This is a genomic window from Streptomyces sp. NPDC006610 (genome assembly GCF_040611575.1).
Classification (GTDB): domain Bacteria; phylum Actinomycetota; class Actinomycetes; order Streptomycetales; family Streptomycetaceae; genus Streptomyces.
Genome location: NZ_JBEXOP010000002.1, coordinates 172,357 through 213,508 on the forward strand (window position 1 = coordinate 172,357; position 41,152 = coordinate 213,508).

A 41,152-nucleotide genomic window follows, 5' to 3' on the forward strand; every position below is an offset into this window, starting at 1 on the left:
CTACTGACCGGACCACGCGGCGGGGTCGGACCAGGCGGCGAGCGTCCGCCCGCTGCGGAAGGCGTGTGCGACCCCGGTGACCGGGTCGGTGAACTCCAGCTCACGCGCGAGGAGTTGGAGGGGCCGGCGGAAGTCGCCGGGCGGCACGGGATCGGTCACGACCGGGTAGAGCGGGTCGCCGAGGATGGGTATGCCGAGGGCGGCCATGTGCACGCGCAGCTGGTGGGTCTGGCCGGTGCCGGGAACCAGCCGGTACCGGCCGAGGCCCGTCCCGTCCGGCTCCCGCCGGTGCTCGGCCGGCTCGATGCGGCTGACCGCGTTCGGCTCGCCCTCCACCTCGCGCGCCGTCAGACTGCCGCGCTCCTTCACGATCCGGCTGCGCACGGTCCGGGGCAGGTCGAGCGTGGGGTCGTACGGGGCCACGGCCTCGTACTCCTTGCGCACCAGCCGGTCCCGGAACAGCGTCTGGTACGCGCCCCGCTCCTCGGGCCGCACGGTGAACAGGACCAGCCCGGCGGTGAGCCGGTCCAGCCGGTGGGCGGCGCCCAGCGTCGGGATGCCCAGCTCCCGCCGGAGCCGGGCCAGCGCCGTCTCGGCGACGTGGCTGCCGCGCGGGGTGGTGGCCAGGAAGTGCGGCTTGTCCACGACGACGATGTGCTCGTCGCGGTGCACGACCTCCAGCGGGAACGGCACGGGGGTCTCCTCGGGCAGCTCCCGGTGGAACCACACGTACATCCCGGGCACGTACGGCGTCCCCGGCGCGACCGGCCGCCCGTCCGCGCCGACGACTTGGCCCGCCTCCAGCATCCCGTCGACGACCCCGGGCCCGGCCCCGCTGAGCCGCTCCACGAGATGCTCCCGCACGGTGGCCCAGCCCCCGCCGAAGGGCAGCCGCACCCGCACCGGATCGACCCCGTCGCGCTGCGGCAGGGGGGAGGGCGGAGTGGAGGGCCGACGTCTCACCGGGCCAGGGTATGCGCCCGGCCGGCGGGCGTGCCGATGCCGGGGGAGGCGGGCCGCCGCTCCGACGGAGGACGGCGGGCGCGGCCGCAGCACGGGACGTCGTCCCGGAAGCCGCGGGGGGCCATCCGGCCGGACGGCCTCGCGGCACCGGGCCGTGCCAGTGCCCTGACGCGCGCGGCCCAGGTATTCGCCGCGATCTGCGCGGCGGTCTCCGCGTGCCCGTGCCCGTGCCGGGATCCGGGCCGGCCTTCGGGCGGCGTCCCGGTCGGGGCCCGGCGCGGCGCGGTCGCGGACCGTGGCCGTCGTCGGCGGCGCTGCGGGGGCCCGTGACGCGGGCGGTGTCGGTGCGCCGGTGTGGCCGGCCCAGGTATCGGCGTATTGGCCCGGGCCGGCCTGGCGGTCTCCGCGTGCCGTGCCGACGCCGCCCCGGCCGCCTCGGGCGTCGCTCCCGTCGAGCCCGGCCCGGCGCGGCCCTACGCCGCGCTGGTCGCGCCCTCCTGCTCGGCCTCGATGCGGGCGTTCCACTCGCGCTTCGCGGCCTGCCAGCCGTCCTCGTCGTGGCCGAGGCGCCAGTAGCCGGAGATGGACAGGTCCTCGCGGGGGATCTGGCGCTCGACGCGGAGCAGTGCGCGCAGGTCCTTCACGAACGCGGCCTCGCCGTGGACGAAGGCGTGCACCCGGCCCTCGGGGAAGTCCAGCGCCCGGACGGCCTCGACCAGGGCCGCGCCCACGGGACGGTCCCCGCGGTGCAGCCAGACCACCTCCGCGTCGGAGTCGATCTTCTGCTCCTCCTCGGGCCCCGCGACCTCCACGAAGGCCCGGACCCGGGCGCCGTCGGGCAGCGCCTCCAGGGTCGCCGCGATGGCGGGCAGCGCGCTCTCGTCACCGGCGAGCAGGTGCCAGTCGGCGTCGGGGTCCGGCGCGTAGGCGCCGCCGGGACCCAGGAAGCGGACGGTCTCGCCGGGCTGGACCCGCATGGCCCAGGGGCCGGCCAGGCCCTCGTCGCCGTGGAGCACGAAGTCCAGGGTCAGCAGGCGCTCCTCGGCGTCCCAGGCGCGCACGGTGTAGGTCCGGGTGACCGGCCACTGCTCGCGCGGGAACTCCTCGCGGACGCGCTGCATGTCGAAGGGCTCGGGGTAGGTGACGCCCTCGGCCGGGAACAGGAGTTTCACGTAGTGGTCGGTGCAGGTGTCGGCCGTGAACCCGGCCAGACCGTCACCCCCGAGGACCACGCGCTGCATGTGCGGAGTGAGCCGCTCCGTGCGGACGACCTGCGCGGAATGCGCCCTCCGCGGCTTCCGGGCCGGACGTTCTGCCATGACGGCCTCCCTGTTCCCAAAACTTAGGCTTACCTAAGTTACCAGCTCTCCCCTGGTGAAACCCCATCCCTCGAGCACTTCACGAGCGGCGAGCCGTCACCCCGCTGCTCGGGCCGCCAGCGTCGTCAGCAGCCGCTGCAGCGATCCGCCCAGTCCCCACCGCTCCGCCAGCGCCTCCAGGCCCGCCGGATCCCGCGGCGTGCCCGGCACCGCCGTGTCCACCTCGGGCAACGGCACGTCGGCCGCGACCCGCACCACCGTGGGCGCCACCGCGAGATAGGGCCGCGCCTCGGTCAGCCGCCTGCGCTGCGTCGGCGTCAGCTTCGCCCGCGGGTCCTCGGCCGCCGCCAGGATGCCCGCCAGGTCGCCGAACTCGGCGAGCAGCTTGGCGGCCGTCTTCTCCCCGATGCCCGCCACTCCCGGCAGTCCGTCGCTCGGGTCGCCGCGCAGCAGGGCGAGATCCGCGTACCCGCTGCCGTCGACGCCATACTTCTCCCGCAGCCACGCCTCGTCGGTCACCTGGAGCGTGCCCACGCCCTTGAGCGGGTAGAGCACCCGCACCCCGCGCGCGTCGTCCACCAGCTGGTACAGGTCGCGGTCGCCGGTGACGATGTCGACCGGGCCGGTCGCCCGCGCGGTGAACGTGCCGATGACGTCGTCCGCCTCGTACCCCTCGACGCCCACCCGGGCGATGCCGAGCGCGTCCAGGACCGCCTCGATCACCGGCACCTGCGGCGACAGCGTGTCCGGCACCTCCTCCTCGTCCGGGCCGGCCGCGCGCTCCTCGGCGACGCGGTGCGCCTTGTACGACGGGATCAGGTCCACCCGCCACTTGGGCCGCCAGTCGGCGTCCATGCAGGCCACGAGGTGATCGGGCCGGTGGTCCCGGACCAGCCGGTCGATGAACTCCAGCAGCCCGCGCACGGCGTTCACCGGCGTGCCGTCCGGGGCCTTCACGGAGTCCGGCACGCCGAAATAGGCGCGGAAGTAGAGCGAGGCGGTGTCGAGCAGCATCAGTCGTCCGGTCACGTTCGCATCATGCCGTACGGCACTGACAGTCACGCCGAGTCACGCCCTTGTGAGCTGGGACACTCCTGTGTTTGCCCGGAGGCAACCGGGGGAGGCGCGGCTCTCGTGCGGCGACGCCCGTGCGGCTTCAGCAGTCGAGTCGCGGTCCGTCGTCGCCCGCCGTTGTTCCCGAGGCAAGAGGTAAGCGTGTCTTCCAGACTGGAAGCCGAGCATCTGTACAAGGTGTTCGGCAGACGACCGGACGAGGCAGTCGAACGGCTGCGCGGTGGAGCCGACCGGGAGGAGCTGCGTGCCGACGGCGCCACCGCCGCCGTGATCGACGCCTCCTTCACCGTCGACCCGGGCCAGATCTTCGTGGTCATGGGCCTGTCCGGCTCCGGCAAGTCCACGCTGCTCCGGATGCTCAACGGGCTGCTGGAGCCGACCGCCGGCACGGTCCGCTTCGACGGCCGGGACCTGACCGGGCTCGGCGACCGGGCGCTGCGCGAGGTCCGCTCGCACAAGATCAGCATGGTCTTCCAGCACTTCGCCCTCTTCCCGCACCGCAGTGTGCTGGAGAACGCCGCCTACGGCCTGTCCGTGCAGGGCGTGCCCCGCGCCGAGCGCGAGCGCCGCGCCGGCGAGGCGCTGGCCCTGTGCGGTCTGGCCGGGTGGGAGGACTCCTGGCCCGACGAGCTGTCCGGCGGCATGCAGCAGCGCGTGGGACTCGCCCGCGCGCTCGCCACCGACGCCGATCTGCTGCTGATGGACGAGTCCTTCAGCGCCCTGGACCCGCTGATCCGCCGCGACATGCAGGACCAGCTGCTGGAGCTCCAGCGGACGCTGAAGAAGACGATCGTCTTCATCACCCACGACCTCAACGAGGCCATGCGCCTCGGCGACCGCATCGCCGTCATGCGCGACGGCCGGATCGTGCAGACCGGCAGCGCGGAGGACATCCTGCTGCGCCCCGCCGACGACTACGTCACCTCCTTCATCCAGGACGTCGACCGCTCGCGCGTACTGACCGCCGGCGCCGTCATGGACCGCGCGGTGCGCGGCGACGAGGCCGACTGCGGCTGCGAGATCGCGACGCCTGAGACCCCTTTCACCGACCTGTGCGCGCTCAGCGCCCGGCTCAGCCACCCCGTCGCCGTCGTCGACGGCGAGCGCGGGCTGGTCGGCGTCGTGCCCCGGCAGCGGCTGGTCGGCGTGCTCGGCGGCGAGGCGGGCGAGGGGAGCGAGGGGAGCGAGGAGGCGGCCGTGCGGGACTGCGACGCCCCGCGCGGGGGCGACGGAGAGAAGGTGACCGCCCGTGCCTAGGATCCAACTCGGCGCCTGGGTCAACGACGCCGTCGACTGGCTCACCCTGCACATGGGCTGGCTGTTCGACTTCCTGCAGAGCGTCATCCTCGGCATCTACGACGCCATCGACGCCGTCCTCCAGGCCCCCGAGCCGCTGCTGCTCGCCGGCGTCTTCGCCGTGATCGCGTTCTGGCTGCGCGGCGCCCTCGCCGGCGTCCTGGCCTTCGCGGGCTTCGCCTTCATCGACTCCCTGGGCCTGTGGGAGAACGCGATGGTGACCCTCTCGCTGGTCCTCGTCGCCACCGTGGTCGCCCTGGTGATCTCGGTGCCGCTGGGCATCTGGGCGGCCCGCTCGGACCGGGTCGGCTCGCTGGTGCGGCCGGTGCTGGACTTCATGCAGACGCTGCCCGCGATGATCTACCTCATCCCGGCCATCCTGTTCTTCGGCACCGGCGCCCCCGCGGGCATCGTCGCCACCCTGATCTTCGCCCTCGCCCCCGGCGTCCGGATGACCGAGCTGGGCATCCGACAGGTCGACAAGGAACTGGTGGAGGCGGCCGAGGCGTTCGGCACCACGCCCCGCAGCACCCTGCTGCGCGTCCAGCTGCCGCTCGCCCTGCCCACCGTCATGGCCGGCGTGAACCAGGTCATCATGCTCGGCCTGTCGATGGCCGCCATCGCCGGCATGGTCGGCACCGGCGGCCTCGGCGGCGACGTCAACGAGGCCATCGGCCAGCTGAACGTCGGCCTCGGCTCGGAGGCGGGCGTGGCGATCGTCATCCTCGCGATCTACCTCGACCGGATGACCAGCGCCCTCGGCGCCCAGGTGTCCCCGGTCGGCCGCCGTGCCGCCGCCCGGCTGCGGGCCGGTCACGGCAGGAGCTTCTGGTCGTACCGGCCCCGCCCGGCCGTCGCCGTGATCGGCGTGGTCGTGCTCGCGCTCGTGGCGGGCGGCATGGGGATCTTCGGCAGCGGCGGACAGGACGCCACCGCCGCGGCCGACGGCAAGAACGTCGGCAAGGGCGAGAAGGTCAGCATCGGCTACATCCCCTGGGACGAGGGCGTCGCCTCCACCTTCCTGTGGAAGGAGATCCTGGAGCGGCGCGGCTACGACGTCGAGGCCAGGCAGTTCGAGGCCGGTCCCCTGTACACCTCGCTCGCGCAGGGCGACGTCGACTTCCAGACGGACGCCTGGCTGCCCACCACGCACGAGCAGTACTGGAAGAAGTACGGCGACCGGCTGGACGACCTCGGCGCCTGGTACGACAAGACCTCCCTGGAGCTGGCCGTCCCCTCCTACGTCAAGGGCGTCGACTCCCTGGAGGACCTCAAGGGCAGGGCGAGCCTCTTCGACGGCGAGATCACCGGCATCGAGCCCAGCGCCGGCGAGATGGCCCTGCTCAAGGGCAAGGTCCTCGAGGAGTACGGCCTGGAGGGCGAGTACGACGTCGTGGACAGCTCCACGCCCGCGATGCTGGCCCAGCTCAAGCGGGCCTACGCCGACAAGAAGCCCGTCGTCGTCACCCTGTGGTCCCCGCACTGGGCGTACAACGACTACGACCTGAAGAAGCTGAAGGACCCGAAGGGCGCCTGGGGCGAGGGCGACGGGGTGCACACGCTCTCCCGCAAGGGCTTCGCCGAGGACAACCCCGTCGTCGGCCGGTGGCTGAAGGACTTCTCGATGACCGAGAAGCAGCTCACCAGCCTGGAGGCCGAGATCAACAAGGCGGGCAAGGGGCGGCAGCAGGAGGCCGTCCGCGCCTGGCTGGAGCGCAACCCCGGCCTGGTGGACGAGCTGGCCCCGGTCGACGGCGGCACCGGCGGCACCCCGGCCGAGGCGAAGCGGCCGGTGGACGTGGCCTGGTTCCCCTGGGACGAGGACATCGCCGTCACGTATCTCTGGAAGAACGTCCTGGAGCGGCGCGGCTACCGGCTGAACCTCAAGCAGATGGACGTCGGCCCGGTCTACACCGGCCTCGCCTCCGGCGACCTCGACCTCAACTTCGACGCGTGGCTGCCGCACGCCCAGAAGAACTACTGGGACCGGTACAAGGACCGGCTCAACGACCTCGGCTCCTGGTACGCGCCGACCTCCCTGGAGATCGCCGTCCCCTCCTACGTCAAGGGCGTCGACTCCCTGGAGGACCTCAAGGGCAAGGCCGACCTGTTCGACGGCCGGATCATCGGCATCGAACCGGGCACCGGCGAGATGAACCTGCTCAAGAACGAGGTGCTGCCCGGCTACGGCCTCCAGGACGAGTACGAGGTCGTCGACGGCTCCACCCCGGCGATGCTGGCCGAGCTGAAACGGGCCTACGCCGAGAAGAAGCCGATCGCCGTCACCCTGTGGTCCCCGCACTGGGCGTACAGCGAGTACGAGCTGACCAAGCTGAAGGACCCGGCGAAGCACTTCGGCGAGGGCAACACCATCCACACCATCTCCAGCGAGCGGTTCCCGGAGCAGTATCCGCAGCTCACCGAGTGGATCAGGAACTTCCGTATGAGCGAGGAGGAGCTGGGCACCCTGGAGCGGGAGATCAAGGACCGTGGCCAGGGGCACGAGGAGGAAGCCGTCGCCGCCTGGCTGGAGGACCACCCGGAGGTCGCGCGGCGGATGACCCCGTAGTGACCGCCGCCCCGCTGGGCGGCGCCCGAACCGGCGTCCCCGGCCGACCCTGACCGGCCCGGGACGCCCTGCCGAGGGGCGGGCCTCGCCGGACGACCGACGCGTCCGGCGAGGCCCGCCCCTTCGGCGTGCGCGGCCCCGCGCGGATCCGGCCAACCACGCAGAGCTACGCACTGCCCGGACCCGGGCGCGGGCGGAGGTTCCCCGGGCCGGGCCGGGGTTTCGCCCTGCCGCCGCGGGCGTGCGCGGACGCGGCGGCACCCCGGCGGGGCCGGAGAACAAACCGGCCCGCCACCCGCGTTGTACGGGGCGCGGGAGTGCCCGTACCGCCGTCCGCGCGGCCGATCCGGTGGCGCGAACCAGCAGGTCCGGGCCACGGGGTGTTTACGCCGATGTGACGGGCGCATGAAACGGTTTGCCGAACATGCGTAGGGTGCAGAGAACTCCTCGATGCAGGAGCGCGTCCGGACAGCGGCGCACCGGGACCCGGCCGACGAGCGAAGGAGGGAGCCGAGCGATGGGCGACCACAAAGACCAGCCCCTTCGGGTGGGCGCGGCCGTCCGGCGGCGACGCCGTGCGCTGGAGCTCACCCTCGCCGTCGTGGCGGAGCGCAGCGGACTGTCCGTCCCCTTCCTCAGCCAGGTGGAGAACGACCGGGCGCGGCCCAGCCGCAGCTCCCTGGAGAAGGTCGCCGACGCCCTGCGCACCACCGCCGTGGAACTGCTCGCCGCGGCCGACCCGGCGTGCAGCGTGGACGTCGTGCGCGCCGAGTCCGCCGAGCCGTCCGCCGAACCGCAGGTCCGCTCCCTGGTCCGCGGCCACCACCAGATGCACGCCTCCGAGTTCACCGGCGACCACGAGGCCGGGCGCGAGTTCCAGCACCGCAACGACCAGCTGATGTACGTCGCCGACGGCGCCGTCGAGATCGAGGCGGAGGGCCGCGCGTACCGGCTCGGCCGCGGCGACACCCTGTACCTCACGGGCGGGGTGCGGCACCGCTGGCGGGCCACCGTCCCGGACACCCGCGTGCTGGTCGTCGCGGTGGCCGAGCACATCGAGGCGCTCCAGGACCGGGCTCGGTAGCAGCCTCCGCGGCTGCACATAAGCTGGGCCGATGAGCCGGACGGAGGAACGGGACAACGGGAGCGCGGACGAGGGGCCCGCGGGCTCCCTCGCGCACCGGGTGCCGGATCTCGGCGCGCTGGAGCTGCTGCTGGCGGTGGCGCGCCTCGGCAGCCTCGGGGCGGCGGCGCGGGAGGTCGGCGTCACCCAGCCGGCGGCGAGCAGCCGGATCCGCTCCATGGAACGCCAGCTCGGCGTGGCCCTGGTCGACCGCTCACCGCGCGGCTCCCGGCTCACGGACGCCGGGGCGCTGGTCACGGACTGGGCGCGGCGGGTGGTGGAGGCCGCGGAGGCCTTCGACGCCGGGGCGCAGGCGCTGCGGGACCGCCGGGACTCCCGGCTGCGGGTGGCGGCGAGCATGACCATCGCCGAGTACCTGCTGCCCGGCTGGCTGCTCGCCCTGCGCCGGCAACGGCCGGACACCGCGGTGTCGCTGCTCGCGGGCAACTCCGCCGCGGTGGCGCAGAGGCTGCTCGCCGACGAGGCGGACCTGGGGTTCGTGGAAGGGCTCACCGTGCCGCCCGGCCTGGACTCGGCGGTCGTCGCCCACGACCACCTGGTCGTGGTGACCGCGCCGGGCCACCCCTGGGCACGCCGGCGCCGTCCGCTGCCCGCGCAGGAGCTGGCGGCGACCCCGCTGATCCTGCGCGAGGAGGGCTCGGGCACCCGGCAGGTCCTGGACGCGGCCCTCGGCGGCCTCGCCCGCCCCTTGATCGAACTGTCCTCCACCACCGCGGTGAAGGCCTCCGCGATCCAGGGCGCGGGCCCCGCCGTCCTGAGCGAACTGGCGGTCGGCGAGGAACTGGCCACGGGCCGCCTGGTCCGCATCCCCCTGGCCGGCGTCCCGCTGCGCCGCTCCCTCAAGGCGGTCTGGCCCACCGGCCACCGCCCCACGGGCCCGGCCCGCGACCTGCTGGCGCTGACCCGCCGCTGAGCGTTCCGGCCCGGCGGCCGGCCGAGGCCTGCGGGGCGTGCGGAGGCTGCCCGGCTCTCGCGCCCACGGGCCCGGCCCGAGGCGTCCTGACGCCCGTCGGCCGCTCCGTGACCCCCGCCCGGCAACCGGCCGGCGTCGGCGGGACATGCGGACCGCCGGCGCCGGCCCCACCGCCCCACGTCGCTCGGGACCTCTTCCCGCGCCACAGCCTGCCGCCCCCGCCGCCCGGCATCCCCGCCCTGCGCCCGTTCCAGCGTGCCCAGGGCGACGCCGCGCTCGACGGCTGCGCCGGCGGATCAGGCGGTGGCCGCCGCGACCAGCGCCCGCATCACCCGCAGGTCCTCGCCCATCTCCGGATGCCACTGCACGCCCAGGACCCAGCCCCCCGCCGAGGGCAGCTCGATCGCCTCCACCGTGCCGTCCACGGCGTGGGCCGAGGGGACCAGGCCGGCGCCGAGGCCGGCCACGGACTGGTGGTGGTACGTGGGCACGTCGGTCTTCTCCGGGACGACGGAGGCGTACAGCGTGCCAGGGACCGGCTCGACGGGGTGGTGGCCGAAGACGCCGACCAGCTCCGCGTGGCCGTCCAAGTGCTGGACCAGCGTGCCGCCCCGGGCGACGTTCAGCAGCTGCATGCCCCGGCAGATGCCGAGCAGCGGCACGCCGGCGGCCAGGGCCGCGTCGATGAGGGCCAGTTCCCAGGCGTCCCGGGCGGGGGCGGGCGGGCCGGTGCGGGGGTCGCGGTCCGCGCCGTAGCGGGACGGGTCCACGTCCGGGCCGCCCGCGATCACCAGGCCGTCCACCCGGGCGACCGCCGCCGCCGCGTGCTCGGGGGCGTCCGGCGGGAGCATCGCCGCCAGGCCGCCCGCCCGCTGGATCAGGCGCGGGTAGCCCGCGGGCAGCAGCGCCGCCTCCAGGTCCCACGCGCCCCAGCGCGTCCCCGTCGCCAGATACGTGCTGACGCCGATCAACGGCCGCCCGTTCATCCCGACCCCTCCCCGGTAATGGTCGTCATGCACACCTTTGCGGCGCGGCGTCAGGCGAGGAACCCGCGCAGCAGCGCCGCCGTGCCCGCGCAGTGCTCCCGCATCATCTCCCGCGCCCCGTCCGCGTCGCCCTCCAGCACCGCCCCGACCAGGGCCGTGTGCTGGCGCTGGGAATGCTCCAGGTTGCGCACCAGCAGCGGGATGCAGTCCAGCAGGTCGTTCAGGGTCGCCCGGACCGCCGCGTACTGCGCCGCCAGGGTGGGGGAGCCGCACAGGTCCGCCAGGGTGAGGTGGAGCAGCGTGTCCAGGCGGCGGTACTCGGCGAGCGGCGCGTCGTGCGTGCGCTCCAGGGCCTCGCGCAGCCGCCGCGCCTGCCCCTGCGTCAGGCCGTGCGCCGCGCACAGGCCCGCCGCGCCCACCTCCAGCACCTCCCGGAAGCGCAGCACGTCCTCCACGTCGGTGCCCGCCACCCGGCGGCGCAGCTCGTCCCCGTCCGCCCGGTCCGCCGGACGCGGCAGCACGAACGTCCCGCCGTACCGCCCGCGCCGGGACTCCACCAGCCCCTGCTCGTGCAGCACCTTCAGCACCTCCCGCAGCGTCACCCGGCTGATCCCGAGCCGCTCCGCCAGCTCGCGCTCCGCCGGCAGCCGACCGCCCTCCGGGACCAGTCCGAGCCGCACCACCTGGAGGATCTGCTCCAGCGCCTCCTCGAAGCCGTTGCCCGCCCGCACCGGCCGCAGTACGGCGGTCAGCCGGTCCCCGCCGGCGGGTTCGTCGCGCATGCGGCCGTGCCCCCTTCCCAAGCAATGGTTCCCGGCAATACCTTATGGCCGACGGTGGAACGAAGCAGCCCCGAGGAGGCTCTCCCGTGCCCGACCGCACCGCCCCGCTCGGGGTCGAGGAACTGCACGCCCTCGTCGCCGGCGGCGAGATCGACACCGTCGTCCTGGCCTTCCCCGACATGCAGGGCCGGCTCCAGGGCAAGCGGTTCGCCGCCCGCTTCTTCCTGGACGAGGTCCTCGAATACGGCACGGAGGGCTGCAACTACCTCCTCGCCGTCGACACCGAGATGAACACCGTCGACGGCTACGCGATGTCCTCCTGGGACCGCGGCTACGGCGACTTCGCCATGCACCCGGATCTGCGCACCCTGCGCCGCGTGCCGTGGAACGAGGGCACCGCCCTGGTCATCGCCGACCTCGCCTGGGCCGACGGCACGCCGGTCGCGCCCGCGCCCCGCCAGATCCTGCGTCGCCAGCTCGACCGCCTCGCCGCCCTCGGACACACCGCGCAGGTCGGCACCGAGCTGGAGTTCATCGTCTTCAAGGACAGCTACGAGCAGGCCTGGAACACCGGCTACCGCGGCCTGACCCCGGCCAACCAGTACAACATCGACTACTCCGTCCTCGGCACCGGCCGCATCGAACCCCTGCTGCGCCGCATCCGCAACGAGATGGCGGGCGCCGGACTGACCGTCGAGTCCGCCAAGGGCGAGTGCAACCCCGGCCAGCACGAGATCGCCTTCCGCTACGACGAGGCCATGGTCACCTGCGACCAGCACGCCGTCTACAAGACCGGCGCGAAGGAGATCGCCGCACAGGAAGGCGTCTCGCTCACCTTCATGGCCAAGTTCAACGAACGCGAGGGCAACTCCTGCCACATCCACCTCTCCCTCGCCGACCCGGCCGGCGCCTCCGCCATGCCGGGCGACGGCGAGGGCGGCATGTCCGAGGTGATGCGGCACTTCCTCGCCGGGCAGCTCGCCGCACTGCGCGACTTCTCCCTGCTGTACGCGCCCAACATCAACTCGTACAAACGCTTCCAGCCCGGCTCGTTCGCCCCGACCGCCGTCGCCTGGGGCCACGACAACCGCACCTGCGCCCTGCGCGTCGTCGGCCACGGCCGCTCCCTGCGCTTCGAGAACCGGCTGCCCGGCGGCGACGTCAACCCGTACCTCGCGGTCGCCGCGATGGTCGCCGCCGGACTGCACGGCGTCGAACACAGGCTGGAGCTGCCCGAGCCGTGCCCCGGCAACGCCTACACCGCCGGCTACGCACACGTCCCCACCACGCTCCGCGAAGCCGCCGAGCTGTGGGAGAACAGCCCCATCGCCGCCGCGGCCTTCGGGGACGAGGTCGTCGCCCACTACCGCAACATGGCCCGCGTCGAGATCGAGGCCTTCGACGCGGCGGTGACCGACTGGGAACTGCGCCGCTCCTTCGAACGCCTGTGAGGCCCCCCGTGTCCGACGAGCCGAACCCGCACGAGCTGACGGTGCTCAACCCGGCGACCGAGGAGGTCGTCGCCACCGTCCCCGTCGCCGACGCGGCCGACGTGGACCGCGCCGTCGCCCGCGCGGGCGCCGCCCAGGCCGCCTGGGCCGCCGCCGCACCCGCCGACCGGGCCCGGCTGCTGCGCCGCTTCGCCGACACCGTCGACGCGCACGCCGAGGAACTGGCGCTGCTGGAGGTCCGCGAGGCCGGCCACCTCCTCGGCGACGCCCGCTGGGAGGCCGGCAACGCCCGCGACCTGCTGCTCTACGCGGCCGGCGGTGTCGAACGCCTCACCGGGCGGCAGATCCCCGTGCCCGGCGGCTGGGACGTCACCTTCCACGAACCCCTCGGCGTCGTCGGCGTCATCGCCCCCTGGAACTTCCCCATGCCCATCGCCGCCTGGGGCTCCTTCCCCGCCCTCGCCGCGGGCAACGCCGTCCTCCTCAAACCCGCAGAGACCACCCCGCTCACCGCCCTGCGCCTGGCCGAACTCGGCCTGGCGGCGGGCCTGCCCGAACACCTCTTCCAGGTGCTGCCCGGCCACGGCCGCATCACCGGCCGCGCCCTGGTCGACCACCCCGGCGTCGCCAAGATCGTGTTCACCGGGTCCACCCGCACCGGCCGCGAGGTCATGGAGCGCTGCGCCCGGCACATCAAGCCCGTCACCCTCGAACTCGGCGGCAAGAGCCCCAACGTCGTCTTCGCAGACGCCGACCTGCAGGCCGCCGTCGACCCCTTCTCCTTCCTCGACAACGCCGGCCAGGACTGCTGCGCCCGCACCCGCATCCTCGTCCAGGAGAGCGTGTACGACGAGGTCGCCGACCTGCTCGCCCGACAGCTGGCGGCCGTGGTCGTCGGCGACCCGGCCGACGAGAAGACGCAGATGGGGCCGCTGATCTCACGCCGTCAGGTGGAGCGGGTGCGCTCCTTCGTGCCCGACGACGCGCCCGCCCTGCGCGGCAGCGCCCCGAGCGGGCCCGGCTTCTGGTTCCCGCCGACCGTGCTCACCGGCCAGCGGCCCGACTCCGACGCGGCCCGCGAAGAGATCTTCGGCCCGGTCGCCGTCCTGCTGCCCTTCCGCGACGAACACGACGCCGTCCGCCTCGCCAACGACACCCCCTACGGGCTGTCCGGCTCCATCTGGACCCGCGACCTCGGCCGCGCCCTGCGCGTCTCGGGCGCCGTACGGGCCGGCAACCTGTCCGTAAACTCCCACTCCAGCGTGCGCTACTGGACCCCCTTCGGCGGTTTCAAGCAGTCCGGCGTGGGCCGCGAACTGGGCCCCGACGCGCTGACCGCCTTCACCGAGACCAAGAACGTCTTCATCAGCACCCAGAGCACGGAGGGCCCCGCACAGTGACCGCCGCATCTGCCGACGAGAACGTCCCGCCCGGCGGGAACACCTCGCCCGAGACCGTCTGCCGCCGCCTGGTCGGCCGTACCGCCGTCGTCACCGGAGCCGGCAGCGGCATCGGACTCGCCACCGCCCGCCGGCTCGCCTCCGAGGGCGCCCGCGTCGTCTGCGGCGACGTCGACGAGACGCGCGGCAAGGCGGTCGCCGAGGAGGTCGGCGGGCTGTTCGTGAAGGTCGACGTCACCGACCCGGACCAGGTCGAGGCGCTGTTCAAGGCGGCGTACGACACCTACGGCAGCGTCGACGTCGCCTTCAACAACGCCGGGATCTCCCCGCCCGACGACGACTCCATCCTGGAGACCGGCCTGGAGGCGTGGAAGCGCGTCCAGGAGGTCAACCTCACGTCGGTGTACCTGTGCTGCAAGGCCGCCATTCCCTACATGCGGCGGCAGGGCAGGGGCTCGATCATCAACACCGCGTCCTTCGTGGCCCGGATGGGCGCGGCCACCTCGCAGATCTCGTACACGGCCTCCAAGGGCGGCGTGCTCGCCATGTCCCGCGAGTTGGGCGTGCAGTTCGCCCGCGAGGGCATCCGCGTCAACGCGCTGTGCCCCGGCCCGGTCAACACCCCCCTGCTCCGGGAGCTGTTCGCCAAGGACCCGGAGCGCGCCGCCCGCCGGCTCGTGCACGTCCCGGTCGGCCGGTTCGCCGAGGCCGACGAGATCGCCGCCGCCGTGGCCTTCCTGGCCAGCGACGACTCCTCCTTCGTCAACGCCACCGACTTCCTGGTCGACGGCGGCATCGCGGGGGCGTACGTCACGCCGCTGTAGGGCGGCCCTAGAGTGGCGGGGATGAGCATGACGACCCCGCCCGGCTGGTACCGCGACCCCCACGCACCGCACGTCGAGCGCTGGTGGGACGGCACGGCCTGGACCGAGCACCGGCGCCCGCCCGAGCCGGCGCCGCCCGCGCCCGCCCGGCCCGCCGGCCCCGCCCGCTCCAAGGCCGTCGCCCTCACCGTCGCCGGCGCGGTGCTGGTCGCCGCGATCGGCGCGGGCGCGTTCCTGCTGGGGCAGGACGGCGGCGACGAGGGCGGCGCGGCGGCGGCCACCACCGCGCCCCCCACCCCGGCCGAGGAACGGCCCGCCCCGACGGCCACCCCCTCCGACCCGCCGCAGGAGGAGGACCCGACCGTCGTCGTGGACGAACTCAACGGGTTCACCGTGCCGTTGCTCGACGGCTGGGAACGCCCGGAGAACATCGCCGTCGACGACGTCCTGATGACCACGGACGGCACCTACGACTGCCCGGGCGACCCCGGCGTCTGCCGCCACGGCCTGGTCATCTCCCGCACCGTCACCGACAACGACGAGACGTCCCCCGAGGCCCTCGCCAAGGGCGACATCGAGGACGCGGCCGACGACGCCTACGACCACGACCTCGTCGGCGGGCGCCCCTTCGGCGGCATCGAGTCCCACCGGCTCGTCGCCTCCGGTCCCGTCGCGGTGGCGGGCCGCGCCGGCTACTACGTCCGCTGGCGCGTCGAGACGGCCCTCGGCCCCGGCGGCTACGTCCAGTCCCTCGCCTTCCAGTCCAGCGTCGGCACCGAGGCGCCGGTGATCGTGCGGTACGTCTTCGACGCGGGGGAGGACGGGCCGCCGCTCGCGGACATGGACCGCATCACCGACGGGATCCGCTCGGTCGACGGCACGGGCACGGGCGGCGGCGTGGGCAGCAGCATCGGCCCGTCGTCGGACTGAGCCGCCGCAGGGGGCCGTGCAGCGCCGTCACAGGTACGTGCGCCCCTCGCCCCGGTACGTCGGCACGCTCTGCGCCACCCGGTCGCCCCGCACGAGGTGCAGCGTGTCGAACCGCTCGCACAGCTCACCGGCCTTGGCGTGCCGGAACCACACCTTGTCGCCGATCAGCAGGTCGTCCGCCGCGGCCCCGAGCAGCGGCGTCTGCACCTCGCCGGCGCCCTCCTGGGGGTCGTACCGCAGCCCCTCGGGCAGGTACGGCACCGGGAGGCGGTCCTGCCCGGCCGCGCCGGACGCCGGGTAGCCGCCGCCGAGGACGGTCACCACGCCGACACCGGGCCGGCGCACGACCGGCTGGGCGAACAGGGCGGCCGGGCGGCCGGTGAACGACGTGTAGTGGTCGAACAGCCGCGGCACGTACAGCCCCGACCCGGCGGCGACCTCGGTGACCGCGTCCTCCGCCGCCGTGTACTGCACGCTGCCCGTGCCGCCGCCGTTGACGAACTCCAGCCCCGGCGCGACCGCCCGCACGGCCCGCACCACCGCGGCACGCCGCTCCGCCAGCTCCCTGCGTGCCGCGGCCTGCATCAGCCGCACCGCCCGCGACCTCAACGGCCGCCCCGCCACCGCGTCGCCGACGCCGGCCACATGACCCTCGTACGCCATCAGCCCCACGACCTCGAACCCCGGCCGCCGGGCCACCGCGCGCGCCAACTCCGCGACCTCGGCGGGGGAGTGCAGCGGCGAGCGCCGCGCCCCGATCCTGACCCGGCCGCCCAGCAGCCGCAGGGAGGTGTCCAACTCCAGGCACACCCGCACGACTTCGCGTCCCCCGTCGCGGGCCGCGTCGATCAGCCGCAGCTGGGCGGGGTCGTCGATCATCACCGTGACGGCGGCGGCGAGCTTCGGGTCGGCGGTCAGCTCGGCGTAGGCGGCGCGGTCGGCGGAGGGATAGGCGAGCAGGACGTCGTCGAAGCCGGAGCGGGCCAGCCACAGGGACTCGGCCAGGGTGAACGACATGACGCCCGCGAACCCGTCCCGGGCGAGGACGCGTTCGAGCAGGGCGCGGCAGCGCACGGACTTGCTGGCCACCCGCACCGGCTTGCCCCCGGCCCGGCGCACGAGGTCGTCCGCGTTGGCGTCGAAGGCGTCCAGGTCGACGATCGCGACGGGGGCGTCGAGATGGGCGGTGGCCCGGTCGTAACGGGCCCGGTCGGCGGCGCGCGCAGTCATGAACGAAGCCTGCCAGACCGGATTACCGCAGGGTAGAGGGATGTTCCGGGCAGATGCCCCGGCCTCGCGGACTGGTTCCCGTGGGCCGGGGGACAACCCGTAAAGTGACGCGCACGCACGGAGGAGCGGCCCCGGGCACGACGATGCGGCCCGGCACGAGGAAACGGGGGGTGCATGAGCACGGACGCACGCCACACCCCCGTACCCCCGCCCCCCACGACCCCGCCACCCTCCGCGCCGCACCCGCCTGGCGAGACGGGTCCGGCGTCGGCCCCGAAGCCGGGGACCGCGCCGGACGCGGGCCCGCACCGCCCGCGACGCGAGCCGCCGGCACCCGCTTCCCACCGCTCGGGGGAGGCGTCGGCGTCCCGGACCGGCCCGGCATCCGGCCCGTCCGCTCCGAGCCCGCGCACCGGACCGGGCGCGTCGGCCGAGCGCCCGTCGGCGCGGTCGCAGAGCCCCGGCCCGTCCGTCCCCCGGCCGTCCGCCGCCGGGCCGTCGGCGCACGAAGGCAGCGGCGACCGCGGCCCCACGACCGGCGTCCGCTTTCCCGAGCCGTCGTCCCACGGGGCCGCCGGCGGCCCCTTCACCCCGCCCCCGCCCGTCGCCTCGGCCCGCTTCCCCGACACGCCTCCCGCCGCCGGCCGCGACGGCCGGCGCCCCGGTGGCGATCCGGGACCCGGCGCCGCGCCGGACGGCGGCCGAGCACCTGGACCGACCCGGACCACCCGGCCCCCCTCCGCCGGGGCGCCCCCACCCCACCGCACCGGCGACGCGCCGCCACCCGAGGCGGCCACCGGGACGACCCGGCGGCTGCGCCCCGTCCCCGCCGAGCCCGCGCCCGCCCTTCCCGTGCCCTCACTGCCCCCCGGCCCCGCCTTGTCCTGGAGCGCCCCGTCCGTGCCCGGTGAAACGGTCCGTCCCGTCGTCCGGTTCGCAGAGCCCGAGGCCTACGACGACCGGCCACTGCGACGGCACGGCCGGCTCGTCGCCGCCGGGGTCTGCGTCGTGCTCGGCCTCGGGCTCATGGGCGGGGCCGTCACCGGAAGCTGGCTCGTCGGCGGGTCCGGCGGCGACGGGGGCCGCGGGAATTTCGCGGCCGCCGCCGACCTGTGGCACAGCGCCCCGGTCGACCAGCTCTTCCCGCCCACCGTGGCCGGCACCGGCGCCGGCCCGGGCGGCGCCGACCGCACCTGGACCCGTATCGCCGTCGCCCCCGACAGCGGCTGCGCCGGCGCCTTCGACCCGCTGCTGCGCAAGGCCCTCGCCCCGGTCGGCTGCGCCCGCCTGCTGCGCGCCACCTACACCGACGCCACCCGCAGCCACGTCACCACCGTCGGCCTGCTCTTCACCAAGGCCGACGCCGCCGCGATGCGCTCGCTGGACCGGCGGTTCGAACGCGAGGGCCTCGCCCGCCGCACCGACCTGATGCCCCGCCCGTACGCGGCGAAGGGCACCCCGGCCGCCGCGTTCGGCGACGACCAGCGCGCCTCCTGGACGGTCTCCGTCCTCACCGAGGCCCCCGTCGTCGTCTACGCCGTCTCCGGCTGGGCCGACGGCCGCCGCGTCGACGCCCCCCAGCCCGCCGCTGAGGCCATGCGCTCCGGCGCCACCACCGCCCCCGCCCAGGCGGGCCTCGGCCACGAGGCCAAGGGCCTCGCCGACCGGGTGGAGCGCAGCCTGCGCAGGAACATCACCTCGGCCACGGAGCAGCCCTCATGAGCCCGAGCCGCACGACGACCCGGAGGGCCGCCCTGCTCAGCGGGCTGCTCGCCGCCTCCCTCGCCCTCGTCCCGCCCACCGCCGCCCACGCCGACGGCATCCGCGCCCAGCAGTGGTCCCTGGAGGCCATGCACACCGAGCAGGCCTGGCGGACCACCAGGGGCGCCGGCATCACCGTCGCCGTCCTCGACACCGGCGTGGACGACCGGCACCCCGACCTCGCCGGCAACGTCCTGCCCACCAAGGACATGGTCGGCTTCGGAGCGCGCCGCGGCGACCGTGCCTGGGCCCGGCACGGCACCGCCATGGCCGGGATCATCGCCGGCCACGGACACGGCGCCGGCAACGCCGACGGCGTCATGGGCATCGCCCCCGAGGCGAGGATCCTCCCGGTCCGGGTGATCCTGGAGGACGGCGACCCCTCCCGCGCCAAGGCCCGCAAGACCCGCGGCAACGCGCTCGCCGACGGCATCCGCTGGGCCGCCGACCAGGGCGCCGACGTCATCAACCTCTCCCTCGGCGACGACTCCGCCTCCGCCCACCCCGAACCCGCCGAGGACGAGGCCGTCCAGTACGCGCTGCGCAAGGGCGCCGTCGTCGTCGCCTCCGCGGGCAACGGCGGCGAGAAGGGCGACCACATCTCCTACCCGGCCGCCTATCCCGGCGTGATCGCCGCGACCGCCGTCGACCGCTACGGCACCCGCGCCTCCTTCTCCACCCGCCGCTGGTACGCCACGGTCAGCGCCCCCGGCGTCGACGTCGTCATCGCCGACCCGGACGGCAAGTACTACGAGGGCTGGGGCACCAGCGCCGCCGCCGCCTTCGTCTCCGGCGCCGTCGCCCTGGTGAAGGCCGCCCACCCGGGCCTGACCCCGGCCCAGATCAAGCGGCTCCTCCAGGACACCGCCCGCAACGCCCCGGCCGACGGCCGCGACGACTCCCGCGGCTTCGGCTTCGTCGACCCGGCCGCCGCCATCGAGAGGGCGGCCGGCCTGAAGCCGCAGGGCCTGCGGTCGGCGGCGTACGGCGACGAGTACTTCGGCCCCGGCCCCGAGGCCCCCGACCGCGCCGACGACGCCACCGGCTGGGCGGCCCCCCTGGCGGGCAGCGTCGGCGGGGTCCTGCTGGTCGCGGCCGTCGTGCTGTGGCGGGGCCGGCGCGCGTACGACGCCTTCTGACGCCCGGACCGCCACCCGCCCGGCCCCGGCGCGCGCGTCCGCCCCCGATAGGGTCGGGGACGTGGCGAACAAGAACATCCCCGATCCGGGCTACGCCGACGACGACGGCCGTGCCGACCCCGCGCTGAGCGCCGCCCTCGCGGCCTGGGCCGAGGACCGGACCGCCGTCGAGCCGGTGCTGCGCGCGCTGGAGGGCGCCCGGCTGCTCGTGCCCGTCGTCGCCGTGCTCGGCGAGGTGGAGGAGGACGAGAAGGGTCTGCGCCGCGAGAAGACCAGCGACATGGCCGTCCCCACCCTCAGAGCCGGCGGCCGGACCGCGCTGCCCGCCTTCACCTCCACCGCGTCGCTGGCCCGCTGGGACCCGCGGGCCCGCCCCGTGGCCGTACCGCTGCACCAGGCGCTGCGCGCGGCGGCGCACGAGAAGGCGGACACCGTCGTCCTGGACCTGGCCGGGCCGGTGCCGTTCGAGCTGACCGGGGCCGCCCTGCGGGCGCTCGCCGAGGGACGGACCACGGTCGATCCGCTCGCCGACCCCGCGGTGCTCGCGGCGGTCCGGGCCGCGGTGGCCGCCGAGCCCGGCGTCGTCCGCGCCCACCTCGGCCCCGGACAGGCCGACGGCACCCTCGCCCTCGTCCTCGACCCGGCCGCGAGCCCCGCCGACGCCGCCCGCTCGGTGGCCCGGCGCATCGCCGCCGACGAAACGCTCAGGGCCCGCCTGGTGCGCGGCCTCGACCTGGCACTGCTGCCGGCCGGGACCACGCCTCCGGGCGAGCCCCTGTACGTGAAGTCGTCGTGAGCGGGCGCCGGCCCGTCAGCCGTAGACCGGGCCGGTGTACTTCTCGCCCGGCCCCTGCCCCGGCTCGTCCGGGACGACGGAGGCCTCGCGGAACGCCAGCTGCAGGGACTTCAGGCCGTCCCGCAGCGGCGCCGCGTGGAACGAGCTGATCTCGGTCGCGCTCCCGTCCATCAGACCGGCGAGGGCGTGGATCAGCTTGCGGGCCTCGTCCAGGTCCTTGTGCTTCTCGCCCTCCTCGGTGAGACCGAGCTTCACCGCGGCGGCGCTCATCAGATTGACGGCGACCGTCACGATCACCTCGACCGCGGGCACCTCGGCGATGTCGCGGGTCATCTCGTTGAAATCGGGCGTGTCGGCTGAGGAGTCACTCATGCCGGACACGATAGGGGCACCGCGGCGCCGGTCCCCAGTCAGCCTCGGTTAGCCCTCGCCTGGCCGAGCTGCTAACCTTGTGTAACGACCGGTCGGACACGTATGCCTCACGGCCCGCGAGCCCGACCTACAAGTGGAGGCTTTCGAACTCCCACCCGACCGCCCACCGGGCGGCGGGTCACCGGTCAGGCGGTGCCGTCCCTTGTGGCGGCCATCCGCCCGAAAGTGCGCCCCGCGATCCCCGCGGCGGTGCTCCGGTAGTTCGAGGAGCCCCGCCTGTGATCGTCCGGGGCATTTTTCGTGTCTCGGCGCGGTTAGGTCTAACGAACACAGACGTTACGCGGCTGTCCGCCAGACCGTCGCGTGGTGCTACCGAGGAGGATCCATCAGCGCCGAGCCCCGCATCAACGACCGGATTCGCGTTCCCGAGGTGCGACTTGTCGGTCCCAGTGGCGAGCAGGTGGGCATCGTCCCACTCGCCAAGGCACTGGAGCTTGCGCAGGAGTACGACCTGGACCTGGTCGAGGTCGCGGCGAACGCCCGTCCGCCCGTGTGCAAGCTCATGGACTACGGGAAGTTCAAGTACGAGTCGGCCATGAAGGCCCGTGAGGCGCGCAAGAACCAGGCGCACACGGTCATCAAGGAGATGAAGCTCCGGCCGAAGATCGACCCGCACGACTATGACACCAAGAAGGGTCACGTCGTCCGGTTCCTCAAGCAGGGCGACAAGGTCAAGATCACGATCATGTTCCGTGGTCGCGAGCAGTCCCGGCCCGAGCTGGGCTACCGGCTGCTGCAGCGTCTCGCGGAGGACGTCCAGGACCTCGGTTTCGTGGAGTCGAACCCGAAGCAGGACGGCCGCAACATGATCATGGTTCTCGGTCCGCACAAGAAGAAGACCGAGGCGATGGCCGAGGCTCGCCAGGCGCAGGAAGCCCGCAAGGCGGAGGCGAAGGCCAACCCCGGCCGCTCGCAGAACGCCGCGGACACGGACGCCGTGAACGCCGACGCGCCTGCCGAGGCTTCCGCCGAGGCGTCCGCCGAGGCGTGACCCCGGGGACACACCCGTCCCAGGCAGTATCCGAAACAAGAGCGACGCTCCACCTGTGCCCGGTTCTCGCGACCGGGCACCGGAGCGCCACTGACGAGGAGAGAACGGCGCTATGCCGAAGAACAAGTCGCACAGCGGTGCCAGCAAGCGCTTCAAGATCACCGGCTCCGGCAAGGTGCTCCGTGAGCGCGCCGGCAAGCGCCACCTGCTCGAGCACAAGTCGTCCCGCGTGACGCGTCGCCTCACCGGCAACGCCGAGATGGCCCCGGGCGACGCCGCGAAGATCAAGAAGCTTCTCGGCAAGTGACGTCGGGCGCGTACGCCGCGCCTGATCTTCGACCGGGACCCAATCGATTTCGGGCCGTGTGAGGACACCCACGGCCCCGCTACAAGGAGTTAACAAGTGGCACGCGTCAAGCGGGCAGTCAACGCCCACAAGAAGCGCCGGGCGATCCTCGAGCAGGCCTCCGGCTACCGCGGTCAGCGTTCGCGCCTGTACCGCAAGGCCAAGGAGCAGGTCACCCACTCGCTGGTCTACAACTACAACGACCGCAAGAAGCGCAAGGGCGACTTCCGTCAGCTGTGGATCCAGCGCATCAACGCCGCTGCCCGCGCCAACGGCATGACCTACAACCGCTTCATCCAGGGTCTGAAGGCCGCCAACGTCGAGGTGGACCGCAAGATCCTGGCCGAGCTGGCCGTCAACGACGCCGGCGCGTTCGCCGCGCTGATCGAGGTCGCCAAGAAGGCGCTGCCGAGCGACGTCAACGCGCCGAAGGCCGCGTGACGCCGCACGGGCTGCTGAGCCGACGTAACGGGACCCGCAGGTACGAAGCCTGCGGGTCCTGTCGTTGCCGTCCGCCACTGCCGTCTCTCGGCCGCGGGGCCGGTTGTGACTGGTCGCGCCCACGCGGCGGAGCCGTACATGGATACAGCCCCGCGCCCTGAGGGGCGCGCCGCACCAGCCGTCGAGTTACTTGTGAAGGTGAAGGATCGCATGCCCCCCGCCCTCCCCGAGCTGATCTCTCCCCGTTCCCCCCGGGTGTCCGCCGCGCGCCGGCTGGCCCGGCGGAACTTCCGGGGGAAGGAGCGGCTGTTCCTCGCCGAGGGGCCGCAGGCCGTACGGGAGGCCGCCGGGCACGCGGACACGCTCGTGGAGCTGTTCGTCACCGTCGAGGCCGCCGAGCGGCACGCCGACGTCATCGGCGCGGCACGCGCCGCCGGCGCCCGCGTCCACCTGGCCGACGAGCAGGTCATCGCCGACATCTCCACCACCGTCACCCCGCAGGGCCTGGTCGGGGTCTGCCGGTTCCTGGACACGCCCTTCGAGGACGTCCTCGCCGCCCGGCCCAGGCTGGTCGCCGTCCTCGCCCACGTGCGCGACCCCGGCAACGCCGGCACCGTGCTGCGCTGCGCCGACGCCGCCGGCGCCGAGGCCGTCGTCCTCACCGACGCCTCCGTCGACCTGTACAACCCCAAGGCCGTGCGCGCCTCCGTCGGCTCCCTCTTCCACCTGCCCGTCGCCGTCGGCGTCCCCGTCGAACACGCCGTGGCCGGGCTCAGGAGGGCGGGCGTGCGGATCCTCGCCGCCGACGGCGCGGGGGAGCGCGATCTCGACGAGGAGCTGGACAAGGGCGCCATGGGCGGCCCCACCGCCTGGGTCTTCGGCAACGAGGCCTGGGGGCTCCCCGAGGAGACGCGCGCCCTCGCCGACGCCGTGGTCCGCGTCCCCATCCACGGCAGGGCCGAGAGCCTGAACCTCGCGACCGCCGCGGCCGTATGTCTGTACGCCTCGGCCCGCGCACAGCGCGCCGCCACGGGCTGCCGCTCCGTCACCGAGAGCTAGTAGGGTGACCAGCCCGGGGGAAACGCCCCCGAGCTCTCGGACCGGTCTGAGCAGGGGGTACCCCCATGCCATCTGAGAGGTGGGACACGGGGATGAGCGTCGGCACCAGCAGCGCACCGGGAGGCCCGGACGTACGGCGTCCGCCCGCGCCCCGCACCGGCGAATCCGCCGCGCCCGGCATCGACCCGGACGACCTCCCCGACGGGCTGGTCGTCGCCGACGAGCACGGCCGCGTCGTCCGCTTCAACGCCGCCGCCGAGCGGATCACCGCCGTCCCCGCGGCCCGCGCCCTCGGACAGCCGCTGGACGCCGCGCTCCCCCTGGAGGACCTGGAGGGCCGACGCTGGTGGCAGCTGACCGACCCCTACGGCGGCCTCGCCACCCGCACCCGCCAGCCCGAGCGCAACCTCCTGCTGCCCGGCGGCCGTGAGGTGCTGGTCTCCGCGCGCTACATCCGCACGGCCCCCCTCGGCCCGGTGACCCGCGTCGTCGTCTGCCTGCGCGACACCGAGGCCCGCCGCCGCACCGAGCGCAGCCACGCCGAGCTGATCGCCACCGTCGCCCACGAACTGCGCTCCCCGCTCACCTCCGTCAAGGGCTTCACCGCCACCCTGCTCGCCAAGTGGGAGCGGTTCACCGACGACCAGAAGCGGCTGATGCTGGAGACGGTCGACGCCGACGCCGACCGGGTCACCCGGCTCATCGCCGAACTGCTCGACATCTCCCGCATCGACTCCGGACGCCTGGAGGTGCGCCGCCAGCCCGTCGACATCGGCGCCGCCGTCGGCCGCCACATCCAGGCCTACGTCGCCGCCGGGCTGCCCGCCGACCGGTTCCTGCTGCGCATCCAGCAGCCCCTGCCCGCCCTGTGGGCCGACCCCGACAAGATCGACCAGGTGCTCAGCAACCTCATCGAAAATGCGGTGCGGCACGGCGAGGGAACCGTCACCATCGACGTCACGCCCGCCCCGTCCCCCCGCGAAGGGGAGGACGCCGCGACGTCGGTCACCGTGAGCGACGAGGGCGCCGGCATCCCGGAGGAGTCCATGAACCGCGTCTTCACCCGCTTCTGGCGGGGCAGCAAGCGCGGCGGCACCGGCCTCGGGCTGTACATCGTCAAGGGCATCGTCGAGGCCCACGGCGGCACCATCACGGTCGGCCGCGCCCCCGGCGGCGGCGCCGAGTTCCGATTTACGTTGCCCGTGGCCGCTCCGGCGTATCTCGCCTGACGGCCACGGGCGCATTCGTCCAGCCCCACCCCGTTAGACTCGGCCTTTGGCACCTTTGCGTCCCGTGAAACGGCCTCCTGAGTCGCTGACGGGGACCTTCAGCCAGCCAATCGGAAGCACGGGAAGAGATGTCGGCACCGAATAAGTCGTACGACCCTGTCGAGGTCGAGGCGTTGAAACCGGAAGAGATCGAGCGCATGCGGGACGAGGCGCTCGCCGCCTTCGCCGCCGCGGATTCCCTCGACGCGCTCCAGGAGGCGAAGGTCGCCCACACCGGCGGCGCCTCACCGCTGGCACTGGCCAACCGCGAGATCGGCGCCCTGCCCCCGCACGCCAAGGCGGACGCCGGCAAGCGCGTCGGCCAGGCCCGGGGCGCCGTCAACAAGGCCCTCGCGGCCCGCCAGGCGGAGCTGGAGGCCGAGCGGGACGCCCGGGTACTGGTCGAGGAGGACGTGGACGTCACCCTGCCGTACGACCGTGTGCCGGCCGGCGCCCGCCACCCGCTGACCACGCTCTCCGAGCGCATCGAGGACGTCTTCGTCGCCATGGGCTACGAGGTCGCCGAGGGCCCCGAGGCCGAGGCCGAGTGGTTCAACTTCGACGCCCTCAACATCGGCCCCGACCACCCCGCCCGCGGCGAGGCCGACACCTTCTTCGTGCAGGGTCCCGACGGCGGCGGCGACTCCGGCGTGGTGCTGCGCACCCACACCTCGCCCGTCCAGATCCGCTCCCTGCTCGGACGCGAGCTGCCGGTCTACGTGATCTGCCCCGGCCGCGTCTACCGCACCGACGAGCTGGACGCCACCCACACCCCGGTCTTCCACCAGGTCGAGCTGCTCGCCATCGACGAGGGCCTGACCATGGCGGACCTCAAGGGCACCCTGGACCACATGGTCCAGTCCCTGTTCGGCGAGGACATGAAGACCCGGCTGCGGCCCAACTTCTTCCCCTTCACCGAGCCGTCCGCCGAGATGGACATGGTCTGCTACGTCTGCCGCGGCGAGTCCGTCGGCAACCCGGACCGGCCCTGCCGCACCTGCTCCTCCGAGGGCTGGATCGAGCTCGGCGGCTGCGGCATGGTCAACCCGCGCGTGCTGCGCGCCTGCGGAGTCGACCCGGAGAAGTACAGCGGCTTCGCCTTCGGGTTCGGCATCGAGCGGATGCTGATGTTCCGCCACAACGTCGATGACATGCGAGACATGGTCGAGGGTGACGTCCGGTTCACCCGGCCCTTCGGGATGGAGATCTGATGCGGGTCCCGCTTTCCTGGCTGCGGGAGTACGTCGACCTGCCGGCGACCGAAACCGGCCGTGACGTCCAGGCCAAACTCATTTCGGCCGGTCTGGAGGTCGAGACCGTCGAACAGCTCGGCGCCGACCTCAAGGGCCCCCTGGTCGTCGGCCAGGTGCTGACCATCGAGGAGCTGGAGGGCTTCAAGAAGCCGATCCGCTTCTGCACGGTCGACGTCGGCACCGCCAACGGCACCGGCGAGCCGCAGGAGATCGTCTGCGGCGCCCGCAACTTCTCCGTCGGCGACAAGGTCGTCGTCGTCCTGCCGGGCGCCGAACTCCCCGGCGGCTTCGCCATCGCCGCCCGCAAGACCTACGGCAAGGTCTCGCACGGCATGATCTGCTCCAGCGACGAGCTGGGCATGGGCGACGACGGCAGCAAGGGCATCATCGTGCTGCCGCCCGAGACCGAGGTCGGCCGGGACGCCGTCGAACTGCTCGAACTGGTCGACGAGGTCCTCGACATCGCCGTCACCGCCAACCGCGGCGACTGCCTGTCCATCCGCGGCGTCGCCCGCGAGACCGCCATCGCCTACGGCCTGCCGCTGCGCGACCCGGCCCTGCTCGACGTGCCCGCGCCCAACGCCCACGGCTACCCCGTCGAGGTCTCCGAGCCGCTCGCCTGCGACCGCTTCACCGCCCGCACGGTCAGCGGACTGCGCCCCGAGGCCCGCTCCCCGATCTGGCTCCAGCGCCGGCTCCAGAAGGTCGGCATGCGCCCGATCTCCCTCGCCGTCGACGTCACCAACTACGTGATGATGGAGCTGGGCCAGCCCCTGCACGCCTACGACCGCTCCCTCGTCCAGGGCGCGATCGGCGTGCGCCGGGCCGAGGAGGGCGAGAAGCTCACCACCCTGGACGGCGTGACGCGCACGCTGCACGCCGAGGACCTGGTCATCACCGACGAGCGCGGACCCATCGGGCTCGCGGGCGTCATGGGCGGCGCCAACACCGAGATCGCCGACCACGACGCCGAGGGCGGCACCACCGACGTCGTCATCGAGGCCGCGCACTTCGACGCCGTGTCCATCGCCCGCACGGCACGCCGGCACAAGCTGTCGTCCGAGGCGTCCCGCCGCTACGAGCGCGGCGTCGACCCGCAGGCCGCCTCCGCCGCGGCGCAGCGCACCGTCGACCTGCTCGTGCTGCTCGCCGGCGGCACCGCCGAGGCGGGCGTCACCGAGGTCGTCGCGCCCTCCGCGCCGCACACCATCACCGTCCCGGCCGACCACCCCGACAAGGTCGCCGGCGTCACCTACGGCCGCGAGACCGTCGTACGCCGGCTCCAGGAGATCGGCTGCGACGTCCAGGGGTCGGACGAGCTGACCGTCACCGTCCCCTCCTGGCGGCCCGACCTCATGGAGCCGAACGACCTCGCCGAGGAGGTCATCCGGCTGGAGGGCTACGAGAACCTGCCCTCCACGCTGCCCAAGCCCCCCGCCGGCCGCGGTCTGACCCGCCGGCAGCGGCTGCACCGCCGGGTCGGCCGGGCACTGGCCGGAGCCGGCTACGTCGAGGCGCCGAACTACCCGTTCGTCGCCGAGCAGGTCTTCGACCAGCTCGGCCTCGACGCCGACGACCCGGCCCGCCGGGTGGTCAAGCTGGTCAACCCGCTCAACGACGAGGAGCCCGCGCTGCGCACGTCGCTGCTGCCGGGTCTGCTCGGCGCGCTGCGGCGCAACGACGGGCGGGGCTCGCACGACCTGGCGCTGTTCGAGACCGGCCTGGTCTTCCGGCCGCGCGCCGAGCAGGTCGCCGCCGTGCAGCTGCCGGTGGACCGGCGTCCGACCGACGAGGAGATCGCCCGCCTCGACGCCGCGCTGCCCGAGCAGCCGCGCCATGTCGCCGTCGTCCTCGCGGGCGCCCGCGAGCAGGCCGGCTGGTGGGGCCCGGGCCGTCCCGGCGACTGGGCCGACGCCGTCGAGGCGGCCCGCACGGTCGCCCGGGAGGCGGGCGCCGAACTCGTCGTCCGCAAGGGCCGCTACGGGCCCTGGCACCCGGGCCGCTGCGCCGAGCTGGCGGTCGTCGCCGACGGCGCCGAGCGGGTCGTGGGCCACGCCGGCGAGCTGCACCCGCGCGTGCTGAAGGCGCTGGGCCTGCCCGAGCGCACCTGCGCGATGGAGCTGGACCTGGACGCCGTGGGGCGGGCCGGCGACGACACTCCGCAGGCGCCGCGCATCTCCGGCTTCCCGGTGGCCACGCAGGACGTCGCGCTCGTCGTGGACCGTCCGGTGCCGGCCGCGCAGGTCGAGGCGGCGCTGCGCGAGGGCGCGGGCGAACTGCTGGAGTCCATCCGCCTGTTCGACGTGTACGAGAACGCGCAGCAGCTGGGCGAGGGCAGGAAGTCGCTGGCGTACGCGCTCCGCTTCCGCGCCGGGGACCGGACGCTGACGGTCGACGAGGCGTCGGCCGCCCGTGACGCGGCCGTGGCCCTGGCCGCCGAGCGCACCGGGGCGGCGCTGCGGGGCTGACCGCCGCAGGAGTGCGCGCATCGGCCGGCCGCGGACAGCGGCCGGCCGATCGCGTCTCTCGCGCGCCCCTGACGGGCGTACCGGCCGGCTCGCCACCCGCCCCGCCACGGAGTGTCGGGCAGGCGGCGGGGCGGGTGGACCTGGTGGGGGCCGCCGTCTGTACGAGGGGGAGCCGGCGGCCCGCCGGCCTCTTGCGAGGTACTCCAGTCAACCGGCCGGTCACGGTCCGCGACAGTGCGCGCACGGTACGGATGCGGGCATTCCGTTCACACCCCGTGTGAATCCGGACGCACTACGCTGTCGGGCACCCGAGTCACCAGGGGGCCCTCACCATGCAGCCCAACACCCTGCTCGACGCGATCCTGGACGAGGCGGGAGTCTCGCACGCCGGGCTCGCGGCGCACGTGAACCAGGCCGGTCGGGCGCGCGGACTCGCTCTGCGCTACGAACACACCGCCGTGGCCCGCTGGCTGAAGGGCCAGCGCCCGCGTGGCCAGGTCCCCGATCTGATCTGCGAGGTGCTCGCCGCCCGGCTGCACCGGTCCGTCACCCTGGACGACATCGGCCTCGGCGTCCCCGGCGAACCCGGCGGCGCCGCCCCCACCTCCCTGTCCGGCTTCGTGGAGCGGGCCACCGCCCTGTGGCGCTCCGACGAACAGCAGCGGCCGCACCTCCTCGGCGCCCCCGCCGTCACCGGCACGCCCGCCGTGATGCCGGTGTGGGAGTGGGAGAACCCGCCCGAGGACGTGGACGTCTCCCGCGGCGGCCGGCACCGGGTCACCCCGGCCGACCTGGACATGCTGCGCGCTGCCCGCGCCCACTACGAGCAGCTGTACCGCAAGGCAGGCGGCGTGGCGACCCGCTCCCGGATCGTCGGCTTCCTCAACGCCGAGGCCGCTCCGCTGCTGCGCGGCGGCTACACCGACGCCACCGGCCGCCAGCTGCACCGCGCCACCGGCGGCCTGGTGGCCATCGCCGGCATCTGCGCCTACGACTCCGACGCGCACGGCCTCGCCCAGCGCTACTTCCACCAGGCCCTGCGCCTGGCCAAGGCCAGCGGCGACCGGGGGCTCGGCGCGTACGTGATCGCCCTGCTGGTCAACCAGTCCCTGTTCATGCGGGAGTACCGGCAGGCCGTCGCCTTCGCCGAGGCCGCGCTGCGCACCGCGGGCCGCCACATCACCCCCGCCCTCGCCTCCGACCTGTACGCGATGCAGGCCAAGGCGTACGCCCACCTCGGCGACGGCACGAGCGCGCTGTCCTGCATCCGCCGGGCCGAGCAGGCCGCCGAGCGCATCCGGCGCGGACACGAACCCGACGAGACCGGCTATGTGCAGCCCGGCCTCGTCAACGTCCAAGTGGCGGAGGCGCTGCTGAGCCTCGGCGAGCTGGCCGCCGCAAGGGAGCATGCCGAGGCGGCCGTCGACAACCCGGCGCACGACCGCGGCCGGGTGCACCGGCTCGCCATGCTCAGCACCGTGGAACTGCGCCGGGGCAACGCCGACAAGGCCGTGGTCATCGCCGTCCAGATGGCCGAGCAGGCCCGCGGGATGGAGTCGCAGCGGATGCGGGACAGACTCCGGGCGGTCCGCGAGAACCTGGTGCGCAGCGGCGGCGCGGGCACCGCCGAGGCCGCCGAACTCATCGACGGAGCGCTGCGCGTGCCCCTGTGACCGCCCGTCCACGTCTGCTACCGGACTGCCCCTGCTGCGATATTGCCCCTTACCCGTCGGAAGGTGGCAGAACCGTGCAGTGGACGAAACGGAACGAACAAACTGTGTATGAAAACCGCTGGTTCAGCGTCAATCTCGCAGACGTGGCGCTCCCGGACGGCCGGCGTCTGGACCACTTCCTGATCAGGCTGCGGCCCGTCGCCGTGGCCACAGTGGTGAACGAGGCCAACGAGGTGCTGCTCCTGTGGCGGCACCGCTTCATCACCGACAGCTGGGGCTGGGAGTTAGCCGCCGGCGTGGTGGAGGACGGCGAGGACGTCGCCGTCGCCGCCGCCCGGGAGCTGGAGGAGGAGACCGGCTGGCGACCGGGGCCCCTGCGTCATCTGATGAGCGTGGAGCCGTCCAACGGCCTCACCGACGCCCGCCACCACATCTACTGGGCCGAGGAGGGCGAGTACACCGGACACCCCGTGGACGCCTTCGAGTCGGACCGCCGGGAGTGGGTCCCCCTCAAGGTGGTCCCCGACCTGGTGGCCCGCGGCGAGGTCCCGGCCGCCAACATGGCCGCCGCCCTGCTCCTGCTGCACCATCTCCGGCTCGGCCAGGACGTCCCGCCCCGGCACGTCACCGGCCCAGCGCCTGCCACACCGCCACGATCAGCGCGCCCACGGCGGTGAGAGCCGCCAGCGACGGCAGCGGCCAGCGGGCGTGCTCCAGCGCGGTCAGCCGCGCGTTCAGCTCGTCCAGTTCCTTGGCGGTCTCCTCGGTGCGATGGGAGAGCAGCGCCAGCCCGCCCTCGACGCGCGCGTACGCCACATCGAGGCGGCGACGTAACTCTGCGAGTTCTCCCAGGGCGACGGTGTGCTCGGGCTCGGCGGTCACTGACCGCTCCTTTCCGTGCTCGGCTCAACTGCTTGCATGGGCATGATGAGTCAACCGCCCTGGTGGGTGCGCGGGGAGCGTGTGCGAAGGGCATATGCGGGCCCGGAGCGCACACGGGGAGTGAAAGCGGCGGGCCCGGCGCCGTTTCCGGCGCCGGGCCCTGTCCGGCCGGAATCTGACGGTCAGTAATCGGCCATGTGATCGGCTGTCAGCCGTACGTGTAGAACCCCGACCCGCTCTTGCGCCCCAGCCGCCCCGCGTCCACCATCCGCTGCAGCAGCGGGGGAGCGGCGTACAGCGGCTCCTTGAATTCGTCGTACATGCTCTGCGCGACGGAGGCGACGGTGTCCAGGCCGATCAGGTCGGACAGCTTCAGCGGGCCCATCGGGTGGGCGCAGCCCAGCTCCATGCCGTTGTCGATGTCCTCGCGGCTGGCGATGCCCGTCTCGAACATCCGGATCGCGGAGAGGAGGTAGGGGATCAGCAGCGCGTTGACCACGAAGCCGGAGCGGTCCTGGGCGCGGATGGCGTGCTTGCCGAGGATCTTCTCGGTGAACAGCTGCGCCCGTGCGAGCGTGCCCTCCGAGGTGGTCAGCGCCGGGATCAGCTCGACGAGCTTCTGCACCGGGGCCGGGTTGAAGAAGTGGATGCCGATGACCCGGTCGGGGCGCGAGGTGGCGACCGCCAGCTTCACCAGCGGGATGGAGGAGGTGTTGGAGGCGAGAATCGCGTCCGGGCGCGTCACGACCTGGTCGAGCACCTGGAAGATCTCGGTCTTGACCTGCTCGTTCTCGACCACGGCCTCGATCACCAGATCGCGGTCGGCGAACTCGCCGAGGTCGGTGGTGAAGCTCAGCCGGGCCTGCGTCGCGTCCCGCTCGGCCTCGCTGATCTTGCCGCGCTCGGCGGCCTTGGCCAAGGAGTTGAACAGCCGGGTGCGGCCGATCTCCAGGGCCTCGCCGGTGGTCTCGGCGACCTTGACGTCCAGTCCGGCACGGGCGCACACCTCGGCGATGCCCGCACCCATCTGGCCGCAGCCCACCACTCCGACGCGCTCGATGTCTCCCGCTGGGATGTCGGTCACATCGTCCCCTTCGCTGATCCGCGGACAGGTCCGCCGGGTTTCGGCGCCTGCTCGTGCCTGCTCCGTTCGAGCACGTTACTCCCAAGTATCGATGATCGATCGCGGGGGTCGGCATTCCGCGGGGGTTCCGTCGGCGTCGCGTCGGGCATTCTGGGTCCCCGAACCATCCGTGACCGAGCGGATGCCGAGCGTATGGGGGTGTGCATGGGACGGATGACCCGGCGGGCGTTCGCGCTGGCCGCGCTGTCGACCGTGACGACCGCGAGTGGCGCGTCCGCCGCCGGGCCCGGGCGGCCCCGGGCGGCGGCCGAGATGCGCGGCATGTGGGTGGCGACCGTGACCAACCGGGACTGGCCCTCCCGGCCGGGGCTGACCGCGGCCCGGCAGCGGGCCGAGCTGATCGCCCACCTGGACACGGCGGTGCGGCGGCGGCTGAACACGGTGATCCTCCAGGTGCGGCCGACGGCCGACGCGCTGTGGCCCTCGCCGCACGAGCCCTGGTCGGAATACCTCACCGGCACCCAGGGCGGGGACCCGGGCTGGGATCCGCTGGGCACCGCCGTCGCCGAGGCGCACGCGCGCGGGCTGCGGCTGCACGCCTGGTTCAATCCGCTGCGGGTCGCCGTGCACACCGACCCGACCCGGCTCACCCCCACTCACCCGGCCCGCCTCCACCCCGAGTGGACCGTCCCGTACGGCGGCAAGCTCTACTACAACCCCGGCCTGCCCGAGGTCCGCGCCTTCGTGCGGGAGGCGATCCTCGACGCGGTGCGCACGTACCCGGTCGACGCCGTCCACTTCGACGACTACTTCTACCCGTATCCGATCGCCGGCCAGACCTTCGACGACGACGAGGCCTACGACGCCCACGGCGGGGCCTTCGCCACCCGCGGCGACTGGCGGCGGGACAACATCGACCGGCTGATCCGGACCGTGGCCTCCGGCATCAGGGCGGTCCGGCCCGCCGCCCGCTTCGGGATCAGCCCCTTCGGGGTCTGGCGCAACGCCTCCACCGACCCGCGCGGCTCCGACACCCGGGCCCTGCAGACGTACGACGACCTGTACGCGGACACCAGGAAGTGGGTGCGGGAGAACTGGATCGACTACGTCTGCCCGCAGCTGTACTGGCACGTCGGCAACGCCGCCGCCGACTACGCCGTGCTGCTGCCCTGGTGGGCCGCCGTCGCCCGGGGCACCGGGACCCGCCTGTACCTCGGGGAGGCGCTGTACCGGGCGGGCGATCCGGCGCAGCCCGCGGGCTGGCACGACCCGGCGGAGCTGTCCCGGCATCTGACGCTCGCGCGCCGCCACCCCGAGGTGGAGGGGCACGTCTTCTTCGCCGCCAAGGAGGTCGCGGCCGATCCGTACGGGGCGATGGCGCGGGTCGTCGCCGACCACTACCGGCAGCCGGCGCCGGCCCCGAGCTGAACCGCCTCCCGGGCCCGGCCGTTCACCCCGCCTACGGCCCGCTCGTGTACTGCCCCGTCCCGGTCGTCGTCTCCCGGTGGCGGATCTCGGTGTCGGGGCCGGGCGAGCACACGCCCTCGTGACCGTCCTGGAAGCGGACGCGGTAGGGCGGAGTGCCCCCGCGGCCCATCACCTCGACGATCTCGCCGACCTTGTCGTGCTGACCGACCACCCTGCCGTGCTGGACAAGCTGGTCGCCCACGCTTGCGTGCATCTGGGGCCTCCTCACCGTGTGCGTGTGCGGATCGGTGACCGCACTGCGCTCAGCCGCGCGCCCGCTGGGTGACGGCGATGCACACCAGCACCGCCGCGGCCGTCAGCGGGGCGGCCACCGTCAGGTGCTCGCCCAGCAGCAGCACCGACCACACCAGTGTGAGCAGGGGCTGGGCCAACTGCAACTGGCTGGCCTTGGGGATGCCGACGGCCGCCATGCCCCGGTACCAGACGACCAGACCGAGGAACTGCGAGCCCGCCGCGACCCACAGCAGCCCCGTCACGCTGTGGGCGGTCAGCGCGACCGGCTCGTACGCCAGCGCCACCGCGGCGGCGGGCAGCGACAGCGGCAGGCACAGCACGAGCGCCCAGCCGATCACCTGCCAGCCCGGCATCACCCGGGCCAGCCGCCCGCCCTCGGTGTAGCCGGCCGCGCACACCAGCAGCGCGGCGAAGAGATACAGGTCGGCGGTGCTCACCGCGCCGCCGCTCTGCGTCACCGTGAACGCCAGCACCGCCGCCGCCCCGGCGAGGGCAGCCGCCCAGAACGTGCGCGAGGGGCGGGCGCCGACCCGCAGGGCGGACAGCAGGGCGGTCGTCAGCGGCAGCAGTCCGACCACGACGGCGGCGTGCGCGGTGGTCGACGTCCGCAGCGCGAGCGTGGTCAGCAGCGGGAAGCCGAACACCACCCCCAGGGCGACCACCGCGAGGCCCGGCCAGTGGCTCCGGGCGGGCAGCGGGACGCGCAGGGCCAGCAGGCAGCCGCCCGCGATCAGCGCCGCGAGCACGCTGCGCACGGCGACGAGCGACCAGGGCCCGAAGCCTTCGAGGCCCCAGGCGGTCGCGGGGAAGGTGAGGGAGAAGGCGACGACGCCGAGGGCGGCCTGGAGGGTGCCGAACGCGGCCGTCGGCGGACTGTCGACCGCTATCCGGGTCGGTGCGGTAGCGCTACTCTGTATTCTCATGCAAGAGCGTAGCAGCGTGAGCGATCTGGTGAACCAGCTGCGGAGAGAGCTCGACCGCTACTCTCCTGGTGGAAAGCTGCCGTCGAGTCGCGCCCTGGTCGAACGGTTCCGGGTGAGCCCGGTGACGGTCTCCCGTGCCCTCGCGCAACTGGCCGCCGAGGGCCTGGTCGTGACCCGGCCCGGCGCCGGCGCCTTCCGGGCCCGGCCCCGCACCGGTTGGCCCGCCACCGGCGACACCTCCTGGCAGGAGGTCGCCCTCAGCGCCGCCACGGCCGGCGAACACGTACCGCGCTCGGTGGACGCCTCGGGTGTGCTCGCCTCACTGGCCGCACCGCCGCCCGGCGTGATCGAGTTCAACGGCGGCTATCTGCACCCCTCCCTGCAGCCGGAGCGGGCGATGGCCGCGGCCCTCTCCCGTGCGGGCCGCCGCCCCGGCGCCTGGGGCAGACCGCCCATGGACGGGCTGCCGGAACTGCGCGAGTGGTTCGCGCGCGGCATCGGCGACACCGTCACCGCCGCCGAGGTCCTGATCGCCGCCGGCGGCCAGTCCGCGCTGACCACCGCCCTGCGCGCGCTCGCCCCGCCCGGCGCGCCCGTTCTGGTCGAGTCGCCCACCTACCCGGGCATGCTGGCCATCGCCCGCGCCGCGGGCCTGCGCCCGGTCCCGGTGCCGGTCGACCCGGACGGGGTGCGCCCCGACCTGCTCGCCGACGCCTTCCGCGCCAGCGGCGCCCGGGTCTTCGTCTGCCAGCCGCTGTTCCAGAACCCGACCGGCGCGGTGCTCGCCCCCGAGCGACGCGGTGAGGTGCTGCGCATCGCGCGGGAGGCCGGCGCGTTCGTCGTGGAGGACGACTTCGTACGGCGGCTCGTGCACGAGGACGCGCCGCCGTTGCCGCGTCCGCTCGCCGCCGACGACCCCGACGGCGTCGTGGTGCACGTCGGCTCGCTCACCAAGGCCGCCTCGCCCAGCTTCCGGGTCAGCGCCCTCGCCGCGCGCGGGCCGGTGCTGGAGCGGCTGCGGGCCATCCAGGTCGTCGACACCTTCTTCGTGCCCCGGCCGCTCCAGGAGGCGGCGCTGGAACTGGTGGGCTCGCCGGCGTGGCCGCGGCATCTGCGGGCCATCGCCGCGGAGCTGCGGGCGCGGCGCGAGGCGATGACGGCCGCGCTGCGGCTGCGGCTGCCCGAACTGGCCCTGCCGCACGTTCCGTCCGGCGGCTATCACCTGTGGCTGCGGCTGCCCGACGGAGCCGACGAGCCGGCGCTGACCGCGGCGGCCCTGCGCGCGGGCGTCGCGCTCGCCCCGGGCCGGCCGTACTTCAGCGCCGAGCCCCCGGCCGGACACGTCCGGCTGAGCTTCGCGGCCGTCGCGGGGGCGGGGGAGATCACCGAGGGGGTGCGCCGACTCAGGGCGGCCTGCGACGAGGTGCTGTGAACCGTTCCGGTGGGGGTGCGGGGGTCGGTGAGCCCTCCGGGCCGGACTCCGGAGGAGGTGCCGTGAGCCCTCCGGGCCGGCTCCGGAGGGGTGCGTGCGCCTTCCTGGCCGGGCCGCCGAGGCGGGGTGGTGCGGTGGCGCTTCCGGTGAGGGCTGTGAAGGGGTGCGGTGGTCCCTCCGGCGGGGGTTGCGAGGCACCGCGCTTCGCCTGGGCGGGACTCCGGAGGAGGCGCGGTGACCCCTTCCGGCCGGGGCTTCGCGGCAGGCGCCGCGGCCCTCTCGGCCGGGAGGGCGATGTCACCCCCTAGCCTGCCCCCATGACCGAGCTTGCCGAGGGATACGAGATATCGGCGGACGCCGGCCGGATCGACGCCGGGCGGGTGCACCGCTGGCTGTCGGGCGACGCCTACTGGGCGCTGGGGCGCACGCGCGAGAAGCAGGACCGGGCCATCGAGGGCTCGCTCAACTTCGGGGTGTACGACACCACGACGGGCGAGCAGGTGGCGTACGCCCGCGTCGTCACGGACCGTGCCACCTTCGCCTGGCTGTGCGACGTCTACGTCGATCCGGGCGTGCGCGGCGAGGGCATCGGCACGGCCATGGTCACCGCCGTGCGCGAGCACCTGCGGCAGTACGGGCTCAAGCGGCTCATGCTGGCCACGCACGACGCCCACGGGGTGTACGAGAAGATCGGGTTCGCGCCCCTCGATCACCCCGAACACTGGATGGCCCTGGTCTTCGATCAGGAGGCCGGCCGGTGAAGTCCGGCGACCCTGAGTAACCCCCGGGTAACACCCCTTGACCTGTGCTCTTTCCGGGCCCACGATCCCCGCATGGCACTTGGGGTCACGTTCGTCGCCGCCGCCCGCAGTTCCCCGCTGCTCGCGGAGCGCTTCCAGGACGACCGGCCGCTGGACCAGGCCGGCTGGGACGAGGTGCAGCTCGCCGCCCGGGCTCTTCTGCCGCTCGCGGCGGCCGAGCTGCGCTACTGCTCGCCCACGCCCCGCAGCCGCGCGACCGGCGACGCCCTCGGGTACGCGCCGCTGGTCCAGCTCGCCCTGCGCGACTGCGACATGGGCCGGTGGCGCGGGCTGACCCTGGGCGAGGCGATGGCGCGCGAGCCCGAGGCGGTGGACGCCTGGCTCGCCGACCCGCGCTCGACGCCGCACGGCGGTGAGTCGCTGCTGGCGTTCATCGGCCGGGTCGGCGGCTGGCTCGACACGCGGCCGCTCGACGGCGACGCCGGCTGGATCGTCGCCGTGGCCGAGCCCGCGGTGATCCGCGCGGCCCTGGTCTACGCCCTGAAGGCGCCGCCCGCCACCTACTGGAACCTCGACGTCCGCCCGCTGTCCACGACCACGGTCACCGGCCGCGCCGGACGCTGGAACCTCCGCTTCGACGCGGGGTTCGCTCAGTCCACGCGCGTGTAGCCGGTCGTCAGCACCAGGTCCTTCGCCGGGCCGCGCACCCGCCACACCGAGCGCCAGCGATCCGCGTCCCGGACGGTGAACTCGCCCCGGTAGAGGTCGGCCGCGCAGGGATGGTCGGCGACGTGCCGCCCCGAGGCGAGGTCCAGGTCGTGGAACGGCCGCCCGTCCGCGAACCGCACGTCGGCCGTCCCGGGCGCCGGGCCCGGCAGAAAGCGCAGCGTCCGCTCGGCGGGCCGGGCGACGCCCCGCCAGACGAAGACGCCGGACTCCCGGTGCAGCAGCCCGTCTCCGGGCTCGACGAGATGGCCGAATTCCGTCGTGCCGTCGAAGCGCCCGGCATCCCCGCTCGCCAGATCCCGCACATCCCGCTCCACCCGCCAGCGCCCGGCGAGATACCCCAGCACATCCACCACTGGCCAGAACTCGCCCATCCCCTGCCGCTCTCCGTCCTGTCCGTTCCCGTCCGCCCCTGTGCGAACCATTGACGCGTCTCCGCCCCCTCCCTATCTTGCCGTTCGAAGTGCTGACCAATGTCCGACATCTCGAACGCATCGAGAACTCCTCCCGAGCCGCGGAGCTTCCATGTCACGCACGCGCAACCGCTGGAGAACCGGTCTCACCGCGACCGCCCTCCTGACGGCCACCGCCCTTCTGCCCGCCCCCGCGCACGCCGAGCCCGTCGCCGACTACGCGATCACCGTCGACCCGGACGCCACCGGTCCGGCGATCGCCGACACGATGTACGGCGTCTTCTTCGAGGACATCAACCGCGCCGCCGACGGCGGGCTGTACGCCGAGCTGGTGCAGAACCGCTCCTTCGAGTACTCCACGGCGGACAACGCCGGCTACACCCCGCTGACCTCCTGGTCGGCCGACGGCGCCGCGGAGGTCCTGAACGACGCCGGACGGCTGGGCGAGCGCAACCGCAACTACCTCTCCCTCGGCGCCGGTTCGGCCGTGACGAACTCCGGCTACAACACCGGCATCCGGGTCGAGGCGGGCAAGCGCTACGACTTCTCGGTGTGGGCCCGCGCCGCCTCCGGCACCACCCTCACCGTCTCCCTGCGCGACGCCGCGGGCAGCCTGGCCGGCGCCCGTCAGGTGGCCGTACGCGGCGACTGGCGCAAGTACACCGCCACCTTCACCGCGTCCCGCACCAGCAGCCGCGGCCGGCTGACCGTCGCCGCGACGCGGGCGGCCGCCCTCGACATGGTGTCGCTCTTCCCGCGCGACACCTACAAGAACCAGCCGGGCGGCCTGCGCAGGGACCTCGCCGAGAAGATCGAGGCGCTCAGGCCCGGCTTCGTCCGCTTTCCCGGCGGCTGCATCGTCAACACCGGCTCCATGGAGGACTACAGCGAGGCCTCCGGCTGGCAGCGCAAGCGGGCCTACCAGTGGAAGGACACCGTCGGCCCGGTCGAACAGCGCGCCACCAACGCCAACTTCTGGGGCTACAACCAGAGTTACGGCCTCGGCTACTACGAGTACTTCCGCTTCGCCGAGGACGTCGGCGCCATGCCGCTGCCCGTCGTCCCCGCGCTGGTCACCGGCTGCGGCCAGAACCGGGCCACCGACGACGAGGCGCTGCTGCGGCGGCACATCCAGGACACCCTCGACCTCATCGAGTTCGCCAACGGCCCGGTGACCTCCGAGTGGGGCGGGCTGCGCGCCCGGATGGGACACCCCAGGCCCTTCGGACTCACCCACCTCGGCGTCGGCAACGAGGAGAACCTGCCGGACGCGTACTTCGAGCGCTTCCGCAAGTTCCGCACCGCCATCGAGGCCGAGCACCCCGAGATCACGCTCGTCTCCAAGTCCGGCCCGGACGACACCGGAACGACCTTCGACCGCCTCTGGCAGCTCAACCGCGCCGACGGCGTCGACATGGTCGACGAGCACTACTACAACAGCCCCCAGTGGTTCCTCCAGAACAACGACCGCTACGACTCCTACGACCGGCAGGGCCCGAAGGTCTTCCTCGGCGAGTACGCCTCCCAGGGCAACGCCTGGAAGAACGCCCTGGCCGAGGCCGCGTTCATGACCGGCCTCGAGCGCAACGCCGACGTCGTCGAGCTGGCCTCCTACGCGCCGCTGCTGGCCAACGAGGACTACGTGCAGTGGCGCCCGGACATGATCTGGTTCAACAACCGCGCGTCCTGGGGCTCGGCCAACTACGAGGTCCAGAAGCTGTTCATGAACAACACCGGCGATCGCGTCGTCCCCTCGACGGCCACCACCACACCGGACGTGAGTGGCCCGATCTCCGGCGCGATCGGCCTGTCCACCTGGGCGACCAGCGCCGCCTACGACGACGTGCGGGTCACCGCCGCCGACGGCGCCGAGCTGTTCCGGGACGACTTCTCCGGCGACGCCTCGCGGTGGACGCACGGCGGCACGGGCGCCTGGACCGTCCAGAGCGGAGAGCTGGTGCAGACCGACGCCGCCGCGGAGAACACCCTGATCACGGCCGGCGACCCCGCCTGGCACGACTACGACCTGCACGTCAGAGCCACCAAGAAGTCCGGCAACGAGGGCTTCCTGGTCGCCTTCGGAGTCAAGGACACCGGCAACTACTACTGGTGGAACCTCGGCGGCTGGAACAACACCAGCTCCGCCGTCGAGCAGGCCGTGGACGGAGGCAAGTCGACGCTGATCTCGAAGCCCGGGTCGATCGAGACCGGCCGCGCCTACGACATCGACGTCAAGGTGCGCGGCCGCCAGGTCACCCTCTACCTCGACGGCCGGGAATGGGGCAGCTTCACCGACGACAAGCCGGCCGAGCCGTTCCGCCAGGTCGTCACCGAGGACGAGGCCACCGGCGACCTCATCGTGAAGGTCGTCAACGCCCAGTCCGCGGCGGCCCGTACGGCCGTCGACCTCGGCGGCGCCCGGGTCGCCCCCCGCGCCCGCGTCACCACTCTGGCCGCCGCCCCCGACGAGACGAACACCGAGACGGACACCCCGGTGACGCCGGTGACGTCCACCTTCGACGGGGTCGCGGACCGGTTCACGTACACCTTCCCGGCGAACTCGGTCACGTTCCTGCGGATCGGGCGGCGGTGACGGCCGTGGGGGGGGGGGGGGGGGGGCGGGCCGGGGGGCGCGCGGCGCGCCCGCGCGCCGCCCCGCCCCCCCCCCCCGCCCCCCGGCCCCCCCCCCCCCCCCCCCCGC

37 protein-coding genes and 1 pseudogene (1 of these 38 cut by a window edge) are annotated in these 41,152 nt (G+C 73.9%); 26 read left to right on the plus strand and 12 right to left on the minus strand.

Features of this window, described 5'->3' with window-relative positions; translation table 11 throughout:
* Positions 1-7 carry the final stretch of a cytochrome P450 gene (locus ABZY13_RS02525; RefSeq protein ID WP_356627006.1) on the plus strand. It extends 1,484 nt beyond the left edge of the window, so only the last 7 of its 1,491 coding nucleotides appear in the window; the start codon falls outside the window, past its left edge; its stop codon occupies positions 5-7.
* On the opposite strand, the gene ABZY13_RS02530 is transcribed toward ABZY13_RS02525, so the two are convergent.
* The 3 genes from ABZY13_RS02530 to ABZY13_RS02540 form a co-directional block, all read right to left on the minus strand.
* Positions 1-963 carry an RluA family pseudouridine synthase gene (locus ABZY13_RS02530; protein ID WP_356627007.1) on the minus strand — a complete coding sequence of 321 codons (963 nt, stop codon included), beginning with the start codon at positions 961-963 and terminating at the stop codon, positions 1-3. The genes ABZY13_RS02525 and ABZY13_RS02530 overlap by 7 nt on opposite strands.
* A 473-nt stretch (positions 964-1,436) precedes the next feature.
* A complete protein-coding gene (locus ABZY13_RS02535; protein ID WP_356627008.1) occupies positions 1,437-2,282 on the minus strand; it encodes a siderophore-interacting protein in 846 nt (281 codons plus the stop codon).
* 96 nt (positions 2,283-2,378) lie between these two features.
* Positions 2,379-3,311 (minus strand): 5'-3' exonuclease, encoded by a 933-nt coding sequence (locus ABZY13_RS02540; RefSeq protein WP_356627009.1) that lies wholly within the window; start codon positions 3,309-3,311, stop codon positions 2,379-2,381.
* Positions 3,312-3,497: 186 nt separating this feature from the next.
* Here ABZY13_RS02540 and ABZY13_RS02545 point away from each other — a divergent pair, with 186 nt between their 5' ends.
* The 4 genes from ABZY13_RS02545 to ABZY13_RS02560 all read left to right on the plus strand — a co-directional run bounded on the left by ABZY13_RS02545 (position 3,498) and on the right by ABZY13_RS02560 (position 9,278).
* Positions 3,498-4,613 (plus strand): glycine betaine/L-proline ABC transporter ATP-binding protein, encoded by a 1,116-nt coding sequence (locus ABZY13_RS02545; RefSeq protein WP_356627010.1) that lies wholly within the window; start codon positions 3,498-3,500, stop codon positions 4,611-4,613.
* Complete coding sequence (locus ABZY13_RS02550; protein ID WP_356627011.1) at positions 4,606-7,221, plus strand: ABC transporter permease/substrate binding protein; 2,616 nt, start codon at positions 4,606-4,608, stop codon at positions 7,219-7,221. The genes ABZY13_RS02545 and ABZY13_RS02550 overlap by 8 nt, the downstream gene beginning before the upstream one ends.
* Before the next feature lie 517 nt (positions 7,222-7,738).
* Positions 7,739-8,305, plus strand: a complete 567-nt coding sequence (locus tag ABZY13_RS02555) for an XRE family transcriptional regulator (RefSeq protein ID WP_356627012.1) — start codon at positions 7,739-7,741, stop codon at positions 8,303-8,305.
* A gap of 31 nt (positions 8,306-8,336) precedes the next feature.
* Positions 8,337-9,278 carry a LysR family transcriptional regulator gene (locus tag ABZY13_RS02560; RefSeq protein WP_356627013.1) on the plus strand — a complete coding sequence of 314 codons (942 nt, stop codon included), beginning with the start codon at positions 8,337-8,339 and terminating at the stop codon, positions 9,276-9,278.
* 296 nt (positions 9,279-9,574) lie between these two features.
* Here ABZY13_RS02560 and ABZY13_RS02565 read toward each other — a convergent pair whose 3' ends face one another.
* Both ABZY13_RS02565 and ABZY13_RS02570 read right to left on the minus strand, forming a co-directional pair.
* Positions 9,575-10,264, minus strand: a complete 690-nt coding sequence (locus ABZY13_RS02565; RefSeq protein WP_356627014.1) for a gamma-glutamyl-gamma-aminobutyrate hydrolase family protein — start codon at positions 10,262-10,264, stop codon at positions 9,575-9,577.
* Positions 10,265-10,314: 50 nt separating this feature from the next.
* Positions 10,315-11,046 carry an FCD domain-containing protein gene (locus ABZY13_RS02570; protein ID WP_356627015.1) on the minus strand — a complete coding sequence of 244 codons (732 nt, stop codon included), beginning with the start codon at positions 11,044-11,046 and terminating at the stop codon, positions 10,315-10,317.
* Positions 11,047-11,132: 86 nt separating this feature from the next.
* On the opposite strand from ABZY13_RS02570, the gene ABZY13_RS02575 reads away from it, so the two are divergent.
* From ABZY13_RS02575 to ABZY13_RS02590, 4 genes are read left to right on the plus strand one after another with little or no spacing between them, the layout of a single operon-like run.
* Positions 11,133-12,497, plus strand: a complete 1,365-nt coding sequence (locus ABZY13_RS02575; RefSeq protein WP_356627016.1) for a glutamine synthetase family protein — start codon at positions 11,133-11,135, stop codon at positions 12,495-12,497.
* 8 nt (positions 12,498-12,505) lie between these two features.
* Positions 12,506-13,897: an aldehyde dehydrogenase family protein gene (locus ABZY13_RS02580; protein WP_356627017.1), complete on the plus strand. Its 1,392-nt coding sequence runs from the start codon at positions 12,506-12,508 to the stop codon at positions 13,895-13,897.
* The gene (locus ABZY13_RS02585) at positions 13,894-14,721 is read left to right on the plus strand and encodes a 3-oxoacyl-ACP reductase (RefSeq protein ID WP_356627018.1); all 828 of its coding nucleotides are present in this window, start codon (positions 13,894-13,896) and stop codon (positions 14,719-14,721) included. The genes ABZY13_RS02580 and ABZY13_RS02585 overlap by 4 nt, the downstream gene beginning before the upstream one ends.
* A gap of 27 nt (positions 14,722-14,748) precedes the next feature.
* Positions 14,749-15,651: a DUF2510 domain-containing protein gene (locus ABZY13_RS02590; RefSeq protein WP_356627132.1), complete on the plus strand. Its 903-nt coding sequence runs from the start codon at positions 14,749-14,751 to the stop codon at positions 15,649-15,651.
* Positions 15,652-15,678: 27 nt separating this feature from the next.
* Here the strand turns inward: ABZY13_RS02590 and ABZY13_RS02595 are convergent, their stop codons facing one another.
* Positions 15,679-16,881 carry an amino acid deaminase/aldolase gene (locus tag ABZY13_RS02595; RefSeq protein ID WP_356627019.1) on the minus strand — a complete coding sequence of 401 codons (1,203 nt, stop codon included), beginning with the start codon at positions 16,879-16,881 and terminating at the stop codon, positions 15,679-15,681.
* Between the two features lie 900 nt (positions 16,882-17,781).
* Between ABZY13_RS02595 and ABZY13_RS02600 the strand changes: the two genes are divergently transcribed.
* From ABZY13_RS02600 to ABZY13_RS02610, 3 genes are all read left to right on the plus strand, one after another.
* Complete coding sequence (locus ABZY13_RS02600) at positions 17,782-18,603, plus strand: hypothetical protein (protein WP_356627020.1); 822 nt, start codon at positions 17,782-17,784, stop codon at positions 18,601-18,603.
* Positions 18,600-19,781 (plus strand): type VII secretion-associated serine protease mycosin, encoded by a 1,182-nt coding sequence (gene mycP / locus ABZY13_RS02605; protein WP_356627021.1) that lies wholly within the window; start codon positions 18,600-18,602, stop codon positions 19,779-19,781. Before ABZY13_RS02600 ends, mycP begins: the two co-directional genes overlap by 4 nt.
* 61 nt (positions 19,782-19,842) lie before the next feature.
* Positions 19,843-20,577: an SseB family protein gene (locus tag ABZY13_RS02610; protein ID WP_356627022.1), complete on the plus strand. Its 735-nt coding sequence runs from the start codon at positions 19,843-19,845 to the stop codon at positions 20,575-20,577.
* A gap of 15 nt (positions 20,578-20,592) precedes the next feature.
* Here ABZY13_RS02610 and ABZY13_RS02615 read toward each other — a convergent pair whose 3' ends face one another.
* Positions 20,593-20,949, minus strand: a complete 357-nt coding sequence (locus ABZY13_RS02615; protein ID WP_356627023.1) for a DUF1844 domain-containing protein — start codon at positions 20,947-20,949, stop codon at positions 20,593-20,595.
* A gap of 385 nt (positions 20,950-21,334) precedes the next feature.
* Here ABZY13_RS02615 and infC point away from each other — a divergent pair, with 385 nt between their 5' ends.
* From infC to ABZY13_RS02660, 9 genes and pseudogenes are all read left to right on the plus strand, one after another.
* On the plus strand, positions 21,335-22,000 hold the full coding sequence (gene infC / locus ABZY13_RS02620) for a translation initiation factor IF-3 (protein ID WP_356627133.1): 666 nt from the start codon (positions 21,335-21,337) through the stop codon (positions 21,998-22,000).
* A gap of 112 nt (positions 22,001-22,112) precedes the next feature.
* Entirely contained in the window at positions 22,113-22,307 is a 195-nt protein-coding gene (rpmI, locus tag ABZY13_RS02625; protein ID WP_003977225.1) for a 50S ribosomal protein L35, read from the plus strand.
* Positions 22,308-22,403: 96 nt separating this feature from the next.
* Positions 22,404-22,787 carry a 50S ribosomal protein L20 gene (rplT, locus tag ABZY13_RS02630; protein WP_356627024.1) on the plus strand — a complete coding sequence of 128 codons (384 nt, stop codon included), beginning with the start codon at positions 22,404-22,406 and terminating at the stop codon, positions 22,785-22,787.
* Positions 22,788-22,997: 210 nt separating this feature from the next.
* Positions 22,998-23,846, plus strand: a complete 849-nt coding sequence (locus ABZY13_RS02635) for an RNA methyltransferase (RefSeq protein ID WP_356627025.1) — start codon at positions 22,998-23,000, stop codon at positions 23,844-23,846.
* Positions 23,847-23,938: 92 nt separating this feature from the next.
* On the plus strand, positions 23,939-25,075 hold the full coding sequence (locus tag ABZY13_RS02640; RefSeq protein WP_356627134.1) for an ATP-binding protein: 1,137 nt from the start codon (positions 23,939-23,941) through the stop codon (positions 25,073-25,075).
* 128 nt (positions 25,076-25,203) lie between these two features.
* On the plus strand, positions 25,204-26,325 hold the full coding sequence (pheS, locus tag ABZY13_RS02645; RefSeq protein ID WP_356627026.1) for a phenylalanine--tRNA ligase subunit alpha: 1,122 nt from the start codon (positions 25,204-25,206) through the stop codon (positions 26,323-26,325).
* Positions 26,325-28,835: a phenylalanine--tRNA ligase subunit beta gene (gene pheT / locus ABZY13_RS02650; RefSeq protein ID WP_356627027.1), complete on the plus strand. Its 2,511-nt coding sequence runs from the start codon at positions 26,325-26,327 to the stop codon at positions 28,833-28,835. The genes pheS and pheT overlap by 1 nt, the downstream gene beginning before the upstream one ends.
* A 332-nt stretch (positions 28,836-29,167) precedes the next feature.
* Entirely contained in the window at positions 29,168-30,508 is a 1,341-nt protein-coding gene (locus tag ABZY13_RS02655; RefSeq protein WP_356627028.1) for a transcriptional regulator, read from the plus strand.
* A gap of 74 nt (positions 30,509-30,582) precedes the next feature.
* Positions 30,583-31,125, plus strand: a pseudogene (locus ABZY13_RS02660) (NUDIX hydrolase); the annotation flags it as partial.
* A 7-nt stretch (positions 31,126-31,132) separates the two neighbouring features.
* Here the strand turns inward: ABZY13_RS02660 and ABZY13_RS02665 are convergent.
* Positions 31,133-31,390, minus strand: coding sequence for a hypothetical protein (locus ABZY13_RS02665; RefSeq protein ID WP_356627029.1), 258 nt, complete (start codon positions 31,388-31,390; stop codon positions 31,133-31,135).
* A gap of 208 nt (positions 31,391-31,598) precedes the next feature.
* Positions 31,599-32,474 (minus strand): 3-hydroxybutyryl-CoA dehydrogenase, encoded by an 876-nt coding sequence (locus ABZY13_RS02670; RefSeq protein WP_356627030.1) that lies wholly within the window; start codon positions 32,472-32,474, stop codon positions 31,599-31,601.
* Between the two features lie 204 nt (positions 32,475-32,678).
* Here ABZY13_RS02670 and ABZY13_RS02675 point away from each other — a divergent pair, with 204 nt between their 5' ends.
* The gene (locus ABZY13_RS02675; RefSeq protein WP_356627031.1) at positions 32,679-33,902 is read left to right on the plus strand and encodes a family 10 glycosylhydrolase; all 1,224 of its coding nucleotides are present in this window, start codon (positions 32,679-32,681) and stop codon (positions 33,900-33,902) included.
* 31 nt (positions 33,903-33,933) lie between these two features.
* Here the strand turns inward: ABZY13_RS02675 and ABZY13_RS02680 are convergent, their stop codons facing one another.
* Complete coding sequence (locus tag ABZY13_RS02680; protein WP_356627032.1) at positions 33,934-34,155, minus strand: DUF1918 domain-containing protein; 222 nt, start codon at positions 34,153-34,155, stop codon at positions 33,934-33,936.
* A gap of 49 nt (positions 34,156-34,204) precedes the next feature.
* Positions 34,205-35,119, minus strand: coding sequence for a DMT family transporter (locus ABZY13_RS02685; protein WP_356627033.1), 915 nt, complete (start codon positions 35,117-35,119; stop codon positions 34,205-34,207).
* Here ABZY13_RS02685 and ABZY13_RS02690 point away from each other — a divergent pair.
* The 3 genes from ABZY13_RS02690 (at position 35,118) to ABZY13_RS02700 (ending at position 37,981) form a co-directional block, all read left to right on the plus strand.
* Positions 35,118-36,551 (plus strand): PLP-dependent aminotransferase family protein, encoded by a 1,434-nt coding sequence (locus tag ABZY13_RS02690; protein ID WP_356627034.1) that lies wholly within the window; start codon positions 35,118-35,120, stop codon positions 36,549-36,551. The genes ABZY13_RS02685 and ABZY13_RS02690 overlap by 2 nt on opposite strands.
* Positions 36,552-36,868: 317 nt before the next feature.
* Positions 36,869-37,312 (plus strand): GNAT family N-acetyltransferase, encoded by a 444-nt coding sequence (locus ABZY13_RS02695; RefSeq protein WP_356627035.1) that lies wholly within the window; start codon positions 36,869-36,871, stop codon positions 37,310-37,312.
* 72 nt (positions 37,313-37,384) lie between these two features.
* Entirely contained in the window at positions 37,385-37,981 is a 597-nt protein-coding gene (locus ABZY13_RS02700; RefSeq protein WP_356627036.1) for a histidine phosphatase family protein, read from the plus strand.
* Here ABZY13_RS02700 and ABZY13_RS02705 read toward each other — a convergent pair.
* Complete coding sequence (locus tag ABZY13_RS02705; RefSeq protein ID WP_356627037.1) at positions 37,963-38,412, minus strand: DUF6314 family protein; 450 nt, start codon at positions 38,410-38,412, stop codon at positions 37,963-37,965. The genes ABZY13_RS02700 and ABZY13_RS02705 overlap by 19 nt on opposite strands.
* 151 nt (positions 38,413-38,563) lie before the next feature.
* Between ABZY13_RS02705 and ABZY13_RS02710 the strand changes: the two genes are divergently transcribed.
* Entirely contained in the window at positions 38,564-41,044 is a 2,481-nt protein-coding gene (locus tag ABZY13_RS02710) for an alpha-L-arabinofuranosidase C-terminal domain-containing protein (RefSeq protein ID WP_356627038.1), read from the plus strand.
* Positions 41,045-41,152 lie beyond the last annotated feature (108 nt).

Excerpts from the sequence above, each read along its gene's own strand:
- ABZY13_RS02705 (WP_356627037.1), bottom strand. The coding sequence starts at position 38,412 with ATGGGCGAGTTCTGGCCAGTGGTGGATGTGCTGGGGTATCTCGCCGGG.
- ABZY13_RS02655 (WP_356627028.1), top strand. The coding sequence starts at position 29,168 with ATGCAGCCCAACACCCTGCTCGACGCGATCCTGGACGAGGCGGGAGTC.
- ABZY13_RS02700 (WP_356627036.1), top strand. The coding sequence starts at position 37,385 with ATGGCACTTGGGGTCACGTTCGTCGCCGCCGCCCGCAGTTCCCCGCTG.
- ABZY13_RS02555 (WP_356627012.1), top strand. The coding sequence starts at position 7,739 with ATGGGCGACCACAAAGACCAGCCCCTTCGGGTGGGCGCGGCCGTCCGG.
- ABZY13_RS02560 (WP_356627013.1), top strand. The coding sequence starts at position 8,337 with ATGAGCCGGACGGAGGAACGGGACAACGGGAGCGCGGACGAGGGGCCC.
- ABZY13_RS02675 (WP_356627031.1), top strand. The coding sequence starts at position 32,679 with ATGGGACGGATGACCCGGCGGGCGTTCGCGCTGGCCGCGCTGTCGACC.
- ABZY13_RS02685 (WP_356627033.1), bottom strand. The coding sequence starts at position 35,119 with ATGAGAATACAGAGTAGCGCTACCGCACCGACCCGGATAGCGGTCGAC.
- ABZY13_RS02690 (WP_356627034.1), top strand. The coding sequence starts at position 35,118 with ATGCAAGAGCGTAGCAGCGTGAGCGATCTGGTGAACCAGCTGCGGAGA.
- ABZY13_RS02710 (WP_356627038.1), top strand. The coding sequence starts at position 38,564 with ATGTCACGCACGCGCAACCGCTGGAGAACCGGTCTCACCGCGACCGCC.
- ABZY13_RS02635 (WP_356627025.1), top strand. The coding sequence starts at position 22,998 with ATGCCCCCCGCCCTCCCCGAGCTGATCTCTCCCCGTTCCCCCCGGGTG.
- ABZY13_RS02595 (WP_356627019.1), bottom strand. The coding sequence starts at position 16,881 with ATGACTGCGCGCGCCGCCGACCGGGCCCGTTACGACCGGGCCACCGCC.
- pheS (WP_356627026.1), top strand. The coding sequence starts at position 25,204 with ATGTCGGCACCGAATAAGTCGTACGACCCTGTCGAGGTCGAGGCGTTG.
- ABZY13_RS02535 (WP_356627008.1), bottom strand. The coding sequence starts at position 2,282 with ATGGCAGAACGTCCGGCCCGGAAGCCGCGGAGGGCGCATTCCGCGCAG.
- rpmI (WP_003977225.1), top strand. The coding sequence starts at position 22,113 with ATGCCGAAGAACAAGTCGCACAGCGGTGCCAGCAAGCGCTTCAAGATC.
- ABZY13_RS02640 (WP_356627134.1), top strand. The coding sequence starts at position 23,939 with ATGAGCGTCGGCACCAGCAGCGCACCGGGAGGCCCGGACGTACGGCGT.
- ABZY13_RS02680 (WP_356627032.1), bottom strand. The coding sequence starts at position 34,155 with ATGCACGCAAGCGTGGGCGACCAGCTTGTCCAGCACGGCAGGGTGGTC.
- ABZY13_RS02570 (WP_356627015.1), bottom strand. The coding sequence starts at position 11,046 with ATGCGCGACGAACCCGCCGGCGGGGACCGGCTGACCGCCGTACTGCGG.
- ABZY13_RS02695 (WP_356627035.1), top strand. The coding sequence starts at position 36,869 with ATGACCGAGCTTGCCGAGGGATACGAGATATCGGCGGACGCCGGCCGG.
- ABZY13_RS02565 (WP_356627014.1), bottom strand. The coding sequence starts at position 10,264 with ATGAACGGGCGGCCGTTGATCGGCGTCAGCACGTATCTGGCGACGGGG.
- pheT (WP_356627027.1), top strand. The coding sequence starts at position 26,325 with ATGCGGGTCCCGCTTTCCTGGCTGCGGGAGTACGTCGACCTGCCGGCG.
- ABZY13_RS02615 (WP_356627023.1), bottom strand. The coding sequence starts at position 20,949 with ATGAGTGACTCCTCAGCCGACACGCCCGATTTCAACGAGATGACCCGC.
- ABZY13_RS02590 (WP_356627132.1), top strand. The coding sequence starts at position 14,749 with ATGACGACCCCGCCCGGCTGGTACCGCGACCCCCACGCACCGCACGTC.
- mycP (WP_356627021.1), top strand. The coding sequence starts at position 18,600 with ATGAGCCCGAGCCGCACGACGACCCGGAGGGCCGCCCTGCTCAGCGGG.